At 50.7% G+C, this 57,671-nt stretch carries 42 protein-coding genes, 1 pseudogene and 1 riboswitch (1 of these 44 running past the window's edge); of the genes and pseudogenes, 13 read left to right on the forward strand and 30 right to left on the reverse strand.

Annotation, left to right across the window (positions count from 1 at the left end; translation table 11 throughout):
- Positions 1-246 precede the first annotated feature (246 nt).
- Positions 247-387 carry a hypothetical protein gene (locus KTH89_RS18245; protein WP_238722638.1) on the reverse strand — a complete coding sequence of 47 codons (141 nt, stop codon included), beginning with the start codon at positions 385-387 and terminating at the stop codon, positions 247-249.
- Between the two features lie 117 nt (positions 388-504).
- Here KTH89_RS18245 and KTH89_RS18250 point away from each other — a divergent pair, with 117 nt between their 5' ends.
- Entirely contained in the window at positions 505-963 is a 459-nt protein-coding gene (locus KTH89_RS18250) for a hypothetical protein (RefSeq protein ID WP_158344306.1), read from the forward strand.
- 100 nt (positions 964-1,063) lie between these two features.
- Positions 1,064-1,351, forward strand: a complete 288-nt coding sequence (locus KTH89_RS18255) for a hypothetical protein (RefSeq protein ID WP_238722639.1) — start codon at positions 1,064-1,066, stop codon at positions 1,349-1,351.
- Between the two features lie 133 nt (positions 1,352-1,484).
- Here KTH89_RS18255 and KTH89_RS18260 read toward each other — a convergent pair whose 3' ends face one another.
- From KTH89_RS18260 to KTH89_RS18295, 8 genes are all read right to left on the reverse strand, one after another.
- Positions 1,485-2,126 carry an SGNH/GDSL hydrolase family protein gene (locus KTH89_RS18260; RefSeq protein ID WP_238722640.1) on the reverse strand — a complete coding sequence of 214 codons (642 nt, stop codon included), beginning with the start codon at positions 2,124-2,126 and terminating at the stop codon, positions 1,485-1,487.
- A 32-nt stretch (positions 2,127-2,158) separates the two neighbouring features.
- Positions 2,159-3,115, reverse strand: a complete 957-nt coding sequence (locus KTH89_RS18265; RefSeq protein ID WP_158344305.1) for an ABC transporter permease — start codon at positions 3,113-3,115, stop codon at positions 2,159-2,161.
- Between the two features lie 15 nt (positions 3,116-3,130).
- Positions 3,131-4,618, reverse strand: coding sequence for a sugar ABC transporter ATP-binding protein (locus tag KTH89_RS18270; protein WP_158344304.1), 1,488 nt, complete (start codon positions 4,616-4,618; stop codon positions 3,131-3,133).
- A gap of 92 nt (positions 4,619-4,710) precedes the next feature.
- The gene (locus tag KTH89_RS18275) at positions 4,711-5,751 is read right to left on the reverse strand and encodes a sugar ABC transporter substrate-binding protein (protein WP_238722641.1); all 1,041 of its coding nucleotides are present in this window, start codon (positions 5,749-5,751) and stop codon (positions 4,711-4,713) included.
- A gap of 76 nt (positions 5,752-5,827) precedes the next feature.
- Positions 5,828-6,841 carry a LacI family DNA-binding transcriptional regulator gene (locus KTH89_RS18280; protein WP_238722643.1) on the reverse strand — a complete coding sequence of 338 codons (1,014 nt, stop codon included), beginning with the start codon at positions 6,839-6,841 and terminating at the stop codon, positions 5,828-5,830.
- Complete coding sequence (locus KTH89_RS18285; protein ID WP_238722644.1) at positions 6,825-7,025, reverse strand: hypothetical protein; 201 nt, start codon at positions 7,023-7,025, stop codon at positions 6,825-6,827. Before KTH89_RS18285 ends, KTH89_RS18280 begins: the two co-directional genes overlap by 17 nt.
- Positions 7,026-7,302: 277 nt before the next feature.
- Positions 7,303-9,483, reverse strand: a complete 2,181-nt coding sequence (secD, locus tag KTH89_RS18290) for a protein translocase subunit SecD (RefSeq protein ID WP_238722645.1) — start codon at positions 9,481-9,483, stop codon at positions 7,303-7,305.
- Positions 9,484-9,523: 40 nt separating this feature from the next.
- Positions 9,524-9,952 (reverse strand): hypothetical protein, encoded by a 429-nt coding sequence (locus KTH89_RS18295; RefSeq protein ID WP_238722647.1) that lies wholly within the window; start codon positions 9,950-9,952, stop codon positions 9,524-9,526.
- A gap of 251 nt (positions 9,953-10,203) precedes the next feature.
- Between KTH89_RS18295 and KTH89_RS18300 the strand changes: the two genes are divergently transcribed.
- Positions 10,204-10,791: a hypothetical protein gene (locus KTH89_RS18300; RefSeq protein ID WP_238722648.1), complete on the forward strand. Its 588-nt coding sequence runs from the start codon at positions 10,204-10,206 to the stop codon at positions 10,789-10,791.
- A gap of 21 nt (positions 10,792-10,812) precedes the next feature.
- Here the strand turns inward: KTH89_RS18300 and KTH89_RS18305 are convergent, their stop codons facing one another.
- From KTH89_RS18305 to KTH89_RS18355, 11 genes are all read right to left on the reverse strand, one after another.
- Entirely contained in the window at positions 10,813-12,222 is a 1,410-nt protein-coding gene (locus tag KTH89_RS18305) for an MATE family efflux transporter (protein ID WP_238722649.1), read from the reverse strand.
- Positions 12,223-12,411: 189 nt separating this feature from the next.
- Positions 12,412-13,206 (reverse strand): glycyl-radical enzyme activating protein, encoded by a 795-nt coding sequence (locus KTH89_RS18310; protein ID WP_238722650.1) that lies wholly within the window; start codon positions 13,204-13,206, stop codon positions 12,412-12,414.
- Between the two features lie 151 nt (positions 13,207-13,357).
- A complete protein-coding gene (locus KTH89_RS18315; protein ID WP_238722651.1) occupies positions 13,358-15,883 on the reverse strand; it encodes a glycyl radical protein in 2,526 nt (841 codons plus the stop codon).
- Between the two features lie 53 nt (positions 15,884-15,936).
- Positions 15,937-17,028 carry a cob(I)yrinic acid a,c-diamide adenosyltransferase gene (locus KTH89_RS18320; protein WP_238722653.1) on the reverse strand — a complete coding sequence of 364 codons (1,092 nt, stop codon included), beginning with the start codon at positions 17,026-17,028 and terminating at the stop codon, positions 15,937-15,939.
- A 26-nt stretch (positions 17,029-17,054) separates the two neighbouring features.
- Positions 17,055-17,390 carry a glycerol dehydratase reactivase beta/small subunit family protein gene (locus tag KTH89_RS18325; protein ID WP_238722654.1) on the reverse strand — a complete coding sequence of 112 codons (336 nt, stop codon included), beginning with the start codon at positions 17,388-17,390 and terminating at the stop codon, positions 17,055-17,057.
- On the reverse strand, positions 17,374-19,200 hold the full coding sequence (locus tag KTH89_RS18330) for a diol dehydratase reactivase subunit alpha (RefSeq protein WP_238722656.1): 1,827 nt from the start codon (positions 19,198-19,200) through the stop codon (positions 17,374-17,376). Before KTH89_RS18330 ends, KTH89_RS18325 begins: the two co-directional genes overlap by 17 nt.
- The gene (locus tag KTH89_RS18335) at positions 19,197-19,589 is read right to left on the reverse strand and encodes a diol dehydratase small subunit (RefSeq protein WP_158344293.1); all 393 of its coding nucleotides are present in this window, start codon (positions 19,587-19,589) and stop codon (positions 19,197-19,199) included. Before KTH89_RS18335 ends, KTH89_RS18330 begins: the two co-directional genes overlap by 4 nt.
- Positions 19,590-19,592: 3 nt before the next feature.
- On the reverse strand, positions 19,593-20,228 hold the full coding sequence (locus KTH89_RS18340; RefSeq protein WP_158344292.1) for a propanediol/glycerol family dehydratase medium subunit: 636 nt from the start codon (positions 20,226-20,228) through the stop codon (positions 19,593-19,595).
- Positions 20,229-20,239: 11 nt separating this feature from the next.
- On the reverse strand, positions 20,240-21,904 hold the full coding sequence (locus KTH89_RS18345) for a propanediol/glycerol family dehydratase large subunit (protein WP_238722657.1): 1,665 nt from the start codon (positions 21,902-21,904) through the stop codon (positions 20,240-20,242).
- 263 nt (positions 21,905-22,167) lie between these two features.
- Positions 22,168-22,662 (reverse strand): 4Fe-4S binding protein, encoded by a 495-nt coding sequence (locus tag KTH89_RS18350; protein WP_238722658.1) that lies wholly within the window; start codon positions 22,660-22,662, stop codon positions 22,168-22,170.
- Entirely contained in the window at positions 22,659-23,330 is a 672-nt protein-coding gene (locus tag KTH89_RS18355; RefSeq protein ID WP_238722659.1) for a rubredoxin, read from the reverse strand. The genes KTH89_RS18350 and KTH89_RS18355 overlap by 4 nt, the downstream gene beginning before the upstream one ends.
- A 290-nt stretch (positions 23,331-23,620) precedes the next feature.
- Here KTH89_RS18355 and KTH89_RS18360 point away from each other — a divergent pair, with 290 nt between their 5' ends.
- The 7 genes from KTH89_RS18360 (at position 23,621) to KTH89_RS18390 (ending at position 29,616) form a co-directional block, all read left to right on the forward strand.
- Positions 23,621-24,142: a nitroreductase gene (locus KTH89_RS18360; RefSeq protein WP_158344288.1), complete on the forward strand. Its 522-nt coding sequence runs from the start codon at positions 23,621-23,623 to the stop codon at positions 24,140-24,142.
- An 81-nt stretch (positions 24,143-24,223) separates the two neighbouring features.
- Positions 24,224-24,324: riboswitch (TPP riboswitch) on the forward strand.
- A 115-nt stretch (positions 24,325-24,439) separates the two neighbouring features.
- The gene (locus KTH89_RS18365; protein WP_238722660.1) at positions 24,440-25,072 is read left to right on the forward strand and encodes a Ykof family thiamine-binding protein; all 633 of its coding nucleotides are present in this window, start codon (positions 24,440-24,442) and stop codon (positions 25,070-25,072) included.
- 31 nt (positions 25,073-25,103) lie between these two features.
- Complete coding sequence (locus tag KTH89_RS18370) at positions 25,104-25,688, forward strand: ECF transporter S component (protein ID WP_238722661.1); 585 nt, start codon at positions 25,104-25,106, stop codon at positions 25,686-25,688.
- Positions 25,681-27,141 (forward strand): ABC transporter ATP-binding protein, encoded by a 1,461-nt coding sequence (locus tag KTH89_RS18375; RefSeq protein ID WP_238722662.1) that lies wholly within the window; start codon positions 25,681-25,683, stop codon positions 27,139-27,141. Before KTH89_RS18370 ends, KTH89_RS18375 begins: the two co-directional genes overlap by 8 nt.
- A gap of 27 nt (positions 27,142-27,168) precedes the next feature.
- Entirely contained in the window at positions 27,169-27,882 is a 714-nt protein-coding gene (locus tag KTH89_RS18380; RefSeq protein WP_238722663.1) for an energy-coupling factor transporter transmembrane component T, read from the forward strand.
- Between the two features lie 11 nt (positions 27,883-27,893).
- Positions 27,894-29,141: a radical SAM protein gene (locus KTH89_RS18385; protein ID WP_238722664.1), complete on the forward strand. Its 1,248-nt coding sequence runs from the start codon at positions 27,894-27,896 to the stop codon at positions 29,139-29,141.
- On the forward strand, positions 29,125-29,616 hold the full coding sequence (locus KTH89_RS18390; RefSeq protein ID WP_238722665.1) for a hypothetical protein: 492 nt from the start codon (positions 29,125-29,127) through the stop codon (positions 29,614-29,616). The genes KTH89_RS18385 and KTH89_RS18390 overlap by 17 nt, the downstream gene beginning before the upstream one ends.
- A 64-nt stretch (positions 29,617-29,680) precedes the next feature.
- Here the strand turns inward: KTH89_RS18390 and KTH89_RS18395 are convergent, their stop codons facing one another.
- Positions 29,681-29,932 (reverse strand): kinase to dihydroxyacetone kinase, encoded by a 252-nt coding sequence (locus tag KTH89_RS18395; protein WP_158344281.1) that lies wholly within the window; start codon positions 29,930-29,932, stop codon positions 29,681-29,683.
- Positions 29,933-30,152: 220 nt separating this feature from the next.
- Here KTH89_RS18395 and KTH89_RS18400 point away from each other — a divergent pair.
- Positions 30,153-30,437, forward strand: a pseudogene (locus KTH89_RS18400) (response regulator); the annotation flags it as partial.
- A 56-nt stretch (positions 30,438-30,493) separates the two neighbouring features.
- Here the strand turns inward: KTH89_RS18400 and KTH89_RS18405 are convergent.
- A complete protein-coding gene (locus KTH89_RS18405) occupies positions 30,494-31,345 on the reverse strand; it encodes a MerR family transcriptional regulator (protein ID WP_238722666.1) in 852 nt (283 codons plus the stop codon).
- A gap of 191 nt (positions 31,346-31,536) precedes the next feature.
- Between KTH89_RS18405 and KTH89_RS18410 the strand changes: the two genes are divergently transcribed.
- The gene (locus tag KTH89_RS18410; RefSeq protein ID WP_238722667.1) at positions 31,537-31,734 is read left to right on the forward strand and encodes a hypothetical protein; all 198 of its coding nucleotides are present in this window, start codon (positions 31,537-31,539) and stop codon (positions 31,732-31,734) included.
- A 291-nt stretch (positions 31,735-32,025) separates the two neighbouring features.
- Here the strand turns inward: KTH89_RS18410 and KTH89_RS18415 are convergent, their stop codons facing one another.
- The 4 genes from KTH89_RS18415 to KTH89_RS18430 all read right to left on the reverse strand — a co-directional run bounded on the left by KTH89_RS18415 (position 32,026) and on the right by KTH89_RS18430 (position 51,610).
- Complete coding sequence (locus KTH89_RS18415) at positions 32,026-33,027, reverse strand: hypothetical protein (protein WP_238722668.1); 1,002 nt, start codon at positions 33,025-33,027, stop codon at positions 32,026-32,028.
- Positions 33,028-33,369: 342 nt separating this feature from the next.
- Entirely contained in the window at positions 33,370-35,781 is a 2,412-nt protein-coding gene (gene leuS / locus KTH89_RS18420) for a leucine--tRNA ligase (protein WP_238722669.1), read from the reverse strand.
- A 230-nt stretch (positions 35,782-36,011) separates the two neighbouring features.
- Positions 36,012-37,871 (reverse strand): hypothetical protein, encoded by a 1,860-nt coding sequence (locus KTH89_RS18425; RefSeq protein WP_238722670.1) that lies wholly within the window; start codon positions 37,869-37,871, stop codon positions 36,012-36,014.
- 899 nt (positions 37,872-38,770) lie between these two features.
- Positions 38,771-51,610 (reverse strand): SpaA isopeptide-forming pilin-related protein, encoded by a 12,840-nt coding sequence (locus tag KTH89_RS18430; RefSeq protein ID WP_238722671.1) that lies wholly within the window; start codon positions 51,608-51,610, stop codon positions 38,771-38,773.
- Positions 51,611-51,835: 225 nt separating this feature from the next.
- Here KTH89_RS18430 and KTH89_RS18435 point away from each other — a divergent pair, with 225 nt between their 5' ends.
- A complete protein-coding gene (locus KTH89_RS18435; RefSeq protein WP_158348627.1) occupies positions 51,836-53,029 on the forward strand; it encodes an AfsR/SARP family transcriptional regulator in 1,194 nt (397 codons plus the stop codon).
- On the opposite strand, the gene KTH89_RS18440 is transcribed toward KTH89_RS18435, so the two are convergent.
- From KTH89_RS18440 to KTH89_RS18455, 4 genes are all read right to left on the reverse strand, one after another.
- Positions 53,030-53,854 carry an Ig-like domain-containing protein gene (locus KTH89_RS18440; RefSeq protein ID WP_238722672.1) on the reverse strand — a complete coding sequence of 275 codons (825 nt, stop codon included), beginning with the start codon at positions 53,852-53,854 and terminating at the stop codon, positions 53,030-53,032.
- A gap of 197 nt (positions 53,855-54,051) precedes the next feature.
- Positions 54,052-55,662, reverse strand: a complete 1,611-nt coding sequence (locus tag KTH89_RS18445) for a CvpA family protein (protein ID WP_158348629.1) — start codon at positions 55,660-55,662, stop codon at positions 54,052-54,054.
- A gap of 87 nt (positions 55,663-55,749) precedes the next feature.
- The gene (gene truA / locus KTH89_RS18450; RefSeq protein ID WP_238722673.1) at positions 55,750-56,484 is read right to left on the reverse strand and encodes a tRNA pseudouridine(38-40) synthase TruA; all 735 of its coding nucleotides are present in this window, start codon (positions 56,482-56,484) and stop codon (positions 55,750-55,752) included.
- A gap of 590 nt (positions 56,485-57,074) precedes the next feature.
- Positions 57,075-57,671, reverse strand: partial view of an ABC transporter ATP-binding protein gene (locus KTH89_RS18455; protein ID WP_238722674.1) — the 3' portion only. Its footprint extends 111 nt past the window's final position; 597 of the gene's 708 nt are visible here — the last part of the coding sequence; its start codon lies beyond the right edge, outside the window; the stop codon is at positions 57,075-57,077.

Here is a 57,671-nt window from a genome sequence, read left to right on the forward strand (position 1 = left end):
ACGGCGGACTTCACGTCCGACGGGCAAGAGCCTCTGAACCGGGAACACATCACGTGTTCCTGGTGAATAGGCTCGGTTCCTGAACCCGGCTTTCCGATTCCACTTAGCGGAGCCTCAGCATAAGCCCTCCGCGCTCCTGGGGAGGCACAAAAGAACCCGGCCATCGGGGGCATTCTCGGATGTCTCAGCTATCCCCAGCCCCCAATCATAAGCAGCGCGCATGCCCAAACCCGTGGAAGAACTTCCTTAAAAGCTTTTTTTCCCGCTTTCTCTTCGCTTTGAGATCTCCTGCTGTTTTAACTCCTCTTCCATTCTTTGTTTTTTACGGCAGATACATTCCTCATCCAGCTCATAAACAGCGGTTCCATCTATTATTAATTGGTCCATGTCAAATTCCTCTTTGCTTCATATAATACATTATATTATATGATTCCACAGGGAAATCGGTCATATCTTTTCGGCCTGGCACATATACATTTTTAAACAAGACCTTTGGAGGTCTCCATGGAAGAAAATGAAAGACTCACAATGACGGCCCTGGATGCCCAGGTCTCTCCCCGGCATCTGCAGATGATCAAGGCGGCTATTCCTTATGTGCATTTAACGGAACAGCGCTTTCTTTCTATTTATGTGAAGTTTCTGGAATTTAAAAATACGATGGATTTCTTCAGCGTGGACGACGATCAGCTGCAGGCATGTTCTCTGAACGCAGACTCATCCGACCCCATGAATATGTTGAATGACATCCGACCCTTCTGTACGGATTCCGAACGGGAAACCATGGATATGCTGCTTAATGTATTTCAGGCCATGAACTTATACCGGGCCTACCAGTCGTCCACCTCATCCTCAGGGGAAAGCGCCGGCCCCGCAAACTCTATGGACGCCTTAAAATCCATGCTCTCTCCGGAACAGCAGGCAATGTTCGATACATACTCAGCCATGCTGAGTAATATGACCTAATCCTATAGGCCCCATGATGATAAACGCTTCAAACCAAGATACCCAAAATCAAATTATTGAAAAGGCTTGTAAAAGTATGATAAGCCGTAAGGAGGTTCCTATGTCAGAAGAAAACTTAACTAACAACCCGAAGCTAAACGGAATAGATCCGGCCAAGCTTCAGATGCTGATGGCCCTGGCCAACCAGGGAAAGGGAAAAGGGATGAACGAAATGATGCCCTTTATGATGGCTGCCATGTCACAGGCCCAGAACAGCGGCATGTCCTTCAACAACAGCGAAATGGACCTGATTATCGAAGCCCTGAAAATGGGTAAATCCCCGGAAGAACAAAAGCAAATTGACTATGTGAAAAATATGGCCGCCATGATGGCCCCGAAAAAGCCATGACGGAAACAGGCTCTATACCCCGTCGGGGGCCCGGCGGGTTCCAACCTTATGGAACTCGCCGGGCCCCCGGCGGATTTCTTTTTATTTCAATATTAGAGCCCAGATTTTTCTCACTCCAGGCTAGTTCCCCCGGTTATATCTCTTCCGGAAAAATTTCACAGATCTTTTTCTGAATCAGGGCTGCCATTTCCTGATGTCCTTTCAGGGTATAGTGGATTCCATCCTGGTCGTTAAGTTCCACCTGGCCCTCGGGGTTTAGATAGTGTATCCGATACTGTCTGGCGATGCGCTCATAATAAGGTGCCAGCTCATGGCTCTTACGAACCGCGCCGTGTAACATCCGGTCCAGGTCGGGATTTCCCACGCTGCGGATGGGAACCGGCGTAATCAATAAAATCTCCGGGGCGTTTTGGTTCCTTCCGGCCTCCGATTTCAGAATCGTTTTAACCAGGTTTTCCATGGCAGTTCCCACGTCAAAGCTGGAGACGGAAAAGCGAAGCTTTAAGTCATTGGTGCCCAGCATGAGAATCACGAGATCCAACGGTTTATGACTCTCCAGACAGGGAAGCAGGTAGGTTTTTCCGTTTTTGTGCTCTTCCACCGGGTCGTCCCAGACGGTAGTGCGGCCGCCCAGGCCTTCTTCAATGACGTAGTACCCGCTGCCTAAGCGTTCCTGGAGGATTCCGGTCCAGCGCTCATGCCGCTCGTAACGGCTGACCAGGTCGGATTTCAGTCCGTAGGTGTTGGAATCCCCATAACACAGTATATTTTTCATGGTATATGGTTCCTTTCTGTTGCGTATTGTTCTCAGGCGGATTTTACTTTTTTAATGCGGTCGGTGTTGGTAAATACATCGAAAGCTACCGCCAGGATCAGGACCAGACCTTTTACCACCTGCTGATAGTATTCGCCGATATTCATAATGGTCAGTCCATTGCTCAAGACGCCGATGATCAGCGCGCCGATAAAGGCGCCGGAGATCTTGCCCTTCCCTCCGTTAATGCTGACGCCGCCGATGACGACCGCGGTAACCACGTCCATCTCCATACTGGTGCCGGATGCGGGAGCGCCGGAGCTGACACGGGCCATCAGGGTCACCCCTGCGATGCCGGCCAGAAACGCGCTGGCGGAATAAAGGGACACTTTAATTTTATCTACGGCGACACCGGCCAGCCTGGCGGCTTCCTCGTTGCCTCCGATGGCATATACGTATCTGCCGTAGTATGTGCGGTTCAGGATAAAGGCCGCTATGACGACAATGACCAGCATGGTGATGACCGGAATGGGAATGGCGCCCACATAGCCCTGTCCTAGCGTTACGACTCCCTCGGGAATATCATAGATGGGAAGGCCGCCGGAAATGATAAAGGCCAGTCCTCTGGCTACCGTCATCATACCCAGGGTGATGACGATGGCGGCTACATGGAGCTTTACGATCAGCAGTCCGGTGATCGTGCCGAACAGGGTTAAAATAACCAGCGTCAGAAGGATCGCCACCACGCTGTTCATCTGGTATTCCACCAGGAACTTGGCGCAGACCACACCGGTCAGGCCAAGCAGGGAACCAACGGTTAAATCCATACCCCCGGAGATGATGACAAAGGTCATGCCGGCGGAGAGGATTCCAAGAACCGCAACCTGGCGCAGGATATTGATCATATTTTTGGCTGCAAAGAACGTATCTGTCATGACGGCAAAAAAGATAACCATAATGACCAGTAAGATAATGGTACTGAATTGTTTTAAAATATTTTTGCTCTTCATATTTTTATCCCTCCATCAATTCTTTCCGGAAGCCAGTTCCAGAATCTTCGTCTGCGTCGCTTCCTCCTTGGATAACTCACCCGTGACTTCTCCCTCATGCATAACCAGAATCCGGTCGGACATACCAAGCAGTTCCGGCATCTCTGAGGATATCATGATAATCGCCATCCCCTCTTTTGCCAGCTGGTTCATCAGCATGTAGATCTCCTGTTTGGCGCCCACATCGATCCCTCGGGTAGGCTCGTCAAAGATCAGGATATCGGATTTGCTGGCCATGGATTTGGCCAATACCACTTTCTGCTGGTTACCGCCGGACAGGTTCTTGGCCAGCTGTTCCATGGAGGGCGTCTTGATTTTCAGCCGGTCAATGTAGGACTGGGCCAGATTCCGGTCTGCTTTGCGGTTTACAACGGCCGCTTTACAAATATCCCGGATGGATATAAAGGAAATATTATCCCGGATACTCATCTCCAGCAGGACTCCGTGCTTCTTCCGGTCCTCGGGTATGAGGGCAATCCCGTCCCTGATCCCGTCCCTTGGCTTTTTGATCTCCACTTTTTTCCCGTGGACATAGACTTCACCGGATGATTTTGGATCCGCGCCGTAGATCGCCCGGACGGTTTCCGTCCTGCCGGCGCCCACAAGGCCAGCCAGCCCCAGGATTTCGCCTTTTTTTACGCTTAAGTTTACATTTTTAAGAAGCGACGGGGTGGACAGGTTTCTGACTTCCAGTACGGTTTCCCCGATTTCCTTGTCTACCGTCGGATACTGCTGGTCATCCAGCGTGCGGCCCACCATCATGCTGATCAGTTCGGCACGGCCGGTCTCTTGCGTCTGCCTGGTTCCCACGTATTCCCCGTCCCGCATGATGGTCACCCGGTCGGCGATCTGGAAGATCTCCTCCATACGATGGGATATGTATATGATCGCCACTCCTTTTTTCTTCAGCTGTTCCACGATCCGGAACATAGCTTCGATCTCCCGGTTCGTCAGAGGAGCGGACGGTTCGTCCATAATCAATACTTTTACGTCATTGGATATAGTCTTAGCGATTTCCACCAGCTGCTGGTAGGCCACGGTCAGGCTTCTGACCGGTTTGGTCACATCGATTTTGATTCCAAAGCCTTCCATAATCTCCCTGGCTTTCTGATTCATCAGCTTCCGGTTAATGGTAAGGCCTTTGGTTAATTTATTTCCCAGAAATATATTCTCCGCAATGGAAAGCTCCGGAACCAGGTTGAATTCCTGGTAGATGACCCCGATCCCCAGCTTCTGGGACAGGATCGGATTCATTTCACTGTATGATTTTCCTTCATATATAATTTCTCCGGCATTGGGCTTGATGGCTCCGGAGATGACCTTGATCAGGGTGGATTTTCCGGCTCCATTCTCTCCCATCAAAGCGTGGACTTCTCCTTTATAAAATGTAACGTCCATATCACTTAACGCTTTCACACCCGGATATTCCTTCGTGATATGTTTTAATTCCAGAATTTTCTCCATATCCACTCCTCCTTCAAGAAGTTCTTAACATACTACAGGCACCGATACCGCTTACGGTTTGTAACATCGGTGCCTGTTCTGGTGCCGTCTGCTTATTTGTAATCAGAGATATTGTCCGGGGTTACCGCAACCAGCTCCTGATTGAAATCTTTCTCATACTGACCGCCGTCGATCACTGCGATACAGGTATCCACTAACTTCTGTCCGGTTCCGGTCGGATTCTGGTCTACGGTGAACTGATAGATCGTACCCTCGCTGATCTTATTCAGCGCTTCGTCCGTGGCATCCACACCGGCAATGATATATTTTTCAGGATCGGTCATCTGGTTTGCCTTGAAGGCTTCATACGCGCCAAGCGCCGCTCCGTCGCTGACACCGCATACGATTCTCAGTTCCGGATGCGCCTGCAGGAAGTTTTCGGTTGCAGTCATACCTTCCGTCTGATCCGCCGCTGTGGCATCCGCTACGAATTCCACATTCGGAGCATTTTCCTGAACCCCTTCCATGATTCCCACTTTTCTCTGGATAACGGATTCCAGCAGATCATAGTTTAAGGTTCCGGCTTCGATCTTCTCTTCGGTTCCCCATTTATCCGCGATCCATTTTCCAACCGCAAGGCCCTGGGTATATCCTAACTGATACTCATCTGCGCCGATATATGCGTCATAGCCGTCTACCTTGGAAGTATGGCACACAACCGCGATCCCAGCGTCTTTGGCTTCTTTTACTACGGGAGCCAGAGCGGTCGGGTCCACTGCGGTTACGATGATTCCGTTTACCCCTGCCTGAATGAAGTTTTCAAGGGCTGCCACCTGGGTCTCAGAGGAGTTGTTGGCGTCGTTGACGATCAGCTCGCCGCCTACCGCGTCTACCGCTTTCTGTGCGGAAGCTACCATGTCGATGAAAAACTGTCCGGACATGGTCAGTACGGAGATACCGATCTTATAGCCGCCGTCTTTCGTCTCGCCATCGTCTGCCTTTGCCTCTTCACCGGCCGGGGTCTTATCCGGTGCGGCTTCCTCTTTTCCCGCTTCCGCCGCCGGTTCCTTCGCTTCTTCTTTGCTGCCGCATCCGGCCAGCATGGAAACTGCCATGGTCATGCATAATAATACGCTTAATAATTTCTTTTTCATTTCATATCCTCCTTGGATTGTTTTTGGTTTATATCAATCTCACCTGCGGAGATTCATATCAATTTTATGTATTGCGTCAATTTGTCGTATCCCGTATGACCAGTTCCCCGTCATACATTACCTGATGATCGATTTCTTCCCCGTTGATTTTGGCGATGACGATCTCCCCCGCCTTTTGACCCAGTTTTCGGATCGGCTGTGCGATCGTGGTAAGGGATGGTTCTATAAGCTCGCTTAAGGAAATATTATCGTATCCCACCACATTGATCTCCTCCGGTATCTGTACCCCTTCCCTTCGCAGCTGCAGCAGGCATCCGATGGCAATCGTATCAATCGCCGCCATGATGGCGTCCGGCCGTCTGCTAAGCTTAAGATAATGCTTTGCCGCCCGCCTTCCAAGCCTGATGTAGTCCGGCTCGTGCTCATGTTCGATCCGGTAGATAAATTCCTGCTTCACAGGAAGTCCGCAGTCCTTTAATCCCTGCAGATACCCCTGATAACGCTCCTCGATAACCGCGATATCTTCCGTGTTCCGTATGTATCCAATTTTGCGTTTGCCCCGTTCAAACAGATAATGCACCGCCTTCCGGGTACTGTTATAGCCGTCTGTCAGCACATAGGAGATTTCCGCATTTTTTTGAAAGATCCGGTCCATGAAAACCACCGGTATTTTATCCGATATTTCCTGGAGATAGCGGATGGTTTTTTCGTTTATCTGATAAGTATTGTATATGATACCGTCCACATTTCTGCGAAGCAGCTCCTCTATGTACTCTTCCTCGGAATTGGAGTGCCGTTCCGTATTGCAGACCAGCACCATATATCCGTGGGCCAGGGCGGTATCCTCCACTCCCCGGAACATTTCACTATAGAACATATTGCTGTATTCCGGTACCAGCATCGCAATCGTCTTGGTTTTCCCGGTACGGATTCCCTGGGCAAAATAACTGGGGGTGTAATTCAGTTCCCGGATCGCCCGTTCAATTGCTGTTCTGGTCTTTTCCTTCACGGAGTCCGGATGGTTTAAAACCCGGGATACGGTTGATTTAGATACTCCCGCCCTCTTCGCCACATCAAATATCGTTGCCATCGCGTTCCTCTGCTTGTTCTGGTTGCGCTTTCATTAATGGGAACATTCCCAAAACTGTTCTAAAAAAAAGCTTATAACTCTTTATATTTTCTGAAAATGCACCTTTGGGAATGTTCCCATTTGTTATGGTTTTATCATAGCAGACACTATTTCCATTGTCAATTACCAAAATTTTTTTCATCATTTTCCCGATTTTTCGATCCGAATTCCGTTAAAATCCGTCCGGTTTTTGTTCTTTTTTCACAAAATACTAAGCTTCATCGTTTTGTTCCTCCAGATCCGCTCCCTCATTTCCTTCTGAAATCTTTCCCATTTTGAAACGCATTTTCACAACGTCCTCTTTCTCATCTTCCTTTCCGCCGCTGTGTCACCCAGAGGGTTTTTGTTCCATAGGGGCACTTTTCTATAGAAAAAAGTGGACTCGCCGGCTATGGGTACAACCGGCGGGTCCTTAATTTCTATTACTTTTCCGTACTCTCACGGCGGCTCCTGAATTCTTTCCAGGTTACCCACAGCGGTCCGGCGACGCAGACTGAAGAATAACATCCGCTGATAATACCCACCAGCAGGGGCAGGGAAAATACCCGGATGGACTCTATATGATAAACCAGGGAAAAGACCAATACGACCGCCACACAGATCGCCGTCGTGACTGCGGTCTTAACCGAACGCCCGATGGTCTCTGTAATACTCCGGTCCACCAGCGCGCACAGGGTTTCCTTCTTTCCGGAGCTCCGCTTTTTTATATTTTCCCGTATCCGGTCATAGAGAACGATCGTATCATTGATGGAATAACCGATAATCGTCAGAGTCACAGCCACAAAGGCGTCATTGACCGGTATCCGGAATACTCCGAAAACAAAAAACACCAGGATCACATCATGAATCAGCGCTGCGACGGCGGATACCCCGGCCGACAGCCCCGACAGGGATTGAAAGCGGACCCAGATATACACAATGATAAAAAGGGCCGACAGCGCGATAGCCAGCGCGGAATTCTTAAGGGCTTTTGCCCCTATGTACGGTTCCACGGCAAAGGTTTCCGACAGCTCGTAACGGGTATCGCTTATCCGATTGATTTCCTCTGATACTGCTTTCTGATCATCCGGGCTGATTCCTTCGTTTCCGGCCAGAGTCAGCACCAGCTTCTTATCCCCGGTTGCGGAATCCTGGGAGGTCTGTACACTGGCCGGCCGTCCAAGCACCTTATTCGCTGCTTCTTTGATCTTCTCCGTGTCCGCCTCGCCTGAGTACGTATATTTTAATACCACTCCTCCGGTAAACTGGGTGTCCAGTTTCACACCGTTGACCGCCGTGACTATTCCGCCGATGAGAAGCACGCAGGCCGTAAAGAGAAAGACCCATTTTCTCTTTTCCGCAAACCGGATTCTTTTTCTTTCTTTTTTCTTTCGGAAAAACTTTTCTTTGTTACATTTATCATAACGAATCACGGATTCCAGCATAAATCTGGACATCCAGACACCGGCCAGCAGATTGATGATCACGCCGGTAAACAGGGTATAACCAAAGCTTAACATGGTCCCGGAACCAAAGATCATCAGGATCACCGCCACCGCCGCCGTAGTCAGATTCCCGTCCAGCACAGAGGAAAATGCGTTATGATATCCCTTTTTCACAGCGCTTCGGATGCCGGACCCGGTCTTTAATTCTTCCCCGATCCGTTCACTGATAATAATGTTGGCATCCACCGCCATGCCCACAGAGAGGATCAGTCCGGCGATACCGGGCAGCGTAAGCGTATACTGCGGTATGGATAAGGCCAGGATCTGAAGGCACATCTGAAATACCAACGTCAGACAGCTGATCACTCCGGGCAGCCGGTATATGCTGATCATAAAGATAATCACAAGCAAAACCGCCACGATAGAAGCAGTTATCATCGCTTTCAAAGCCTGGCTCCCAAGCGTCGGGCTGATGGTATTATAATTACTGGTTTCCATAGAGAACGGCAGGGCGCCGGAATTGATCTTATCCGACAAAGCCTTGGCCTCCTCGTAATTCGCCATACCGTTGATCACGGCCTGCCCTCCGCTGATCGCCTGTTTGACTTTGGGATTGGATATCATCTGTTCATCCATATAGATTCCCATCTGCTCTCCGACCAGCTTCTGCGTGGCTAACGCAAAGGCTTTCTCTCCCTCTGAGTCAAACTGAAGCTCGACTTCATACTCGCCGGTCTGAGAATTTCGTGTAACGGAGCTGTCCGCCACGTTTTGTCCCTCCACCAGGACATTTCCCTGCGGGTCCCGGAAGGTAAGTTTCGCGGTCTCCCCTAATTCGGAGATCGCCTGCTCCGGGTTGAACTCTTTTTCGTCGGATTTCCACGGAAAGCGGACTATGATATGCCCTTCATTTTTATCAACGGTTACTTCCCGGTCCGTAATGTTCTGGGCGTCCAGCCTGCTCTCCATGACATTGCGCGCCGCTTCCATCTGCTTTTCCGACGGAATCCCGGTTACTCCAACCGGCTCAAACACCGCCTCCACTCCGCCGCGGATATCGATGCCAAAACGCATATCCCGGATTCCTTTTATGTCGCTGCCCGCTCCGAAAATAGTAAGCAAAAGAAAGCCTGCAATGAGTATCATTGCAAACCATATGTGATTTTTTTTATCTTTCAAGGTACGGTTCCTCCAATTTTTATTTTAATCAGTTTTGGATTTAGATGAAAACCGCACGTTTTTTTCCGTCCGACCTGTGAATGATATAGACCTGATTCATCAGAACACATAAGAATTTCAGACAGACCAAGCGAATCCAAAGAAGACTGTTGCAGATTCGTCCCAACAGGAATTCCATCGATAACAGCAGCAAAATGGCCAGTACACCGTTATAGAAAATCTCTTCATCCCGCTGGGAAAAAGGATTCGTAATTCTCCCGCTTGTCTCCTGTCCCTGCATACCGATCGTGATCTCCATGGGAGACACCACGGTAAATGCCGGAATCCTCTGGTAACTGTAAGCAGAAATCTGCGTATCCTCCAAAACGGCAGCATTAGTCTGCGCTTCGGAGCCTGCCCCGTTTTTCACCAGGGCAAGGAGAAGGAAAATCAAAACTATAGTTAAAATCATGCTTACAGACTTTTTCATAGCGCCGCATCCTTTGCCAGACATATACCGGTACCGCTGTTATCTCTGTTACCCGTTCTATTATATTTTATTTAAGGCCGTTTTGCAAACATTTTCATCTGAATGATACCCGGAAGGATATACGGTATTTCTGCCTGAACATACCCTGTTTCGGTTGACAAGCCCTGCAGCTATCCCCTAAGATAAAATCAGATAATTTGAAAGCCAGTCATGGCACAAAAAAATCCCACACATATGAAGGAGGACCATCTATGAGACGCTCCAGTATCCTATTACTGCTCTGCCTTATCCTGGCAGCAGCAGCCTGCGGCCCCGCTTCCAAAACTACCGCCTACAGCTATGACGGTGACACCGAATATACCGTGGCTGACCGAAGTCTGATTCTTAAGGATATACCGGCATCTGACCCGGAGGAAACCGTGATCCTTGAATTTTTATATACGATACAGGGAGAATTCGATAAAAAGAAAGAGATCCTGGCGGATATCGAGCCACACAGCATCTCTATTGATAATGAGAAGGAGAATTTTGACAACGGCATTTATATCAAATCCTGCACCGTACACCAGATCGACACCCTGACCCCGGAACAATATGAAGAGCCAAAATCTGAGGATGGTTCCGATAATCCTCTGTACTACTATGGGATCGGGGATGAGATCGAACAGTACCAGCTGACCGACTATACCGTCGTCCATGTGAAATTTTCCTGGGATTACTCGGAGAAAATGTTGGAAATGGGCCCCCAGTGGGGACCCGGTGAACACGAGAGAAGTTTCCTGGTAGGGAAAACCAAAAGCGATAAAAATTATAAAATCTATAGTTTTGGCTTTATGTAAGGCTGTTGCCCGCTCCCACTCTTAGGCGGCGGGCTTATCCGTACATATGGAAGGCCCCCGGCCCGGGCCGCCGCCGTGACTCAGCCGCCGCAAAAACCGAATCATCACAGCTCCGGCCAGAGCCGACATAAATACCTCCGTCAGGGCCTGCGCGAAAGGAAGCCCGTACAGAGGGAACAGGAAATTTAAAAGATACATAAACGGAATCTCCAGAACCGGTTTTCTCATAATCGCAAAGGCCAGGGATTCTTTTCCCATTCCCACCGCCTGGAACGTGCTCACGCACAGGAAATCGATGGCCAAAAACGGCTGTGCAAGACAGAAACCCTTCAGGAACAGCGAGCCGAAGGCCACCGTATCCGCATCCTCGATAAAAAACCTTACCAGAGGGTTCGAGCCAAAGAACATCACCGCCGCGGACACGATCAGCAGACTTTCCGCAATCTTCATAGTAAATCCCATGGCCGCTTTCATACGCTTCGTATTGCCGCTGGCGAAATTATAGCTGATCAGCGGCATGACGCCCTGGGCCAGCCCCATGGCCAGATACATAGGTACCATATTTATCTTCGAGCAAATGCCCATGGCCGCTAGGACCGCAGCGCCGAACGGGGCCGCCAGGTTATTCAGCACCGTACTTCCTATCACATTTAACAGGTTCTGAATCGCCGCCGGAATTCCCACGGTACATACGCCCAGCACTACATTTCTCCGCAGTTTAAAAGAGCGCGGCGATATGTTGACGCAGCTTTTCCCCCGTTTTATCCACAGATAAACCAAAAAGTAAATAAGCGCAAAACAATTCGAGATACAGGTAGCCAGTCCCGCTCCCTCCGCGCCCATATTAAATCCCCAGGGCAGCACAAAAACCGGGTCCAGCGCGATATTTAACAGGCAGCCGCTCATGGTGCCGATACTGGCGTTTACGGAAGCGCCCTCCGAACGGATCATATAAGCCATCACCACATTCAGAATAGCCGGAACCGCGCCGATCGTCACCGTCCAGTCCAGATAAGCGCTGGTGGCCGAGATCGTTTCCACATCCGCCCCCAGAATACCTAAGAGCCCAGGCCGGAACACGGTACACAGAAGAGAAAACAAGATCCCGCAGATCAGCGCGCCGTAGAATCCGAACGCCGAACTCAGCCGGACCGTCTCCATATCTTTTCTCCCCAGCGAACGGCTCATCATACTGGAGCTGCCCACCCCGAACAGATTATTCACCGCGTTAAAGGCCAGCAGCACCGGAGCCGCCAGCGTAACCGCCGCCGTCTGCACAGGCGCATTTAGCAGACCGACAAAATACGTATCCGCCATGCTGTAAATCACCGTCACCAACGAACTGATAACCGTCGGGACCGACAGCGCGGCGACTGCCCTAGGTATCGGTTCCCGCTCAAATATCGCCTCTTTTTCTACTGTAACTGCCATTTTTCTTACTCCCCTATCTTATTCATGGACTCCTCTTCCATCTCTGCAAAATATACAAAAGCGAGAACGGGCCGGGGCTTTGCTCTAAGCCTGCCCCAGCCCGATCCCGCCCTCATATTTTCCTCCGTGGCGCGTGCACCGCACCATAAATTCTACGGAAATAAGTTCCGAAAAAAGGTTCACACAACCTTATCCGCCTATCTGCACATCCAGCCCGGTAGTCTTCGCCACTTCGAACAGCTCCTGCATCCGGTCATTTTCCGGCGGCACGATATTTGGCAGCAGATATTCCCTGTCAAGCTGCCCGTACTTATCCTGACCCAGCCTGTGATAAGGAAGCAGATGTATCTTCTTCACCCCGGGCAGCGAACGGGCGAACTGGGCGATCTCCAGGATCTCCTCCGGCGTATCGTTAAAGGTCGGAATCACCGGCACCCGGATAACCAGGTTCTGTCCCGTTTCCGCGATTTTCCTGGCGTTTTTCAGAATTCTTTCATTGCTCTGGGAGGTGTACAGCTTATGCTTCGCCTCATTGATATGTTTGATGTCCATCAGGAACACATCCAGGTACGGAAGGATCTTGTCCCGGATCACAGCAAAATCCGCGAATCCCGTGGATTCCAGCGCGGTGCTGATCCCCGCTTCCTTCGCCGCCTGCAGCAAAGCGCCGGCGAAATCCGGCTGCAGCAGCGCCTCTCCCCCGGACAGGGTAAGACCCCCGCCGGAGCGGCGGTAATGGGCCCGGTCCTGTAAGACCTCCTCCATCACTTCCTCTACCGTCACATCCCGGCCGATGACCTTCTCTTTCCCGTCCACCGTCATAGTTTCGATCTGATGGCTCTGGGATTCCGGGTTACAGCACCACTTGCACCGAAGCGGACATCCCTTCAGGAAAACGATGGTCCGTATCCCCGGTCCGTCATGGATGGAAAATTTCTGTATGTCAAATATCCTGCCTGTCTGGCTTTTCACACTGTGATCCATGTTACCTCCAGCGGCTGCGACTATCCCGCTCTTACTCCCGGCTGATATCCGGCGCGTGTCCTAACCGCTTATATCTGTCCTATTAGAATTCCCGCACGTTATTCGAATTCCACACTTATAACCTCTGTACCTATTAGAACCCCTGTACCTTTTAGAATCCCTGCACGGTTCGGTTGATGATATCATCCTGCAAAGATTTGGACAAGGTCGTAAACAATGCGCTGTAGCCGGCCACCCGGACTACCAGGTTCTTATATTTCTCAGGATGAGCCTGCGCATCCAAAAGTGTCTCTCTGCTCACGACGTTAAACTGCATATGCATACCCTTCTGATCGAAAAATGCCCGGATCAGAGACACAAATTTCTGAAGTCCCTCCATACCGCTTAAAGCGGAAGGATGGAATTTCTGGTTAAATAAGGTACCGTTTGAAGCGATCATGTGATCCAATCTGGACACAGAGTTGGCCGTAGCGGTAGGGCCTTTCGTATCTTTTCCCTGTACCGGCCCCACGCCGTCGGCGATCGGCGTACCGGCGAGCCTTCCGTCCGGGGTCGCTCCTGTCTGCGCGCCCAGCGGAACATTGGCGGATACCGGATACAAACCGGCCTGGTAGATCCCGCCTCTGGGATTCTTATAGTTCTGCAGGGGTTTCGTGTAGGTATAAGCCACTTCCCTGGCAAACGCATCCACCTCAGGTATGTCGTTTCCATATTTTGGCACATCATTGATCCAGGCCAGCAGCTGGTCATACTTTTTCTTGTCCGCTTCGGATACTTTATTTTCTTTTACCGTCTCATAGATCACCCGGATTTCCTTAGGGCCTACGCTCTGACCGGCCCGGGCCATCTCTTTGGCTATCTCAGTAGTAAGAGACTGTAGCTGCTGCTCGCTTAAGCCCTTGCCGAAGTTATCGTCCAATGCTTTTTTGAATTCCGGGAGCGTAAGCTTCTTCTCATCGAATACCAGTTTCTTAACCGCAAGCAGAGAATCCGTCATATTGGCAATGCCGAATCCCTGTGGGCCGGTAAAGTTATAGACGGCTCCGCCTTCCTGCAGCGATTTTCCCCGCTTGATACAGTCATCGATCATACAGGACTGGAACGGAAGCGGGCACCGCTCCGCATGGGCCACATCGATCGCGTTGTCCGCATTGACCATAAGCCCGATAAAATAATTCATCTGCTCCTTATAGGCTTCCATAAATTCTTCAAAGTTCTTCATGGCAGCGATATCCTTGGTTTTTACGCCCACCTGGACACCGTTTTCCATTCCGCCTGAGAATACCATCTCCAGCGGACGGCACATATTGAAAAATGCGGCGTCATGCCACCCGTCTGTCTTGCCGGCCTTCTGGGGTTCCACACAGCCGATGATATTATAGGTTCTGGCATCCTCTATCGTCACATTGCGGCTCATCAGGGCCGGGATAATCACCTCATCATTGTAATAAGCCGGAAGTCCCACGCCGGTCCGGGTCAGTTTCGCCGCTTTGATCAGGAATTCATCCGGCGTGCCGTTCCAGACTCTCACGGAAAGGGAAGGGGCGGGCAGCTGGGTATGCATGGACGCTTCGATGCACATAAATGATAAATCGTTCGTCACATCATTTCCCTCTTCATCCTGGCCTCCTGCGATCAGATTCTGGAACAGGCTGTATCCTGCGAATCCTTCCGCGGAATCTTTGTCCCGCACCTTATTCAGGTCGTTTAATTTCACCCAGATGCAGTCCATCAGCTCCTGGGCAAATTCACGGGTAATCTTCCCGGCTTCCATATCCGCTTTGTAGTACGGATACATATACTGGTCGAACCGTCCGGGAGAAATAGAGTGGCCGGAGGATTCCGTCTGAATCAGCATCTGCACAAACCAGAAGGACTGACATGCCTCATAGAAGGATCTGGCCGGCTTCGCCGGTACCCGCGCACAATTTTGGGCGATCAAAAGCAGTTCTAATTTTCTCTGCTTATCGGTCTCTTTTGCCGCCTCGGCAAGCGCCAGCGCAGCATAACGATACGCGTAATCGATAGCGGCCTGGCAGCTTAAAATGACCGCTTCCAGGAAATGGGATCTTTTCGCATAATCCGCGTCAGACACACGGCAAGCACATAGCTCCGCTTCCGCTTTGGCCTTGATTCCCTCAAAACCGATTTCCAGCACCTCTTCGTATTTTACGGTGAAATGCCCGATACCGTTATAAAAATAGTTTCCCGGCGTAAAAATGTTATGTTCCATAGCCACCAGAGTCTCGGGCGCCATATAGGAAGTGGCCAGCTCGCTGGTCGTCTTTCCCTTCCAGTATTGATACACTTCGTGGAGTTTTTTCTTCGTATCCTCCGACATATAGAACGGATCAGCGTCTCTTGTGGCCACCGTGTCAAATTCTCTTTCCAGCCATTCAAAAGAATACTCCGGGAACACCTGGCATCCTCTGGGCGCAATGCTGTTGCTTCCGACGATCAGCTCATCCGGCCGGATCGTAATGGGAAGCTCTTTGCAGATCTTGTGAAAAGCTTTGGCTCTTCTGGTAATCACCGGCTCCCCTTCCGTCTCTTTATAACTTTCGGTCAGCAAAACAGCCCGGTCAGCCTCTATCACCGGCAATTTTTCATACAGATGATCGATGAGTTTCTGAATTCTCGGGCTCTTTTCTATATCTTCATCATAAAATTTTCCCACTGCTCGTACCTCCTGAAATGTGATCGGTTTGAAAACTACAGCAGTTCCTAAAACTACAGCAGTTCCTTTAACACCCGCTGTCCATACTCCGCCAGCTCATGATCCTGCTCTCCGGTTCCGCCGCTGATTCCAAGGCCTCCGATAATCGTATCCCCCGCTTTCAGCGGGACGCCGCCGCCAAAGATGATCAGCCGGCCGTTATCGGCTTTATCGACACCGTAGAAGGTACCGCCCGGCTGCGCTAAAGCGCTCAATTCCATCGTGGACATTTTCACCGCCACCGATGTGTATGCCTTCTTCATGGCTATATCAAAGCTTGCCAAAAACGCGCCGTCCATCACATGAACCGCCACCGGATTGCCTTCCGGCGTACAGATGGCGATCACGGAAGGAAGCCCCATCTGCAGCGCGTGCAGCTCTATTTTCTCTATCAGCTTTTTCGCCAGATCCAGCCCCACACGGCCGGGAGTTCCTAGCCTGTGCAGCACGGCCTGCACCAGCGCTTCATTCATTTCTTTCATCTGCATACCGTCCTGTTCCTTTGTCTGTGCATCCCCGGCCGGCTTCTGAAACGCAGCCGCATCCCCCGCGGCCGCTACCTGGGGTTCCTGAAGAGCCGCCGGCTGATCCTTTTGCCGGTTGCTTTCTGCGTAGTCCGTATACCTGGCCAGCATATAGAGATAATCGGCCAGCCGGTTCATATACTGTTTTATGATCTGGTCGCCGCCGTATTTTTTATCCACGGCCACCAGCCAGCGCTCCGCTCTTCTGGCCACGGTCCGGGCCACATCCATCTGCGCCGAACGTCTGGTTTTACCGGGGAGGATAAACTTCTTCTCCCGCTCAAACAAGCTCTCCAGGCGGTTGATCTCCTGCTCCAGAGCCGTGACTTCCTCTTTGTTCAACCGGTAATCCTTATTAAACGGATCCGCCACCTTCGCCATAACCGTCATCAGATTATTTTGTATCCGTTCCAGGAATTCCACGACGCCTGTCTGGTCCGCATCCGCTTTAACTAGACCCAGGTTGCTGGTCAGTTCATCTATCGTCCCCAGCAGCTGGATCCGGTCATCGGATTTGGATATATTTTTTTCTTTCATCAGGCTTGTCATACCACTGTCGCCGGTTCTAGTATAAATACTCATACGTCATTCCCCGTTTGATTCATCTATTATATTTTAAATTTCTGCCGTTTCACCGCCCTGGCGCTGTTGGCCCCTAACGCGCGGCACTGCTCCCTGCCGGGCTGTACGATTTTAAATATATTCTGCCCTTTTGGAATCTTCCGAAGCTGCATCGCGGCCGTCTCTCCTGCGATTCCGATTCCGGAACCGAGAACCGACTCCTCCGCCGCGGCATACGCTAGCGCGTCCACGTCCTGCATCGGCATTTCCCGCACCTCGTAGGGCACTCCCTCTTCTTCGATGCCTGCGCAGATCTCCTGAAGCAGATCCGTCCGGGCATCGCATATATAGACAAAAACACTTGGCTTATTCATCATCAACATGGCTATCACCCAGATAAGATAATACCAGACCGGTGGCCACCGCGTTTCTGGGCCCCTCCGTCCGGCGGATGTTACCGCGTCCGCAGACGATCCGGTATTCGGCAAACTTTTCCATCAGCATTTCCGGTATTTCAAAGTCTTCCGCAGATCCTCCGACCAATACGACGTTCGGTATATTTTTAAGATCCTGCTCCGGCGCCACTGCCTGAAGCGCTCTGACGGCATTGGTCACGAAAACTTTCCGTTTGGCTTCCCGCCGCACCGCGACGATCTTTTCCATCGGGATATCCTCGTCGATCCGGATCATGTCCTTTCCGGTCAGCAATACTACGCTTCCGAAATACTTCGGTTCAATCGCGTCCGGAAAAAACTCGATGGCTCCGTTTTCCAACCGCATATGGAACAGGCTCTCTACCTTCGCCAGCGGATACCGCTTGATCTGCTCCGCCGTGTTCCGGCTGTGAAGCCCAAGCTCGATCTGAATCAGCATGGTGACCAGTTCTCCGGCTCCCGCCTGATGAACCATCCGCACAGTTCCCTTGGAAGTCATTACCGCCGCATCGGTGGAACCGCCGCCCAGATCCAGAATCGCCAGCGGAAGCCTGGTTCCCGGCGTCGTCATGGCGCCTAACGAAGCCATAACCGCCTCAACGCCCGCCACCTTTACCTTCGTCTTAAGCTGGCTTCGCAGCTCATCCGCGATCTTTTCCATGGGAAGCTGCCGGGTTTTTACCATAGCGGCGATTCCCACCGCTTTTTCCAGGCAGGTTTCCCCGGCCAGAGCGCCTGATATTACCACCGGCGCCAGCGTATCCACCGCCAGCAGATCTGTGATGCGGATTTCTTCCTGGTTTTCATCGGAAACCGTGCTCATGCCCTTTTTAATCCGGGCCAGCATGTTCCCTACATTTGTCTGTTCCTGTCCGTGGATATCTCTGATATCGCCGGCCTTTGACAACGCCCGCATAATGGCGTCCGCCCCTGCGTCAATATTCACGGTCTGATCTTTTTCCGCCTCTATGTAGATCTCGCCTGCCGGCAGGATCTGTTCCCGGACATTGCCGTGGGGTGTCTTTATCACCACAGCGCTGCGTTTTCCGATGAGGCTCTTGGCTATGGGTGTGACCATCTTTGTCTCCTGGGCATCCAGCTCCAGAAGGGTCGCGATCCCGTATGGGTTCGACAGCATCCGCACGCCGGACCCGGCCATAGCCACCTCAAGCGCCGCCAGCTTGCCTTCCGGGATCTTATCGATATACCGGACTTCATCCACAATGGGGATCTTGCGTTCCAGCCGGTTCTCCACCAGCACCGCCTCGTCCGCCTGCAGAATCATCCCGGTCACATTTCTTGCCTGGGCATAGCGGTTCAGCGTATCCGCCACCTCTTCATAAGAGTGGCTCTTATCCGCCATGACAATATAAGGCGTGTAGGAATTGCCCTGTTTCAGATGCCCAAGGGAGATCGTGCGTCCCACTGCCTGCCCCGCGCCTGCCGGGGTGGATGGGTTATGCCCGATCATGGAAGACTCGGTAATGATCGTCTCCGTGATCGTCTCCATAGCGGTATCCCCGATTACCGGCGCCGCCTCATTGATACGAATCAGTGAAATATCACCGGCAGACATATTCAGTTTTTCACAGGCCTCTTTTAAAGCGGCCAGAATTCCTGCGACATTGGCCTGGGTTCCCTTGGTCCCCGTCGTCATCTTCGACGCGCTTCCAAGGAAATGAAGCCTGCCGTTTTCTAACGCTGCGATACAGACTTCCGTTGTGGAATTGCCAATGTCTACGCCTGCGATATAATTCAAAGAAGAATCCCTCTCTTTTCGTAGATATCCGCCGCCTCCAGCACGAGCTTCGCACAGTTCGGCGCGTGATATGTTTCCAGAAGATCCTTAGCGATCGTCACCAGCTCCAATTTCGTGGAGCGGTTCGGCCGCAGCTTGTCATACATGTGTAAAATCACATCGTCCGGCACGTCCACCAGTTCGGACGCCCGTTCAAAATTCGCCGCCAGCGCGGGGTTATCGCTGTCTTTTGCTACCTGTCCCTGATTATACAGCATTTCCTTGGATATTTTAATATCCTCCGGTGAGACATGCCCTTTGCGGATCTCATCCAGAGTGATTTCATCTAGTTTTTTACCTGTTTTGGAGCGGATCGAATCCGCTTCATATTCTCCTAACGGATATCTCATGTTCTATACCTCCGCCCATTCGATATAAGGAATATTCTTATCTACCTGTTCCGTTTCCTTAATATGCATCAGCGCTGCCTTCACCTGATAGGAAGCCCGGACCATCGGATCGTTCCGTCCCTCCATCGGGGTGACCTTCTCGCCTTTGCCGTACTTGGCCGCGTTGGCTCCGATCTTCCGGTAGCTTTCAAGGGTCATTAGCGGTGCCTGAGGGAAAAGCTCCAGATTGGATAGCGGATACAGGTCTTTCTGGTGGATGACCGCCGTCCCTTTGGACTGCAGGCCGATTCCCACGCCGGAACCGCTCAGCTTGGCGGCTTCGAGACCCATAAAGCAGACATCGGAGGTTTTCAGAATTTTCACCACCCTGGGCACCATCCCCTCTTCCTCGATTCCTGCCTCGATATTCTTCAGTACGTCTTTTAGGTCCAGACCGTTGATGGTATGTTTGATTTCCCTTTGAAAAGCCGGCCCTACACCGATCACCACTTCCTTGGGATCCGTGCCTTTATGGGCCTGCGGATATCCTTCATAGGAGGTCTTCGGGTTCTGGGGATGCGGATTTCCGCTCTCCTGACCGTTGATTTGTTTTACTACGATTTCCGTAATCTGTTTGATCAGCTGCTCGTTGATTTCCATGGATACACCTCCTAAAATTGATTCGGGTCGATTCTGTGCGGGATCGCCTTGATCTCTTCCCAGCGTTCGCCGCTGACCCGGTATCCGGTACCCGGTCCCATATAATCATTTGGCAGGTTTACTCCGGACATCACATGGAAATCCGTATCCAGGATCGCCGATGTCTGCATATAATCCCCGACCACACGCTGTTTTAACATACTCAGGATGCTCTCCGCCACATCGGAAAAACCGCTCTCATCCAGCGCTTTTACAATGTCGATGCCGGTGACGCCCCGGTTCATCATCTCTTCCACCGCGATCAGATCCGCAGCCGCATCCCGGGGCAGCGTATCCTTGCTGCCGTGGGCATAGGTGACCGCCTCCACCTGTTCGTCGGTGATCTCGGTCAGCCCCAGGTAACGGAACACTGCCTGAACCGCTCTGGCCGCTTTATTCCTGACGGCTATCACATCCTCTTCCGTCACCGGGCGCAAGCCTCCGTCCACCTGCATGTCCCTCTGCAATACATTATAATCGTCAAAGTCCTCGGCGTCAAAGTTGGACCCCGCGAACATATTATCATAGTTGGGTTCTCCCGCGTAACCGGAGAAAATAAAATCAGTACCGGGCATGAACTGCAGCATGGTTCTCGCCGTACGCCGCATATCGGAATGGGAAAAGCTCTGATCGTTTGATGACGCGCATTCCAGTCCCAGCATAGCGGCCACCAGATTCTCTCCCAACACTTCCCGGATACCGGAGGGCACGCTGGCCGGGATGCCGATACAGCTGACCGACCCGTTCTGGATTCCCTGGGAACCGCCGCCTTTGGTCACATACAGGCATCTGCATTCCAGATACAGCATGGACTTTTGTTCCGCATTTCCCATCAGCACTTCCGAGCCCGCCCCGGACGTAAACCGGGTCTTTAACCCTCTGGATGCGTAGGCCGCGTTTAAGAAGGCTTTGGAATAAGGGGTGTCATCCCCGTCCACAAATACCTGCTCGGTTCCATATACGGAGATCGTCTCTGCATAAGTGGTAAATCCGCGGATTCCCAGTTCAAGTTCCGTGGCCTCCTCGGAAGAACACTGGGTGAGCACGCCTCTTCTGCCGGCCTGCGCGCCGATCAGGAGGGCTATCGCGTTGAACGGAGCGTAACGGGCGGTACTCATGGTGGTCTCCTCTTCCCGGAAACCTCTTAACGCGCCTTCCGCTGCGTCCGCTGCGATCTGAGCCGGATCATCCTTCAGATTCGTGATGTGCGCCTGGTTCGCAGGCGTCTTTCTGGCACGCATCTTCTGCATGGCCATCATCATTTCCACCACGTTTAATTCGTTGATCACTTCCACCATCTTGGCGGGGGTGATTCCCGACACCACTTTCAAAATTTCTTTTCGGGAAACCCGGATATCTACCAGCATCCTGGCGATTTCCAGGGAGGAAATTTCCATGGATGCCTCGGCCCGGTCGATACGGATCGCATAGTCCGCGATGAACTGATCGATAAAGTCGAAGTCTTCCCGTTTCTTTCCATCTAATTCTACAATCACGCCGTCCCGAATGGTAATGGAAGGCTTCGGATCGTAGGGGCTTTTCATAGCGATAAATCCTTTTTCCGGCCATTCGTCAATAAATCCGTCCTGATTCACCGGTCTTGCATTCAAAACATCGATTCTCTTTGATCTGCTCATAGATTTCACCTTTATTTTAGATTCATTTCGTTGATTCATATGTATACCCGTAATTTCAACCTGTTTTACGGGTACCGGTAGATCCTGCTCAACCCGAAAAAGAGGATACTTCTCCGAGTTTTCTGTTAGTACAATTATATAAAAAACCAACTGAAATGTCAACACAAAACAAAGAAATTTCCACACAAATCCAACACAATCCAACAAGTTTATGCCCGCCGAACGTATTGTCCGACGGGCATTCTGATCCGCTTTCTATATTTTCAATCCGCTTTCTCCATCTTTTCATTTGTCTTTAGTATGGATAACAGCTCTTCCACGGAGGCGCGGGGAAATCCTTCCCCCTGCTGTGTCACTAAAAGCTTTTCCAGGAAAGCGCGGGCATTGGCGCTTTGAGGCAGCATATATCCCGATTCCCGGATAATATCCTCCGCCATAATGCGGTTGGACTTTTCGACAGCGGCCGCCAGTCTTCCCGGAAGCGCCGACGCAATGCTTTCCTGCTCTGCTTTGCTGTGCATAATGGCCTGCAACGCTAAGGTAACCGCCTCTGTGTGGCCCTGCTGGGGCGGAAGCTCCACCGGTACCATGGAAATCGCCCCGGACGGACAGGCGTCCCTGCACATACCGCATCCGATGCATTTCTCAACATCAATGATACTGTTCTCCGTATCTGTCGCGCCTGTGGGGCAGACATAGAGGCACAGGCAATCCTTCGTACATAGTCTTATGTTTCTCACTGCATATTGTTTCGTCATTTGGATTCCCTCCCTTCCATTTTTTCAAATTTCCATCCCGGCACCTTACATACCGGACAAATCTCAGGAGGATTGTCCCCAATGAATACAAACCCGCAGATCGTGCAGACGTACACGCCGGTATTTTCCAACATGGCATCTCCCTCTTTTTCATACCGGGACAATAGGGATTTTAGGATGCGGGTCACTTTTTCACTCCAAACCAGCGCCCGCATGGCGCCGCGGTCTTTGTCGCCGTCTGCGGCTGCATTGGCGGAAGGGAAATTTTCTTCCAGGTCTTTTTCAATGAGAGACATTAGATTCTTCATTTCTGCTTCCTTTGCCGGTGTGGAATCTGCCTTATAATATAGGGAGAGCTCTGTAAACAGGTCTGCTTCCCGGGCTTTATACTGCTTTTCGCAGCCTTTTGCCAGATTGGAACACAAAGCGCTCATTTCTAATGGGGTAAGTTCTCTAAACTCTTGATCCGCCTCGCTCTTGGCGGCCGTTTTTTTAACAGAAGCGCTGTCTCCCTGTTCTTTGAATTCTGACTTTGCCGCTCCACACAACGGGCATACCCAATTCCCCGGCAGTTCATCCCACCTGGTCCCCGGCGCGATTCCTGCATTCGGGATGCCTTTGGCCTCATCATAGATGAAGCCGCAAATCGTACATACATACGTTTTCATTGCATCTAACCTCCTTTTTGTTTTATTTTACCATCTAATTTCTTTTTGTTCTGTGACTTAATCACAGTAATAGTAATTATTATTATTTTATTGATTCCTGTTCTATATAAGATCCTCCCTTTTCTGGCATCCGCCCGTAAATAAAAGTAATCGCCTATTTTTATTGTGATATCTTGAAAATATGGCGGATCGTATTATAATTAAGCTATCGGTTTAACAAGCTGCCTTTGGGCGGATTCGCAGCATTCGCTGCTCCACAACACAGGGTATTCAAATTAGGAGGTATGGATATGAGTCAGGTAATGGATGCGATTTTAACCAGAAGAAGCATTCGGTCTTATAAGCCGGATATGGTTCCGGATGAACTGCTGGACCGGATTGTGGAGGCCGGGACGTACGCGGCTACCGGCATGGGGGCCCAGTCCCCAATTATTGTAGCAGTGACGGATCAGAAGACCCGGGACCGGCTCTCCCGGATGAACGCAGAGATTATGGGTACCGGGACGGACCCTTTCTATGGCGCGCCTGTAGTATTGGTGGTGCTGGCAGACCGGAACCGCTCCACTTATCTCTACGACGGGAGCCTCGTGATGGGTAATATGATGCTGGCCGCCCATGATCTGGGGCTTGGCAGCTGCTGGATACACAGGGCAAAGGAAGAGTTTGACAGTCCGCAGGGAAAGGCATTGCTGAAGGAATGGGGCATTGAGGGCGATTATGAAGGGATCGGGCATTGTATTGTCGGATACGTGGATGGAGCCGAACCGGCGGCGAAGCCCAGGAAAAGTTCTTATGTGTACCGTGTGAAATAAACGGAGCGCATATTTATTTTAGTTCTTGACAACATTAAGGGAACAGCGTATATTTGTAGCCATACAATTTCATATTTATGATTAGAATTCTAGGGGAACTCTTTGGAGCTGAGAAGATTTAATTCTGACCCTTTGAACCTGATTTGGTTAGTACCAGCGTAGGGAAGCAATTCTAAAACATCGTATTATTGATACCTTGATATTGAAGGATGGTGTTTTCTCGCGGAGAATACCATCCTTTTTTATATTATATTTTTACCTATGGAACAGATAATAAATTGGAAAGGATGATGTGTGATGCAACAATCTTGCTGTTGCGGCAGGGAGGATCTGCCGTGGTCCGGGAGGGGAACCGGGCTTGATATCTCAGGCTGCCGTTTTTCCCTGTATCCGATGGATACTGATTTTGTACCTATTATTCTGGGGGCGCTTGAGCATACCGATACTTCCGCAGTATGGAGCGAATCGGATGCCCTGTCCACCGTATACCGGGGGCGTCTGCCCTATGTGGCGGACGCCGTGCGGGGGCTATTTGTCAATGCCTATAAGCCCGGCATACATATGGCGTTGGAGGGGCAGTTTTCCAAAGGTTGTCCCGGGGATTGCGACGGCGACAGCCTGCTGGATTTTGATGGCCCCGCGCCGAACTCGCAGGTCAGAGAGAAAGGATTTCCGGCGCTTTGCAAACTGGCTCTTTATCCCATGGGCGTGAGCGACTATATCGACCACATCGCCGGCGTCTATCGTATGGCGCAAGACGCGGGACTGCATCCGGAGTCGATTCATTACGCCACCAGGATTTCCGGGGATATCCATCAGATTTTTGATTATCTGGAACAAGTCTGCCGGCGGATGGAACAGGCCGTACCGCATTATATCCTGCACTTTACGGTCTCGGTCAACAGCCCCACCAAGGAAGAGGAATTATAAAAATAACAGGATTTTCATTAGGAGGATTATCATGAGTAAATTTAAATGGAAGCTTCACGAAGTAATCTTTGTTGCGATGCTCTGCATTGTCTTTGGCGTCGTCTATCTGGCCGGGGTGTATCTGGCCTCTTTCTTAAGCACTGTTCTGACCCCCTTCGGCCTTGCTCCTCTGGCCAATGAGATTGTCTTCGGGGTCTGGTTCATGGCTTCTACCCTGGCCGCTTACATTCTTCAGAAACCAGGCGTTGCGATTGTCTCTGAGGTGCTGGCCGCACTGATCGAAGTGCTGATGGGAAATATGTACGGCCCCATGGTAATCGTGGCCGGAATTATCCAGGGCGCAGGCGGTGAAATCGTCTTCGCGGGCTGGAAATATAAAAGATTTGACGCGCTCACCATGAATCTGGCCGCCGCAGGCTGTTGTATCACCAGCTTTTTGTGGAGCTTCGTCCGCTCCGGATACGGGCTGCTTTCCGTGAAGCTGCTGATCGTCATGTTCCTGATCCGTCTGGTCAGCTCCGTTCTCTTCGCCGGCGTCCTGTGCAAACTGATGGGGGACGGCCTGGCTAAGACAGGGCTGCTTAAGAGCTATGCGCTGGGAAGGGCACATGCATAACGGCGGTCCGCTCCTGTCCTGCCGGAATCTCACTTTCCGCTATGGGGCCCAGGCCGGACCTGTGTTCGAGAATCTTTCCTTTCATGTAGAGCAGGGCGAGGCGGTGCTTTTCATGGGGCCTTCCGGCTGCGGCAAAAGCACCCTGGCCTATTGCCTGGCCGGTCTGTACCCGGAGTACGCGGGCGAACTGGAAGGAGAGATCCTGATCGATGACCGCCCTGTCTCACAGATGCCGCCCAGCAAGCGTGCCCGGGAGATTTCCATCCTGTTCCAGAATCCGGATAACCAGTTCTGTATGGGGCGGGCGGATCATGAGATTCTGTTCGCACTGGAAAACATGAATTATGACGGCGATCTGCAGGAACGGATGCGGGAACTGCTTCATTTCTCAGGGCTGTATGCTGTCGGCACAGCCCCGATCCATACCTTATCCGGCGGAACCAAGCAAAAGTTAGCCCTGGCCACCTCCCTGGCTACGAACGCCCGGATTCTGGTGCTGGACGAACCCTTCGCCAATCTGGATCCGGCCGCCTGCGTACAGTTGGCGGGAAAATTAAAGGAATTGAACCGGCAGGGCCTGACCCTTTTGATCGTGGATCACAATCCCGGCTACTGGCGTTCTTTTATCACCCGGATCGCCCTGATGGACAGTCAGGGAACGCTGGTAAATGAGAATCTTTTGCCGGATCAGTTGGAATCCCACCGGGAACTGTTCGCCAGGCATGGACTGTTTCTGGACAATCACTGGCTCGACGGGGTTACGCCGCCTGCGGCGGACCCGGAGTCTCCCCCTATCGTCCGGGCCAAAGACCTGGCCCTTAAGTATGAAAAGGAAACGGTCCTCGACGGTCTCACCTTTCAATTAAAGAGGGGCAGCGTTACCGCTCTGATCGGACAAAATGGCAGCGGAAAAACCACTCTTTTATGTACACTGGCCGGAGTGGGTAAATACAAAGGGGAGCTGACGGTAGACGGCCGGGCCGGACTGGTATTTCAGAATCCCAGGTTCCAGTTTCTCACCCTGACGGTTCTCGAAGAGGTGCTGACTACCCTGCGTGTGATTGATCCTTGCGCCGACGCCGCCCTTTTACAAAAACGGGCGGAGGAGCTTCTGGATGAATTCGGCCTGCTCCCCTTAAAGGATGTATCCCCCTATTCCCTAAGCCAGGGCCAGCAGCGACGGCTGGCTTTATTGTCCATGCTGGCCGGAGACCGTCCTTTGCTGCTGTTAGATGAACCCACTTATGCCCAGGACGAACGCTCCACCCGCAAGATTCTGAAGCTTTTGTATCAACGGGTCCGGCAGGGCCTGACCGCTGTGATTGCCACCCACGATCTGGCTTTGGCCAAAGCTTTCGCGAATCAAATTTTATTATTGGAGGACGGCCGCCTCACACCGATGACCTCCAAAGATCTGGATCGTTATGCATCCGAAAGAGGCATTTTATTATGATTAAGACTGTTAAAAGGGGGTTCCTCCATGACGAAACTAAATCCGGGTTATAAACTCTTAACCCTGATCCTTGCCTCCCTGCTGCTGTCGACCACTTATAGCACCACCTTGAATATGCTGGTCGCTCTCACGGCTCTGACGGTAACTTTCCTGACCCCGGGCGTTAACCGCCGGCGGCTGACGCTTGCCTTACTGCCTTTTCTTTTGACTGCCGCCGGAATGTTCATGACGGGATTGTTTTTTTCTTCCCCCGGGGAGGCGGAAATCGCCGTCCGCGTGGTGGATCAGCGGACCCTTTACGCCACTTCCTGGTCTACGGCTCTTAAACTGGCGTCACGCATCATGGCTTTCGGAGGGCTTGGCATGCTCTTTGCTTTCACAACGAATTCCATGGAACTGGTTATGAGTCTCATGCAGCAGTTCCGCCTTCCGCCCAAATTCGCCTATGGCATTCTGGCGGCTTATCATTTCTTTCCTACGATTCGAAGCGAATATGCAACCGTTGGCGCAGCGTTAAAGGTACGGGGGATAAAGGCTTTTGCATTTTCCCCAAAAAGGATCTTCCCTATGCTGGTCCATGCCCTGGAGCGCTCAGAAAGCCTGGCTATGGCTATGGAGTCCCGGGGCTTTGAAGGCGGGGTGCAAAGGGCCGTCGCATTCCGCGTGCCGCTTCGTGCTGTGGACATCCTCTTTTTGATTGGAACTATAGGCATTCTGATTGTGGGATTGATTTTCTTATAAGGAGAATTTATATGTATAATACGAAACGGGAGCTTTTGGAGAACACCTGTGCGGCCAATCCGGATTTGTCTCCCTTTGTAATTTTAAAACTGAGTATGCTCTGCGATGGCGTCCTGCTTAGTGAACGGGCGTTGGATCACCTGCAGACCCCGCTGTATAATTTTGGCAAGGTGGATTCCTTCGGCATCCAATTCCAGGGCCGTCCGGCGGACAAAGCGATGCCCGGCGCGATCCTGCTGCGGGACGCCAGCAATGTCTATATCAATTATGGAGAAGCCTTCGACGCCCCCTATCTCGTGGACTGGGACCCGAGCCGGGAAGAATTCCTGTTAAAAGACGGGGAGGATGTGCTGGACACCGTAGACTTTGTACCAAGGCCCGCTTTTTTCGGAAAGTCAACCAGCCGCGGTACTCCGATGGAGTCGTTGGTGGATATCCGGGCGCAGAAGCTGATCCTCACCGCGTATGAGCGCTGCCGGTTCTGGGAGGGAGGCCACCAGTGCGGGTTCTGCGCGTTTTTCACAGGCGGGGGCAGCCATGGGGAAGCGGACTGCGAAGATATCTACGAGACCGTGAGAGAGGCGGTCCGGGAACCCGGCCGTTTTTCGGAAATATTCTTATCCGGCGGATCGGATTTTGGCGGCGAGCATCCTTTCGATGACGAGGTGGACCGCTATATCCGGATTCTGCAGGCAGTCGGACGCAATTTCAGCGGCCGCTTTTCCAGTCAGCTGATGGCTCCGGCCTACACAAAGGCGCAGCTGCGCCGCCTGTATGAAGAGACCGGACTGACCGCGTATTGCCCGAATATTGAGATATGGGATGAATCGCTCTTCCCCCTCCTGTGTCCCGGCAAGGAAAAATATGTTGGCCGGAACGAATGGATCCGCCGCACGGTTGACGCGGTGGAAATCTTCGGGAAAGGAAAGGTCTGCACTCAGGTAGTGGCGGGCGCTGAGTTGTCTTCCCCCCATGGCTTTAAAACCATAGAGGAAGCCCTGGAATCCAATTTTAAGGCCTGCGAATTTTTCGCCAGGAACGGAGTTATATTCCTGAGCACTATCTGGCGTCCCCACAGGTACTCCAAGCTGGGGTATCAGAAAATGCCCCCGCTCGACTACTATATCCGTCTCTCCAGAGGGCTCCACGACATCCGCAGGGCATACGGACTCTTCTGCACCAATGACGATTATAAGCACTGCGGAAATCATCCCGACAGTGATCTGGAAAGGTTGGACGACTATGTTTCAGTTGTATGAGAAAAAGAAACTTCCGCTTGAAGTTCGAAAATTAATAGAAGCGGACCGCTGCAGCGTATACCTGCAGGTCCCCTGTCCGGTCAATCCATCCGGCCCGGTGACCTTCTCCTGCCCTTCTCTTCTTTGCGAAAACGGCTCGACATTGCTGCTGGGGCTGGAAGATGAGCACACGGCCCTTGGCCGGGGACTGGTCAATTCCCTCTGGTTCGACCGGGAAATGACTCTGTGGCTGCGTGACACGGATATAACATATAAGCTCTCGGTGAAATCGCTTCGCTGCCTGATCACAGGCCCGGTTTTTACCCGGATGCTTCTGCGGGCCCGGCTGTCGGATCCGTCCGCGGAGATCAGCTGCGCCTGGGAACTTCTCTGGCAGAGCTGTGCGCCCACTCAGGAACCACTGCCTGCTACTTTGCCGCTGCCGGTTCCGGCAGCGCCGGATCTGCACTTGGATAATCCGAGACTTCGTGTCTAACTTCGAAAAGAGAAAAACAGGGCGTTATAGTCTTCCGATACTATACCGCCCTGCAATTATTTTCTTAACCTTTTAACCCTCTGGCCTGCCGGTCCATATCTTCGATCACGATATCATAGATCTCACCCAGGGTGGCGCAGTACGCAAGAACATCCCAAGGCTCATTCGTGTGAAAATGGATCTTGATTAACTCCTCATCTCCCACGGCCAGAAGGCAATCTCCCTTAAAATGTTCGGTAAAATATTCACTGATGACATCCTCATCAAGGTCTTCCCCCTCGATCAATAACTGGGTATCATATTTGAATTCAAGCATCATGTTCTCCTTTCCGTTTATTGAAGTTGTACACGTTTCGTATAGTATTTGTGCACTATTTCTGATATGGTTCACTGTACTTTACCGTCACCTATTTGTCAAGAACCCATCGCTTACATTGAACAAATATAATTTGAGTGTTTAACGGCATACTGTAACCGTTATGTTTTATGATATACTATAAAAAGATGTGCTATTATTAAGCTTCATGGAGGACGATATGAAAGCAAAAATATTGATCGTGGAAGATGACCCATTGATTCGGAACGAGCTGAAAATATTATTAGAAAGTAACGGCTATGAAACAGTAGCACCGGACAATTTTTCGGAAATCACTGCCGGGATAAAAGCTGTGCAGCTACACCTGATTCTATTGGACATTAAACTGCCGGGAACCAGCGGTTTTACCCTCTGCACTCAAATCCGTACATTTTCCAATGTTCCGATTGTGTTTGTGACAAGCTGCAACACAGATATGGATGAACTGAACAGCATCATGCACGGTTTGAAATGAAAGTACCAGTTTGGATTTCTCTTGTTTCCACTTTGGTAACATCCGCTTTATTTCATTTCTTCTACTCCGTAATACCGATAAATAGCTGAACCGATATATTTTGTAATTCCCATTCCATACTGCCTGTCTGTCGCTTCTTCCATCTGTGAATTATTTAAGTAATCTTTGGCAACGTCCAATAATAAAGCTCTTGCATTGTCCATTCTAAAAAGACTCTTATAGTTTTCTGCTAATTTTGCCACAGCTTCCATTGCTATGTTTTCATTAGAACTTTCCATTGCACAAGCAAATTGTTTATAGATTATATCTATTTCATTTTGCTGTTCTGAAAATTCCTCTCTATCACCTGTTGCCTGCAAGCTCGCTTCAACTGCCTTTTCTTTACTTCCATAAATTTTGATTAAATGCTCACCTACTTTTTCGTCCTTGAGATTTTCAACAACATTTTCTTTGAATTTATCAATATCACCGTACTTCTCAACTATCACCTTTTTATCTTCTTCACTCATAACCTCTAAAGAATGATTTACTATCTTTTGAATATCATCATTATTAAATGCTTCAAAATTCATCTTGTCCTCTCCTTTCAACACATCAGAAATCAATTCAATCATACCGTTTAAACGATTGCGTTTCATTTCCAACAGAAATTTTTGTGTTTCAAGAATTTCTCGCTTATCAAATTTGGGATTATCCATAATTTTTCTTATATCCGAAAGCGATATATCTAATTCTCTAAAAAACATTATCTGCCGCAGTTTTTCTAACGCTTTTTTGTCATATAACCGATATCCTGCTTCTGTTAATTTTGCAGGTTTAAGTAAACTAATTTCATCGTAATACCGTAAGGTTCTTATACTTATCCCTGTCAACTCTGATACTTCTTTAACTGTTTTCATAATTCCTCCTTTCCTTTTTATCGTAAACCGTTACGCAACTGGAGAGTCAAGTCTTTTTTCACAAGACACCCTAAAATGTAATAGTTAATTCTTGTTTCACCCTTTAAATTCGTGTTTGACGATTTACTCTTACACGATTTGTGGTATGGTTTGATTGGTTAGTGGATTCCTCCATTGCAGGAGGATTCGTTATGTCTAAGAAAAGAATATATGATCAAAAACACCTCACCACCAGTCAAAGAATCCATATTGAAAAAGGCTTGAAATTTCCGGAACGATTGGAATGTGATAAAAATGGAGAAATTCGAACTAAAATCTTTTACTGTAATCCGAACTCTTCCTGGCAAAAAGGACGCATTGAGAAAAACATGAATACATCCGGTATGTGATTCCCAAAGGCCAGAGTCTGGATAATTATAAGCAGAGATACGCCTGCGTACTTATGAACCATATCAACAGTGAGGCCAGAGACAGCCTAAACGGTTGCACTCCATTCAGGCTGTCTAAGATGCTTTTGAATAACAGGTTGCATAGACTTTAATGCCTGCAGGAAATATCGGCTGATTAAGTCAATTTAAAACCATCGTTACTCAAAAAATAGAAATGTAATCTTCTCAATTATTTCAATATTACAAATAAGATTCTTTCATAAAAATATATTCTTTTAATTGTCCGCCCAATTATTCTCCCATTGAACAAGTAGTATCGTACCACTCTTTCACACTGTCATAATAACTTAAAATATCATGGATGCCATCTCGCTTTATTTCATGAAACCATTGTTCATGCTGTTTGGAAAATTCAAAAAATCTAATGGCATTTTCGTAATAAGATGAAAAGGATGGATTCGTATTCATCTTTTCTATACATTCTTTCAAAGAAAAATTTTTATAATCAGGAGAATTTCTCCAATACCGAGCCCCGTCAACCATCATTGGACTCATATATTTCTCTTTTCCCTCTTTAATATGAGCCATATATGGTATGAAATAGTCATTGTATACTGGATGAGAATTATTAAAGCTTCTTCCAAAAGCTATACCAATGGCATTTTGCGCCGTCTCACCTCTTGCAGCCTCTACTATCGGTGTACCTAAATAAATGGAATTTTCTTGATCCATTATAGCTAAACCAGTAGAAATACAACCTCTTAATGGAATTCCAGAAATAATTGCTTGACAAAAGAATTCCATACATGTCTGTAAAAAAGACAAATAGATACTATGTTTTTCATACACTACTGGATAATACGGAGTTCCTGGTTCTCCTAATAGTAATGGGTATGGCTCATTTTTAGGAGTTGCAAGCCAAAATCCTGGTTTTTGCAAGCGATAATTAACATAAATTAAAAAAGTATCACTAAAATGACAAACATTTATATACGCATTTGCTTCGGCAATGTATACACTTTGTTTCCAATCTTTTGTTACCGGAACAGGAACAGCACTTGTCGCAAAACTATTTGCTCCGTCTTTTGTTGAAACTTCTTTATGTATTAAATCAAGTAATTTGTTATAAAGCTCTAATATCACTTGTGAACGATTTTTCTCGACAAATTTTGAAAAACCCAAAATATCAAAAAGAGCAATAGAATAAATCTGTTCTTTACTACTGATTTTCTTTAAATATTCTTCCAGTTCTGTTTTATATTTTAAAGGTTGTAATTCTTTGTTTTCATCCATAATCCATTTCTCGACAATATTTCATATTTATATCTTTGTATTACATATTTCCTAACTTATAAGAATTTTATCATCACTCGACTATTTTTTCATCTATTTACAAAAAATGACGCAGATAATATTTCACTATCTACGCCATTTCCTATGTCACTTCTTGAAATATTTACTCCATTTTCTTTCGCTTTTTACTCCAATATTACTCCATTTTAAAAATCTGTTACGATATTTTGCGGTATTTTATGATACCTTTTTTCTTGAAGAAAAACTGTTGTAAACCTTGCTATTCAGCAAACTTTTCAATATTTCCAAGTCCTATATTCTGTTGCGAGAATTTCTTCTCAATTATTTCTGCACAATATTAATAATCCGGCCCGGCACATAGATTTCTTTCACTATCGTTCCGGTCAGCTTCTGCGCGATGGCTGCTTTTCCAGCCTCCAGAGCCGCTTCCTTGGTCACGTCAACGGGAAGGCTGATCACGGCTTTCGTCTTGCCGTTGATCTGCACCGCCACTTCCTTCTCGTCATCCTTCATGGCTTCTTCTTCATAAGCCGGCCAGGTATTGTGGAATACGGAATCCGTATGGCCCAGCGCTTCCCACAGTTCCTCCGTAATATGAGGAGCAAAGGGCGCTAACAGCAGCACCATGGTCTCCAGGCTCTCTTTATCGATACCGCCTTCTTTCTTGGCCAGCTCGATAAATTTATTATTATATTCCATGAAACCGGAAATAACCGTATTCAGGCTGAAGTTATCCAGACGGTTCGTAATATCATATACCATCTTATGACGGAGCTTTACCATCTCCTTAGTGGCCGAAACGCCGCAGTCCTTATAATCCATCACCAGATTCCAGAACCGGTTGATATAACGGTAGACACCGTCGATCCCTCTCTCATCCCACTCGGAATCCAGTTCCGGAGGCCCGACAAACAGTTCATACAGTCTCAGGGAATCGCAGCCGTAATCCTGGACCAGATCATCCGGCGACACCACATTTCCCTTGGACTTACTCATCTTAATACCGTTCTTACCGGTAATCATACCCTGGTTAAACAGCTTCTTAAAGGGCTCGTCAAAATCAATCACGCCCATATCACACAAGAATTTGGTATAGAATCTGGAGTACAGAAGATGCAGTACCGCATGCTCCACACCGCCGATATACATATCCACCGGCAGGTACTTATCCGCTTTCTCTCTGGATACCAACTCTTCCTTATTATGACTGTCCACATAGCGCAGGAAATACCAGGACGACCCTGCCCACTGGGGCATGGTATTCGTCTCTCTCTTAGCCGGACGTCCGCAGACCGGGCACGTTGTATTTACCCATTCCTCGATGTCAGCCAACGGAGATTCCCCGGTTCCGGTAGGCTGATAGGACTCTACCTCCGGAAGCAGTAACGGCAGCTGATCCTCCGGCACCGGAACCGCGCCGCAGTGCTCACAGTGGATAATCGGAATCGGTTCACCCCAGTAACGCTGTCTGGAGAATACCCAGTCACGCAGCTTGTAATTCACGGTCTTCTTGCCGATCCCCTGCTCTTCCAGCATACCGGGCACGTCCCGCTTCGCATCCTCGGAATTCATGCCGTTGAATTTATCAGAATTAATCATAATGCCAGGTTCCGTATAAGCCTCTGTCAGATCCGGATTCTCCACGCCATCCTTGGCAATGACCTGTATGATCGGGATCTCAAACTTTTTTGCAAATTCAAAGTCACGGTCGTCATGGGCCGGCACACACATGATCGCGCCGGTACCGTAATCCGCCAGCACATAATCCGACAGCCAGATCGGAATCTTCGCCTGATTCAGCGGATTCACCGCATAGCTTCCGGTGAACACACCGGTCTTTTCCTTATCCTGGAGCCGGTCCACGTTGGACTTCATGGATGAATCAAAGATATACTTCTCCACCTGCTCCTTATACTCATCGGCAGCCAGGGAAGCAGCCAGCGCATGTTCCGGAGCCAGAACCATAAACGTAGCGCCGTACAGCGTATCCGGCCTGGTCGTATATACTTTAATCTTCTCTTCCCGGCCGTCCACTTCAAAATCGATCTCAGCGCCGTAGCTCTTACCGATCCAGTCGGTCTGCATCTTCTTCACTTTCTCCGGCCAATCTAACTTATCCAGATCATTCAGCAGCCGTTCCGCGTATTTGGTAATGCGCAGCATCCACTGCTTAAGATTCTTCTTCGTCACGGTAGCCCCGCAGCGTTCACAGCAGCCATTCACGACTTCCTCGTTGGCCAGACCGGTCTTGCAGGAAGGACACCAGTTAATCGGCATCTCCTTTTCATAAGCCAGTCCCTCTTTAAACATCTTCACGAAAATCCACTGGGTCCATTTATAAAAATCAGGATCCGTGGTATTCACTTCCATATCCCAGTCATAGATCGCAGCAATCTCATTGATCTGTCTCTTAATATTCGAAATATTCTCCGCCGTAGACTTAGCCGGATGAACTCCCATCTTGATCGCGTAATTCTCCGCAGGCAGCCCGAATGCGTCCCACCCCATGGGGTGAATCAGATAATATCCTTGCAGCATCTTATAACGGCTCCACACATCCGAGATGACATACCCTCTCCAATGCCCTACATGCAGTCCGCTTCCCGAAGGATACGGAAACATATCCAGACAATAATATTTGGGCTTCTTTCCATCGTTCACATTCACCGGGTGCTCTTCCCAATTCTTCCGCCATTTCTGCTCAATGGCCCTATGGTTGTAAGGTACTGCCATTTCTCTTCCTCCTAATGTATCGCATTCAATTTACACTAGTTTTCATTCTATCATACGGTCATCATTTGTCAAGGTTTTGATTCATCCGAACAGCATCCGAACAGCCTTCACACAGCCATCCACAATCTTTATGCAGCCTCCGCCCCTTCCCATCTTACAGGTAAACCCCGACAGAAAACCGCTGACCAAAATACACGGTCAGCGGTTTATAATCTTACTATCTTAAGCTCTCAGGCTTTTTTCCTTTTCTTCAGGATCAGAATCCCTGCGGCTCCAAGTAACGCCAACGCCGCGAGACTGATACCGGTGATCATCAGCACGTTGGAGGAAGCCTGCTCGGGAGCTCCCGCTGCCAGCGGAACCGGTTCATCTTCAATATTCACCAGACCCTGGTTCCCATTTTCGTCTGTCTGTGCAGCCTGTTCTTCCGCATTTCCCGTCTGGGTACCGTCCGCCAGGGGAACCGCTTCATCCGGTATGGTCACCAGATTGCCGTTCTGGTCCACTGTAGTCTGTGTTCCGGCCGGATTGGTAATCGTAGTTACAGGGCTTGGCAATACAACGGTCTCCCCGTTTTCATTGACAATCTCATTCACTACCTGTTCGGTAACGATGGTGTTTTCATTTTCCGTATCGTTGACGTTTCTATAATAAATAATATAGTTGCGTCTGGTGTTCGAATAACTATGATTTACATCGCCGGACTGTCCACCCAGCATGACATAGCTGTTACCAGCGCTCTGATAAGAAGCGGGAGCAGTGATTCTGACGCTGCCTCCGGCCGTAACCTGCTTGGTATCCCGAAACAATACGTTATTTGTCTTTACATCCACATACTGGATTCCTATATTATAAGAAGCTGTCTGTGCGCTGTTTTCCTCGTTATAATAGATCGTATAATTTCTAGCCGCTTTATTATAATCATGGGTCAGCCTGGACGCCTGGCCGGACGCCAGCAGATATTTGTGACCGTTCACTTCCAGAGCGGAGGGTAAATCATAGGTGGCCACAGAATCTACCGGAACCGTCACCGTCTCAGTCCGCAGAGTCTCACCGGACACCGCGTCTGTAAAACGGATATTTATCTGATATTCCACTTTTGTACTCACCACATCATATAACACATCGTAACTTCTCTGTGCATCAGCGGCGCTGTGCGTAATGGAAGCCGGCTGATTCGCAGCCAGTCTGTAGGAGGTCGTGCCTGCCACATAAGTTCCGGGAACCACATAGGTATTAGAACCGCCTGCGGGGATAGTCATAGACTCCGAAGCAAAAACCTCGCCATTAGATGCATTCATGAGCCGGATCGCCACAGAATACGGCTTATCCGGAGCCGCAGTCTCCGCCGCGTAGGTAAAGCTATAAGAAGTCCTGGCGCTGTCATACCGGTGGGATATGGTCATACTCTGACCGGAAACCGCGCGGTAGGTACGATTATTCGCCTGATATTCCGCCGGAGCCGTATAATCAACGCTGCTCCCATAAGAAACGGCAAATTTATCACTTCCCAGCATATAACCATTCGTATCTGTAAAATACACATCAATATATTTATCCGGCTGCCGCACCTGCTCATACATAAACTCCATGCTGCTGCCTTCCCCATAATACAAATACTGGGTCGTCCCGTTCGTACAGGTATAAGTGACACCATTCACCGTCACATTAGCATCCACCGTATAATCTATACTTCCCTGATTCATATTGAAAAGAAGGGTGGTCAGCTGCGTTCTGTTCCCCCCGTAATTAGCATACACGGTTACCGGATACTCATTCCGGCTCACGGCAAAATCAGAACCATTCTTCTCAGAGGACACCTGCACAACGATATAATCATTCGTAGGTACGGAAAACTTAGTGCTGCTCCCGCTTTCCAGCCAGAACTGCCCGCTGAAACCGCCGTCCGCCGTCCAGGAAAAGTTATCCGCTTCCCCATAATTAGATACCGTAAAAACCTGTTCCCCAGGTCCCGGCGCTGTCTCACCTGTTATCGTAAATCCCGCCGCTTTGGCTGTCGTACCACCTAACACTACGGTTCCTATTATAATAAACAAACTGGCAGCTAACATCATAAATTGTTTTTTCATAACACTCACATCCTTTAAACTACTCAACGCTCTCTATATAAACCTAATCTAAGAAAGCCATCTTCCCTTTTCACTTATGATCATAATGCCCCAGAATCACACCATTGTCACAAAACCAGGAAATAAATAGAAACTTCGTCGATTATTTAAGATCCGCCCGCATAATTCACATCAAAACTTTTCCAGCCGAATCCCAGTCACAACCTAAAATCTGCCTCCTATAACCCAACCAGAAGCAATATACATTAGACCAGCATACAGGTTGAAGACAAAGTAGGAGAAGGCAGGCGCGGAGAGCGGTACCTGACCCGGAGAGACACAAGTATCGGGAGTCATATCGCTTGAGGCCAGGCCTTAGAACGGGTTACGCAGACGGGGTGAGAACCTCGCAGGGCCCGGGCGGTTCTTCCTCGGGTTTGGGTATGCCCGTTGCTCAGGGCCGGGATGCTCCGGACAGCCGGATTCCTTTGTGTCTCCCCGGGAGCGCATAGGGCGGCTGTGCTCCCGCTTAGTGTAATCGGAAAGCCGGGTTCAGGATGACCGGCGGACTTCACGTCCGACGGGCAAGAGCCTCTGAACCGGGAACACTTCACGTGTTCCTGGTGAATAGGCTCGGTTCCTGAACCCGGCTTTTCGATTTCACTTAGCGGGTGCCAACGCAAGCCCTCCGCGCTCCCGGGGAGACACAAAGGAATCCGGCTGTCCGGAGCATCCCGGCCCTGAGCAACGGGCATACCCAAACCCGAGGAAGAACCGCCCGGGCCCTGCGAGGTTCACCCCGTCTGCGTAACCCGTTCTAAGGTCTGGCCGATGCGATATGACTCCCGATACTTGTGTCTCCCCGGGTCAGGTACCGCTCCCCGCGCCTGCCTTCTCCGGCCCTTACTCTCCTTCAGCCCTTACTCTCCTTCAGTCCTTCTTCTACGCCAGCTCAAGAACAGCCCGGCGGCCAAAATACCGGTGCCGGCAAACAATAAGACAAAGAGCCAAAGCGGCGTTTGATCGTTGGTCCGGACCGAAGACAGATAGCGGTATACCGTAGGATGCTGCACAATCGTACGTTTGATCACGATCCTGGTCTTGCGCGCCTCGTTCTTCAGATAGACGCCCGCATCCCAGGACAGATCCTCCGGTTTTGTCTCCACATCCAGATAGAAGCTTCTGCTGTAGAACCAGCCCTCCGTAGCCTCCCTGGAGGCGTCGGAATCCAGCTCATAGGCATTTTCCCCGCTGCCCCGGTTGGCTAGTGTTACCGTATATTTCCCGGGTATCTGGAAGCGCACCCGGTAATAGTTTTCATCCAGATCGTAGAACCGGTAGTAGCCATTGGCATTGGTTCTGGTCTCCGCACAGACATACCAGGCATTTTCATTGTCCACCTCGCCGCTGGGACAGATTTCCAGAGCCACCGGTATATTGGCTACCCCGAACTCGCCTTCGTCCTGGATGCCATTTTGATTCTTGTCATACCAGACGAAATCTCCGATGGTCCCTTTGGTCGAGATAATGCCCGCATCCCAGGTCAGATCTTCCGCCCCGTATTCAAGCGTCGGGATCGGCATGGTCACATAACCCAGTCCTTCGATCTTAAACATGGCGTCGGAATCTATGGTCGTGTCCTCCCCCTCTCTCGGGATCGTCACTTTTATGCCGTCCGCGAAGTCAAACGCTACCCGGTACTGGATTCCATACCGCGCGCTGCTCTTTAGATCCGTAAACAGGTATCTGCCGTTCTGATCCGTGGTCGTGGATGCGTAGTTGCTCCACTCTCCTCCGTCCATCCTGCTTTGGAGGATCACCTTCACTCCGGCTACGCCCCGCTCATTGGAATCCTGAAGTCCGTTTTTGTTCAGGTCATACCAGACATAATCTCCGATCGTGCTGAGCTTATAGGCTCCGGCGTCCCATGTGGTGTCCGCCACATCTCTTGGCAGATGGATCACTTCCGTAAATCCCTGGCTCATGTCTCCATCCACGAAAATCTTCGTATCTGAATCCGTAGTCTTAGTTCCCACATTCGGCTTGACTGCCGTATATCCTTCCGGATAGGTGAAATGAATCTGGTAATCCCCTTCCAGCAGCCGGTCAAAATAATATTTACCATCTTCCGCTACCGTTGTCGTACGGATAGGACTGCCTTTTCGTATTCCGTTCACTACCTGATACAGGTCTACCTTTGTGCCGGGCAGCGGTTTGTAGATGTCCTGCATATCCGTATAATTCTCATCGTCAAAGCAGAACCCGCCCAGCGCGCTGTATACAGTCAGGCCGGCATCCCAGCGGTCGTCCACGTGAGGGTCCGCCAGTAAGTCGGGTGATGTGCCGGGCCACAGATGGATAACCTCTGTCTTCCTGATCCTGTCATCCGCGTGAAGTTCCGTTGAAATCACAGCGTCAGAGTCATAAGCATCCCTAGACGTATTCACATTCGCTTCCGTAAACATGTATCGGTACGTATAGCCGTCTTCCTTCACCAGGGTGGTCGTGTCAAACACCACCACATAATAGCCTTCCGGAAGATTGTTAAACCAGTAGATGCCGTCCTCGCCGTTTACCGTAGACGTAACGGCGGTCGCGTAAGGCGTCAGCCCGTCAATGCTGCCGTCCGGCCCATCCACCTTATAAAGCTTGACACCCACGTTATTCACGCCGGGTTCCGGCTTCTCTAAACCATCCACATCGATATAGGTGCCCTGCATTCCATCCCGGTTCCAGTCCAGCCAGACCTGATTTCCCAGCCGGAACGGGCGGATAAAGCCTGCGTCCAGGGTCATATTCTCTTCGCCGTATAATTTGCCGTCTCTTACCTGTACGGAAAGCTGGACAAAATCCGTGGACCCATTTTCATCGATATCGGAATCTTTCGCTCTGTCCCCGCCTGCAAATCTGGTTGTATTGGAGAAATCGTCCAGCATGGAAAATACCACCCGGTAACGGTAAAATTCCCCGCCCACATAATCGTTGGGGTCTTCTGATCCCGCTGCAGCCCCTTTCTTTAGATAACTGCAGGGCAGATCCGTAAACAGATATTTCCCAACGCCGTCCGTGGTTGTGGTGGCATAGAGACTTTCTATGCTGGTTCCGGTCTTGGCGCTGGTCACCGTCTGATAGAGTTCTACCTTCAGATTCGGCACCGGTGTGTCCGTATCGTCCTGAAGCCCGTCGTTGTTATTGTCATACCAGGCGTAGTCTCCGATGGAACCTGTGGGCAGCTGCAGCTTAGCCGCCACATCGTTTGACTCCACCCGGTCCTCATTCCCGATGCTGTCCGCGATTCCTGTCTCTGCCTGCCGGATCACCGCCACCGCGGCTGTATTTACCATCTGTTTCGTGGCGTAATCCTCGATCTCATCTGCCGTGTATCCCGGCGTCTTCATCGTCAGGGTCATTTGAAAAGAATCGCCGTACGATAGCAGCGCGCTGTCTTTGAATGTGATCTCCATCCCGATCGCGGTAATTCTTCCGAGATCCGACGGCAAACCCGTGGTCCACTTTCCGCCCCAGTTATTATACTTACCGTTTCCGGCATCCAGCGTATCATAGAAGAACGGCATCTCCGCATACAGGTTGCCCGTTCGGTTCTCCCAGCTGTTGGCTCCGGCGGTGTCCTCCACATAATAGTAAAATTTAAAATTCTCAACCTTCGTTTTATCAGGAATATCCATGCTCTTAAACAGCATTTCCTCAAAGCCAGCCCCGGACGGGATATCCGTATTCCGGCTGACAAAGGCATTGAACAGGTAACTGTCCCCGTTAAAAGGCAGTATGTCAACCAGCCGGATGGTCTTGGCCGGGTTCGGCGAAAAGTTGTAGATCGTCATCCGGTAATACACTTCATCCGTGGGATTCACAGTAACCGGTTTGGTATAGCTCCAGTTCTTATTATCCGCGCTGATCTCCTTCACCAGCTGTGTGCCGCTGCTGTCCGTAGTCTGGACGATGACCGGCTCATACAGGTATTCCCTGTTTCCCTGTTCTGTCTGTCCGATGGTGTCGTCGATATCCGGATTCTCCTGCATGTTGTCCGGGGATAAGAAGCTGGTACCCAGTTTGTTCTCCGCGGAAGCCGGAATCGTATAATTGCTGCTCAAATGGGCCGGCGAGGTGAACTTGATCGCCCCCTGGGGCTTGTTGTAGTCAATGATAGCCTCCAGCTCCAGCATAATGCTTTCTCCGGGATTTAATACCACGCCGGGGCCGAACTCAAAGATATATCTGGAAGTATTCACTTCCCCTGTAACCGGCGAACCGTCGGTTCCGGTACCGGCGATCGCCTTTACCGTGGTTTCCTTCAGGGTATACTGATCCACGGGAATCTCCGTATAGCTGGGGGTGCCGTGGGCATCCAGGGATTTTTTAATCACCTTGAAGCCGTTACCGGCCGACCCGAAGTTCTGATGGAGGCTGGTGTAAGCGGCCAGGTCAAAGGTAAGCACCGGCTGCCGGAAGACCGCGTTATTCGTACTGATATTTTCCGCGGTCACCCGATAAGCCACCGTGGACCCCGCCGCGAACTGATTCCCGCTGGCGCTTCCGTTGGTGATCATGTTGGTCAGCTTTACGGTGGGCAGTACTTCTTCCGCCTTGGGAATCAGGGCCGTCACCTGGTTGCTTCGGATATCCGCCGTGCTGCCGTTTTCGCTCACCCCTTCGCTGTTGTACACTTCTTCCGTCCAGTGCAGATCCGCGCTGTTGACGATTCTTCGCACTTCCGGCAGATCGGCGGAAGCCACGGCCTCCCGGCTGTGGAATGTGGCGTTGATGGTGATCCCTTTAGCGGCATCCGCCAGCTGAAATCCTTTCTTCACATTCTGATAATGGACGCGGATTCCTGTCACGGTCCCTCCCAGGGAGTCAAGCGCAAGCGTCTGATCCGCCGTTAGCGGATACACATGGCCGTTGTTATAAGACCTCCACACCGTTTCCCCGTAGAACTGGTATTCCAGCACCGCGCCTGCCACGGCGCCGGGGTCCTCATTATGGGCCGGATGTATCGTAATGGAATTATACTGATAATCCTCCCGGTTCACCTGGGGCAGATCGGTGTATACCTGGCTGCCGTCATTTAAGTTCTGCAGGTATTGCAAAGTGACCCGGTTGTCGGTAACCGTGAATTCCCGGGCGCCCAGAATATTTGCTCCGTCCGCGTATCCAGACAGGGTAAAGTTTACCGTGTAATCTTCAAACATCAGGCTGTGTTCCGCCTGAACCTGTGTGGAAGGCGTGGTTTCATCCTCATCGTCGATGCTCTTCGCGATAGAACTCACGAAATTTCCCATATCCTTCGTGATCTTCTTATTCTGAAACGCCGCGAAGTTGGAAGTCCCGCTCACCACAGGTTCAAAGAACGGATACACCGTGACTTCCTGCTCCGTCGGGAAATAGGTGTCATCCAACGTATACTGATCCGGCGCCTTCACTTCTTTGACAAGATATGTGGTTCCTGATTTAGCCGCGCTTAACAGCCCGGTCTTCACCAGGCCGTCCCCTCTGGTCACCTCCACGCTGTCCACTTCTCTGGTATAGTTTCCGTCCCCGTCTTTTCCGTACACTTTAAATATGGCTCCGGTCAGCGGATTGCCCGTATCGCCGTCTGTCTTGCTGATCAGGATCGCTCCTTTGACCGCGTCGTTTCCGATCACGCCGTCGGCCTGCAGGCCTGGATTATCCGCTTTTAAGGGCTGGTACAGCAGCTCATCCGTTACGAGCCGTCCGCTCTCCACCGTCACCTTATAGAAGTCCTCATCCCGTACTTCGTAGCCGTCCGGAGCGCTGATCTCATGGATATAATAGGTGCCGGGGGACACATCCGCCCAGCTGCAGACGCCGCTGCCATCCGTAGTTCTCTCACTATCCGGCACTTCCACATAGTTCATCACGCCGTTCACCAATGATCCCGTATACAGCCGGAACACAACTTTGCTCAGCATGGTTCTGGAGGATTCGACCGCCTGCCCGTTCTCATCGTACTGAACCCCCTGTTTCGCCACCTGAATGGTGCCCTTGGGGCTGTTGTGGAATAGAACCTCTTTCGTAACCCCTTCGACGATGGTGAAATCGAATTCCGTCTGTTCCGGCAGCTGGAACTGAACCCAGGTTCCGTCCGCTTTCTGATAAGAGGGAGCCTTGGTCTCTTTTAACCGGTAATTGCCCGGTTCCAGCATACCTGATTCATATACCGGGCTGGTCATGGTCAGTTTTTCTTCCCCGTCTATGATCTGGAGCTGATAGGAATGATCCGGCTGTTGTTTGTACAACTCAAACTGCGCTCCGGTCAGGCCGTGCAATGACGCAGGATCGGTTCCATCGTCGCCGTCGTATTTCTTCAGCAGGAATTTCCCCTTATTGGGTACATTCACCACCGGCGTATCTTTATATACCGTATTGGTTTTACCATCTTCCACCTGCACCCAGACGGACTCTGATTTTCCGCTTTCCGGCGCGAAACCGTCGGGCAGCGTCTCCACCACCTCATACCAGCCGGAAGGAAGAGGCTTACTGACGGCTGTCGCAAATTTCGTGGCTACATCCAGTACCGTCTTGATCGTATCTGCCGGTGCATCGCCGTCATTATGTTTTACATTTTCCCCGGACACCGGGTATACCTTGAATTCCACTCCCGGCAGGGACACAGTGACTCCATCCCACGTAGCCGTCTTCGTGAGGGCGAAGTTCCCGTAAGGCATGTTGGTGATCGGATCAGGCGTTGCCGTCACGGTCACCTGGTCACTGTCCGTGTAAGTAACGGTTACCGGATATACCGTATCATTTATCTGGTAATTATCCACTGTGGATATCTCACGAAGATAATAGGTCTTCGTCCCCGAGCTCTCCACTGAAAGCCCGGTAAACACATAACTGCCGGCCGTATTGGTCCTGCCCAAGGCCAGCCGGTTCACATCGTTTCGCGCATCCTGTTCGGTTCCGTACAGCCCGAAGGTAACCCCGCCAAGAGGGCTGTTGGTCTTGCCGTCCGCCTTGTTGACCTGAATCTTGAATTCCTTCAGGTTCGTCACATATTTTTCTGCACTGGTCGTGTAATCCGCCAGTTTTCCCTTTTCTACCACATAGGGCCCGGTATAGGCATCCCCCTTAAGATATCCCGCGGGGGCTTTCGTCTCTTTTACATAGTATTCGCCGGCCGGCAGATACCCGGACACCGCAGTGCCGTCCGCGCCGGTCTTGAGAACCGCCCACTTCCCTTCGGAATCCTTCATCCGCTCCCAGGCGTCGCCCGTTCCCTTCCGATAGATATCGAACTCCGCTCCGGCAAGGACTGTGCCGGCATTGTTCGCGTCTACTTTTTTAATCCTGAATTTACCATAGGCCACTTTGTTCTCAACCGCCGTACCGTCCGCATTCCGCAGATAAGTGGTCTTCCCTATGACTATATTTACCGGGACCGCTTTTTCGATCTGTTCCGCCAGCGTGCCCAGCGGCTCATATTCCGGATACTGGCTGCTATTTTTGCCAAGTTTAGCCTCCACCAGCCAATAATCGCCGGCATCTAACTTCCAGTCCGTGATTTTTCCGTTGGAATCCGTTGTTTTCTCCCCGATATAGTTGGCATCGGTGCAATCCGCAGTCCTGTTATCACTGAGCTTTTTATAAATCCGGAATGTCACGTCCGGCAGAAGCTTCTGCGCATACCAGGCGTCACTCTTTTCCCCGAACACACCGGATTTTTCCAGGCTTAATATGCCCTGTCTGTTGTTCGTAACCAGGATCGGATTCTCCAGTCCGCCGCCCACGGCAGCGCCGGCCGCTCCTGTGATCTTGCCGGCTGCGATGGAGAAATCCACATCCGCCGCCAGCGTATAACCCGGACAGCTTATTTCCACCAGCCTGTAATCGCCGACGGGAAGATAGTCGGACAGGTAGGTATAATCACCGGTGCGTTTGGTCTGGAATGTGTAGGTCTTGCCATTCAGCTGGTAATCCTCATAGTCCGTACCGTTAAACCCCTGCACCTTGAAGGTTGCTGCTGCATCCGTGACCGGGTCTCCCAGATCATTCAGCTTCTTTAACGCGAACTTACCTACTTTAGCCGGATTTTGGAATTTATGGTCTTCCAGCAGATTTCCGTTATCCTTACCGGTATCTGTAGCCGCATTGACCTGACCGGCCTTGATCTCCAGTATCCGGTAGTCCGGGGTGGAAACCGTAATATCAACGATATCCGGCGCTTTTCCGCCTTCATATTTTGTCTCGTCTTTTTCTTCTTCAATGATATAAATGCCCTTTGGCAGCAGAATGCTGGTATAGATTCCGTTGGCGTTTGTGTAACCGGAAGCTGCCGTTTTCTGCGCTTTCCGGTATTTCACACCGTTTAACTCATAAGCGCCGTTTGTATCCGCAACCGCCTGGTAGACATTATATTTCACGCCGTTTACCCGGTATTCCTGCTCTTTTACGGTTCCCTGGTCTAAAATGGTCACCTTGGATACCTGAAGCTGCCCCAGCTTGTAATCCGAAAACACCAGTTCAGAAGTAGCATGGCCGTCCTGGTCAACCGCCAGAGCCCGGATCATGGTCTCATCATAATCGTAACCGGCCGGAGGCACCAGTTCCACTGTGTAATAAGTGCCCTCCTTCAGGTCCCGGAAGGAAAAACGACCGCCGGCATCGGTAACTGCCCACTGCATGATCTGTTTCAGATCCGGATCAGTGACATAGGTTCCCCCGGTCAGCTTCGCAGCCAGAGCATTGCGGAATTCCGTGTTGGTCCCCGCCTCATTGGCCCACAGATATTGAACTGCCGCCTCCGCATCCGCTTGCGTAGCGAACAGACCGAAGTAAGCGCCTGCCACACCCATACCGGTGTCCGCATCCAATTTACTTCCGTCGATCGTCGTTTCCGGGTAATTGACTACCGTTACCGTGGATTCATTTCCTGCCGTCACGGTAATCGGACCGGTCCACAATTTATCTGCAAAGTAACCATCCGGCGCTTTCTGTTCCTTCAGGTAGTAAGTGCCCGGCTCGATCTCGATCGTCACTGCCGATCCGGTTCCGTCGGTGCCGCTCTGCATCAGATACCCGGCCTCATCGGAGGAAGCCGATACTTTGACCTTCAGCAGCCATATTTTGTTACCGCCCACGTCGGTATTCTCTGCGCCGGGAGTGCCCTCCGGTACCTGCCGGTAGAGAAGGAATTCCGCCCCGTTTAACAGGGCATTGGTGCCGTGGCTGCGCTTAAACAGCCGCAGTCTGCCTTTTTCCGAACGGTTGTCGATATTTACCTGGTTGGAACCTTCAATCTCCTCCGACTGTCCGCTTGTCACATGCGCCTGATATATTTGCGTGGAAGCGGTATACTGATCCGGCGCAGCCGTTTCTTTTATCCAGTAATCCCCTTCCGGCAGCCATCCCGTCTCCTGCCTGGAGGGCATGTTTTCTATTCTCCACACCGGGAGATTGGGCTCAGAGGTATCCGTCACCGCATCGTCCGATAATTTTTTGTAGATCTCTATGGTTGCGCCGGCCAGCGGATATTTGCTCTCCCCGCTGGTGATGGCGCCATCCTCCCCGGCGATCGGGAAGGTGCCGTATTTATACAGATAGAGCTTACCCATGAGCCGGTTCGTGAGCGGTGCATTCACGTAGGTGGTATCGGTCTTGCCCGCTGTTACCGTAAATGGATGAGCCGTTGCATCCACTTCATATCCTTCCGGATGATCCGCCGTCTCCTGCTCGATCAGCACATAGTCTCCCGGTTCCAGCCATTCGGACACCGCCTGCCCTTCCGCGTCGGTCTTAAGCGTACCCAGCACATCTGCTACGGTATAATCGTTATCCGCGCGCTTTGCATAGATCCGGAATGTAACATTCTCTAATTTTTTCGCCGGATCTTTCTCATCGATTTTCAAGATCCGCACTTTTCCTTTGTCGGCATTGTTGTCAATCTGCTCGATATCCGCAATCCCGTAGCCCTCTACATTTTCCCCCGGGGACACTTCGACTTTTACAGGGCTGTTCGGTATCGCATGGCCGTCCGCCCGGATTTCCTTCAGCCAATAGCCGCCGGCTTCCAGGTTTTCCCAGGCCGCCAGGCCGTTTTCATCGGTCGTACGCAGCCCGATCAGATTCTGCGGATTGGAACAGTCCGCAGCAGCGTCTTCCGAAACCGCCCGGTACAGTTCAAACTGCGCGCCCGGCAAGGCCACACGGTCCGGTCCCACGCAATCCATATTCGAGGTTTTATAAATCTTAAGGGTGCCGTTCGGTATATTATCGATCTCTATTTCATAGGTCAGATCCGCCTGCCAGCTGCCGCTGCCGCTGGACGGAATCGTAACCGCCACCGGTTCCGGGTTCACTTTATAGCCCGCCGGCGTCGTGGTTTCCTTCAGGTAATATGTATTTCCGGGTTCCAGGTTATTCCATACCGCGAAGCCGTCGCCGTCCGTGAGCACCTCTGTTTTGACCGGCTGCGTGCACAGCTCATCCCGGTACAGCGTGAATCCGGCTCCGGCTAACACGGCATTGGTGATCGAATCTTTTTTCAGAAGCTTCAGGCTGGCCAGCGGTTCATCCTTGACTTTTACCAGGGTCTGCGTATTTTGGCTCACCATAATGCCGGCCCCATCGGCTGCGGCATTTCCTCCGCCGTCGACGCCCTTGATCACCTCGATCGTAACTGCATATCCGGCAGGAGCCTCAAGCTCCTTCACATAATAACTCCCCGGCTCCAGCAGTCCGGATAACACGGTTCCGTCTGTACCTGTCGTCAGCACTTCACCGACGGCCTGCGTACACGCCGCATCTTTATATATCTGGAATTTGGCCCCGGCTAACGTTTTTCCAGCATCCGTTGCGTCCTGCTTCTCTATTTTGATCTGTCCGTACACCGCGGTATTCACGATCTCCAGCTCAAAATGGACCGAATCCTCCGAGCCCACCGTAAATGGCTGCCTGCCCGGTATCTGCTGATAGCCCGCCGGCGCGTTCTTTTCCTCATACCAATACTGTTTTCCGTTCTCCAGATAGATCTCGTTGGAGGTGGAATGCATGGAGGAGTCCAGTTTGGTGGTCAGGGTGCCAAGCAGCACGCCGCCCGCCGGTGCATCGTATATTTCAAATACGGCGCCGGCCAGATCTTCTTTATATAATCCGGCCACATCACCCTTTTTACTGATGGTCACCGCTATTTTCTTCCGGTTGGTAAGCGTTATGCTGTTTTCCTGGTTCGCCGTCACACGCAAAGCCGTGACTTCAACCGGCAGCACATAGTTTTCCGGCGCCCCGATTTCACGGATAAAATATTTTCCCGCTTCCAGCGGCATAGACAACGCCGAGCCGTCCGAGCCTCCGGTTTCCATCACGTAATCGCTTCCATCCGCATTCTGAACAGGCACGGCTCCGGCCGGAAGGGACGTAACCGCAGCATCATAAGGCCCATACAAACAGAACCTGGCGCCGCCAAGCTTTTTCTCGGGATCCTTTTCATCCGTTTTGAAAATTTTAAGTTTTCCTTTGGAGGATGTGTTTTGGAATACCGGATGGGCGCCGGTACTTCCCGGATCATTCAAAGCCGGATAGGCCACCCGGTTCCCAGTCACCGTCACCTGGACTACCCGGTTATCGATCTGATATTCTTTTTTCAGTTCATCGGACAGGCCGGTCTCCTGAAGCAGGTAATCACCGGCGGGCACATTGTCAAACCGGACTTTTCCGTCACTTCCACTGACCGCCTGATAGGTTTTTCCTCCTGTCTTCTGCGTCAGGGTAAAGACGGCCCCTTGAAGCGCCTGGGTTGCTCCGGCCGCATTGAGGCCCTGTTTCCAGAATTCCACGGCTCCCGCTGTCTCCGCCGCATCCGTTACTTTTAGAAGATTCCCTTCCACTACCGCGTTTTCCGTCGGATCTATTTTCAAAGTGCCGTCAAGCGCGACTTCCACCTTCACCCCGGCGCCTTTACTAAGGAGCGAGAATCCGGCCGGGGCAGCCGTCTCTTTCAGATAATACACGCCGGGTTTCAGTCTTGAGAAGGTTACCCTGCCATTTTCATCTACCGGAGTCTCCGCCCCGGCCGCCGCTGTCCCGCTGATATTATTTGCTAGCACGGTACAGTCTTTATCTTTATATAACGCAAACCGGGCCGCTCCATAAGTCTTTTGGGCCGAAGCATCCAAAAGCCAGGACTGGCCTGCCATACTGACATATTTTTCTACCGTAATCGATGTGCTGCCGCCCTCCGGTTCTTTTTCTCCCAGTTGCAAAGACGCCTGGCTTTCCTTCTGCGCCGGGTTCTGTCCCAGAAGCTGGTAATTCAGGCGGGCCGTATTGACCAGATCGTAAATAACCGCCTGGGGCTCATCGGACGGAGTCAGATAAGGGGCCTTAGGGTAACGCACGACGATCGTATAGATGGTTTTAATCGGCGTATTCTCCCGGACATTGGGATACTCCACAGCCTGCTCTTTCGTCAGCTTATCGATATAACTGATATCCAACGATTTGATTGTATTATCCGCATTCTTCCGGATCGTATAGTCCGTGCCCGGAGTCAGATTCTGCGGCGTGGTGTTCACTGTAGATCTGGCTGTCACGGACCGGACCGACACAGCGCCTCCGCCGGCCGGCAAACCTGATACCGGCAGAATATCCGTCAGTGAAAAGGACTGCATATCCAGACGTCCGAAACGGTTCCATTCGCTTTCCCGAAGCCCCTGCGCATTCTCCGAAGCCGTGCTGCTCTGGTTATAGACGGTCAGTTCATAGGACACATCATAGTATTCCTTACCGCCATCTTCAACCGTTACCACGTCTCCCCGGGTCTTATTCACATCCCAGCCGTCATCCGCACGGACCGTTAAATCCGCCCCATCCGCATTGGGGCTTGCGTCCCTGTCCAGACGGATCGACTCAGAGCTGTTCTCCTGGGTAAAATAACTGCTGAAATTAGCCGGTATCTCCAACTGGGTGCCGTCGGCAAAATCAAAATTGTCCGCCTTTAACGTCATGGCGATCGTCCGGCCCGTACCGGTTACCAAGCCCTGTTTTAGCTGGAAAAACCAGGTAGTGGTGCCGTCCGCGTTCCGTATCGTACGCTGGCTGCTCACATCATCTCCGCTCCAGGCCAAGGGACTGATCCCTTCGGGCAGGGTCACCTTAATGGTGGAGCTGGTATATTTGCCGCCTCCCGGGACATTATAGGAAACCGTATAGTTTACCGTGTCCCCTGCAGCGACTTCTGTCTGGCTGATCGCGGCAGAGAATTCAAAGGTGACTTCCGGCACAGCATCGAAGGTCTGTGCCCCCTGTACCGCATCGGCCTGGGCTTCAGCATCCCCGGACGGTTCCGACGGCGTTTCCGGCGTAGGCGTCGGTTCCGGCGTTGGCAGCGCGTTCTGGCCATTTTCTCCGGAACCGGTACCATCCCCTTCGGAAGGCATGGAAGGTTCCGGTGTAGACACAGGTGTCGGCTCCGGCGTTGGCAGAACCTGGGGATCCCCGGAAGGCTCCGCCCCGGGACTCGTCTCCGGCGCAGCTTCGGGCGTCACCATTGGCTCCGCCGTGGGAACCGGGGACTCCTCACCGGTATCCGGAGCTGGATTTTCATCCGCACCACCGGCGCCCTCCTGCGAAGCCATATTTATCTGGGCTTCCCCGGTCTCCGGTTCCACAGCCATCGTATAATTACTGGCCGTCACCCAGAGTACCGCCACCAGAATAAGGGACATAATCCGCTTCCAATAGCTGATTCCGTACCCCTTCTTATCATGCTTATATTTCATATTCTCATCCTCCCGGCACCAGTCTGCCCTATTCATAAAGCGGACACATCCGCTGCAAAACTCATCTGAATAAATTATGATACCACAAAGCAGTCACATCGTTGTCACACGATTCTTAATCTATTACAGGAATGGAAATAATTTCAAAAAAGGATTTATTTCTCTGTTATAATAAAATATAATAGACATTGAGCAGGCAGTTTACAAAAGCAGGGAGGAAATCTCATGGACCTAGCACTACAGATCAAAATGTTCGGTACTTTTACTATTTCCAATGACTATTACAAATTTACGCCTACAAATAACCGCAGCCTACAGGTGACCCGTTTGATCACCTATCTGCTGGCAAATAAGGAAATACCCGTATCCAAAGATAAGCTCTCGGATATTCTATGGAGCGAAAGTGAGGATTGTCAGAATCCTGCCGGAGCGCTCCGCAATCTGGTCTACCGGGCCAGGCAGGTGCTGGCTGATTTCTATCCCGCGGATACCTCCCGGCCGGAATGCATTCTCTTTACCAACAATGCATATCTGTGGAATCCCGACGTTCCCTGTGAGATCGATATCTATCAGTTCGAACAGTACGCGAATCTGGCAAAAAAAGAATCCGATCCCAAGATACAGTTTGAATATTTTGAGAAAATGCATGCGCTCTATACCGGCGATTTTCTGAGTGCACAGTCTTCCGAAGAATGGGTGATTTTCCGAAGCGTCTATTATAAAAACCTATATACCAACTGCACCGTGGATATGTGCCGCTATCTGAATTCGGCCGGCCGTTATGAAGATGTCATCACCCTTTGCAACGCCTCCAGTATGGGGGACCAGCTCAATGAAGATCTTCACAAGGAAAAAATAAACGCCTACTTAAACAGCGACGCCGTATCCCAGGCTCTGGACTATTATTATTCCGTCTCGGATCTTTTTTCTCAGAAATACGGAGTGGATTTAAGCAGTTCCATGCACGATATCTACGGAGAAATCGTAAAGCGGCTGCCCAACCACCAGTTAAATATCGCCAAACTGGAGGAGAATCTGCGGACGAAAAAAGATGACGCCGGTACCTTCTACTGCAACTTTGACATATTCAAAAACATATACCAGATTAACCTTAGGTCTGTCAGACGATCACAGAGCAAGCGGTATCTGACCTTATTTACCCTGACCGACCGCAATTATCCCGATATGGTCACCACCGATATCAAGGCGGACATGGAGGTTCTTCACCAGATTCTGGCCAAAAACCTGCGCAGCAATGACGTATTTACCCAATCCAGCCCCGCGCAGTTTTCCCTGATTCTGACCGTTGCCAACGAAAACGGCAGCCGGATCGCCATCAACCGCATTTGTGACCGCTATTACCAGCTGCATAAGCATTCAAATGTGGAAATGGAGATCGAAAGCAAACTGATCCAGTAATTACAGCGACTCCTCTTTTTGACGCTTTTTCTTTCTAATGGAATGAACGATCAGATACACAATCTCCGCCAGCACAGCGGCTCCGCCGACCGCGCATAAAATGATCCAGACCAGTTGGTTCTGTTGGGAACCGGCAGCTTTGACACCGTCTGATGGTTTCTCTTCAGGATTCAGAAGCTGCGGATTCCCGTCTTTTTCGTCGTTGGAGGATTCAGGCGCCGCAGAAGGCGACGGACTTGCCTCAGGAGCGGGACTGGGGGCCGGACTGGGCGTCGCTTCTGTCTGACCGGCTGCACCCTGACCAGCTCCCGGATTCGTACCTGCCGCATTCTGCGTTCCGTTTGTTACCCTGGACCCTTTGTATACCACATTTGGTTCCGCAGTCTCAATTACCGTCTCGTAGACGTAAGTCACGTCTTCATCCGTACCGCCATCCGCCGTCTGCCGCACCGTAAATCCGAATAAACCGGAATCCAGAGGGTGTCCGTAGGCATCCGCCAGGCCCCGGATCGTAAATCCATAGCTCTCGCCTTCCTGCAGCCCCGAAAGCGACATGCTCAAGGACTGTCCGTCGCCCGACAGTTGTGCATTCACACGTTCTCCCCCGTGTACCGGAGAAAATGATACGGATGCCTCTCCATAAACCGGCTCCGAAAATATTACCGTGACCGTATCCTGCGCCTCGATCAGATCGCCGGAACCCGGATTCGTGCTGGAAATACAGGGCGGCTGTCCTTCATCCGCCAGCGCCCTGCCGCACGGCAGAACCGCCAGCAGCCAGGCACATATCCCAAAAAGTATCGCTTTCTTTCTATGTATTTTCATCATACGCCTCCCGTCTGCAAAGAAGCAGACTAAAAAATAAACACCTATCTTATTATATTATATAATCCTTTGTTTTCATTTGTCTATCAGTTTGTGAAAAGAGCGGGCAGATGCAAAAAGGGACAGTCCCCGCCTCCGGAGCCTGCCCCTTCGCATCTGCCCGCTCCCATTCTTTCGGAGCAAGTCAAATTCACCCTTTATTCTTTACTAATCCCAAGCGCAATATTCGCATTGGCGCCCGGCGTGTACTCGATCGTAATGCGGTCTCCCACATTGTAGCGGATAATATCCAAAAACTCCACCACGGACACGTCAAAGATCTCGTCGGAACCTTCCAGCATCAGATAGTAATGGGAATTCCCTTCGATGACGCCCTGGGCAATCTTTGCTATGACGCCTGTCTTGCTCTGGGTAGCGGCAGCCGTCGCTTCCGCAGAGATTCCGCTTGTATTTAACAGCGTGATATACTGTTTTTCACACTGCTGGACCGTATCGCCGATCGCCACCAGCTGATATTTCTGTACATTTACCATGGCATATTTTTTCACCAGGCCGGCATCATCCTTTAATGCGATGAAATAGGTCGGTTCATTGGCTATATTCAAAAGAAGCGGGAATGTGGCCCGGTATCCCAGGTTCTGCACCTGCCCTTCGGCGGACGACATAGCGGAAACCTCCACCGCTCCCTCTATCTTATAAAATTTCGTTTCCATTGTCCTCTGGTTCATCAGCACAAAACCAACGTTGGACTGGTCCGCAGTCACACTGGTCACACCGGTGTAGACCCATACATCGTCATCCTGGGCGATAAAATTATAGCCGTTGGTGGTCTGCAGGCAGTCCTTCTGTCCCAGAATGCTGTTGAAGTAACCATGTTTCAGCGTTCCGTAGTAATCGAAAAGCTGTACCAGCAGATCCGCCGAGTAAGCCCTGTCGATCCAGGACGGCACGTCTTCGATGGGGTAATCCATCGTCTCACCCGTTATCGCATTACAGAGCACGACTCTGCCGATTACCTGACCGCCGAAAAGGCCGATGCTGTATTTCTTCACCGGACACACCCAGTAAGGGGTACCCTCTTCGTCCAGCTCAAAACTGATCTCGTCAAAAATATAGGTCGGATAGTTAAAGCGCAGATGCCGGTAGATATTCCGGTTAAAGTATTCGGAAGGACTGTATTTGATCCCGTTCTCCAGCTTCACACATTCCGTATCCTGATTCGCCATATCGATCATCATGTAGGCCGGAATTCCCTCTTTCCGGTTCGTCAGCCATTTGATCGGGCTTGCGTACTGGAGCGGGGATACCCGGACCGGACGTCCCTTATAGTTAATCTGGGTATATAGAGGGCTCACCTCAAACTGGGAAACCATCTCCACCAGGCTGCCCATCTTCCGGTTCCCTAACAGCGTGGCCGAATCCCGGTCCAGCAGCGGAATCTGGTCAAAGGATACCTGATCGATGTCCTCGGTAAATTCCCCGTCTTTCACAGTCAGCAGCTTCTGGTACTTCTTGGCGTTCACAATCGGGGAAGACAGCAGGCTGCCTATCAGGTAAACGACTACCACCAGCAGGATCGCACCAATTCCGATTTTGAATAACTTATTTTGCTTAACATCCTTAATATTTTCGCCCTTTTTCAGTCTGGATAAAATGTAAAATCCGACCAATACTGCCAGCAGCACGATCAGGAATGTCCAAAATCCTCCCGCATGAATATTGATCGCAGGCAATGTCACATAATAGTAAATAAAACCGATGATCAAAAGTGCCAGCAATGCCAGAATCACTTTTGTTGGCTTCTTCATAACAGCTCCTCCTTTATTTCCCGTCAAAGTTTTAACAGTATTCATCATAGCAGTTTTATGCGCACAAAACAATGAGTTTATAAAGATTTAATATTCTACCTTAAGCAGGAACAGGCCGTGGGGAGGCGCGGTCTGTCCCGCAGCCGCCCGGTCGCATTGATCAAGCGCTTCCTGCACGCATGCCGCGGGCTTTTCCCCGCTTCCAACCTCCAGCAAAGTTCCCACGATAATACGTACCATATGATGCAGGAATCCGTTCCCGGTAATGTAGATGGACAAGACTTCCTGCTGCTCCTCGATCCGAATCTCATGAATACAGCGCACCGTGGATTTTCTCATCCGTTTATTGGCGCAAAAGCTCTTGAAATCATGGGTTCCCAAAAGGCAGTCCGCCGCTTCCTTCATACGCTCCACATCCAGCGGTCCGCCATAGGCCAGCCGGTATTTCCTGTAAAATACAGAGGGCTTGTCTCCCCGGTCGATCCGATATACATAAGTTTTCCTAAGCGCATTCAATCTGCTGTGAAATCTTTCCGACGCCGTCTTAAGCTCCAGCACGCGGATGTCCTGCGGAAGGTAGCGGTTCATCTCTTCCAGGAGTTCTTCCGGTTCCCGGTACTCCTTCAGCCGGAAATTCGCCACCTGCCCCAGCGCATGCACGCCGGCGTCGGTGCGCCCGGAGCCCGCTACTTCTGTGTCCTCCCCGGTCAGTTTCTTCAGCAGCTCTTCTAGTTTCCCCTGTATTGTGCGTTCGGTATTTCCCTGCTTCTGCCACCCATTGTAGGAAGTCCCGTCATATTCTAATATCATTTTGTAGTTCATTTTGTTTGCTGCTCCTTTTTTTGGTTTGGTTGGGGCCGGAGCGGTCTGGGGGAAGGGATTCCCGGGCGGGCCCATGTGACGGGGGGCAAACCGCTTCGGCCAGACCTAAGAACGGGCGCTCCGGTGGAGGGAGAACCTCTTATTGGCAGGGCCTGGGACAAACTCGCCAAAGGACGGCTCGGACAGTGTCCCAGGCCCTGCGAGGTTCTCCCTCCATCTGCGCTGCCCGTTCTAAGGCCTGGCCTCAAGCGGTTTGCCCCCCGTTACATGGGCCCGCCCGGGAATCCCTTCCCCCAGACCGCTCCTACTTTTCGTTCAAGCTGGGTGAAAAGTCTCGTAGTATTTTGTTTTTATTGACTTTTTTTAAGGACTTTAAGATTTGATTGCTTATTTATGATTTTTCCACTTTTTATATTTATTTATGATCACTTTTTAAGTTTAGCTATGATTACTTTTTAGGTTTAACTATAATTGCTTTTCAGGTTTATCTATAATTGCTTTTCAGGTTTATCTATAATTGCTTTTCAGGTTTATCTATAATTACTTTTAAGGTTAACCTGTATTTGCTTTCCGGTTTGTTTATGATTTTGTCAGTTTTCAAGTTCCAGCAGTTGTTTTGTGTATGGGTTTTGGGGTTTATTAAATACTTGGGCTATGCTGCCTTCTTCTACGATACGGCCCTCTTTCATGACGATCAGGCGGTCGCACATTTGGTAGATGACGTTGAGATCGTGGGAGATAAAGAGGTAGGATAGTTGGAACTCGTCTGCCAGTTTGAGGAGAAGTTCCATGATCTGGGCCTGGACTGTGACATCCAGGGCGGAGACGGGCTCGTCGGCTATGATGAAACGGGATCCGTTGATCAGGGCGGTGGCGATGCTGACACGCTGCCGTTGACCGCCGCTTAGCTCACGGGGCAGCCTGGAGGCGATTTTTTCGTCCAGGCCTACTTTTTTTAATATGTCCATGACGGCTTCTCTGCGTTGGGTTTTGGGTATGCCGCCTTTTAGTTTTAATGGTTCTTCCAGTATCCAGCCGATTTTTTTTACCGGGTTTAGGGAGGCGTAGGGGTCCTGGAATATCATTTGGGGACGGCTGGTGTGGTGGATGATCTCTCCTTGCGTATGTTCTCCTAAGCCTAAGATTGCTTTGGATAGTGTGGTTTTGCCGCAGCCGCTTTCTCCGAC

This window comes from Diplocloster agilis (assembly GCF_019042275.1).
Classification (GTDB): Bacteria; Bacillota; Clostridia; order Lachnospirales; family Lachnospiraceae; genus Diplocloster; species Diplocloster agilis.

Bases quoted from the DNA above. Each gene is read 5' to 3' on its own strand.
- KTH89_RS18445 (WP_158348629.1), bottom strand. From the start codon at position 55,662: ATGAAGAAGCCAACAAAAGTGATTCTGGCATTGCTGGCACTTTTGATC.
- KTH89_RS18350 (WP_238722658.1), bottom strand. From the start codon at position 22,662: ATGACGAAACAATATGCAGTGAGAAACATAAGACTATGTACGAAGGAT.
- KTH89_RS18270 (WP_158344304.1), bottom strand. From the start codon at position 4,618: ATGGAGAAAATTCTGGAATTAAAACATATCACGAAGGAATATCCGGGT.
- KTH89_RS18275 (WP_238722641.1), bottom strand. From the start codon at position 5,751: ATGAAAAAGAAATTATTAAGCGTATTATTATGCATGACCATGGCAGTT.
- KTH89_RS18365 (WP_238722660.1), top strand. From the start codon at position 24,440: ATGCAACAATCTTGCTGTTGCGGCAGGGAGGATCTGCCGTGGTCCGGG.
- KTH89_RS18380 (WP_238722663.1), top strand. From the start codon at position 27,169: ATGACGAAACTAAATCCGGGTTATAAACTCTTAACCCTGATCCTTGCC.
- KTH89_RS18265 (WP_158344305.1), bottom strand. From the start codon at position 3,115: ATGAAGAGCAAAAATATTTTAAAACAATTCAGTACCATTATCTTACTG.
- KTH89_RS18340 (WP_158344292.1), bottom strand. From the start codon at position 20,228: ATGGAAATCAACGAGCAGCTGATCAAACAGATTACGGAAATCGTAGTA.
- KTH89_RS18395 (WP_158344281.1), bottom strand. From the start codon at position 29,932: ATGCTTGAATTCAAATATGATACCCAGTTATTGATCGAGGGGGAAGAC.
- KTH89_RS18360 (WP_158344288.1), top strand. From the start codon at position 23,621: ATGAGTCAGGTAATGGATGCGATTTTAACCAGAAGAAGCATTCGGTCT.
- KTH89_RS18410 (WP_238722667.1), top strand. From the start codon at position 31,537: ATGTCTAAGAAAAGAATATATGATCAAAAACACCTCACCACCAGTCAA.
- KTH89_RS18375 (WP_238722662.1), top strand. From the start codon at position 25,681: ATGCATAACGGCGGTCCGCTCCTGTCCTGCCGGAATCTCACTTTCCGC.
- KTH89_RS18285 (WP_238722644.1), bottom strand. From the start codon at position 7,025: ATGATGAAAAAAATTTTGGTAATTGACAATGGAAATAGTGTCTGCTAT.
- KTH89_RS18425 (WP_238722670.1), bottom strand. From the start codon at position 37,871: ATGAAAAAACAATTTATGATGTTAGCTGCCAGTTTGTTTATTATAATA.
- KTH89_RS18335 (WP_158344293.1), bottom strand. From the start codon at position 19,589: ATGAGATATCCGTTAGGAGAATATGAAGCGGATTCGATCCGCTCCAAA.
- KTH89_RS18440 (WP_238722672.1), bottom strand. From the start codon at position 53,854: ATGAAAATACATAGAAAGAAAGCGATACTTTTTGGGATATGTGCCTGG.
- KTH89_RS18390 (WP_238722665.1), top strand. From the start codon at position 29,125: ATGTTTCAGTTGTATGAGAAAAAGAAACTTCCGCTTGAAGTTCGAAAA.
- KTH89_RS18325 (WP_238722654.1), bottom strand. From the start codon at position 17,390: ATGTTGATGATGAATAAGCCAAGTGTTTTTGTCTATATATGCGATGCC.
- KTH89_RS18260 (WP_238722640.1), bottom strand. From the start codon at position 2,126: ATGAAAAATATACTGTGTTATGGGGATTCCAACACCTACGGACTGAAA.
- KTH89_RS18355 (WP_238722659.1), bottom strand. From the start codon at position 23,330: ATGAAAACGTATGTATGTACGATTTGCGGCTTCATCTATGATGAGGCC.
- KTH89_RS18370 (WP_238722661.1), top strand. From the start codon at position 25,104: ATGAGTAAATTTAAATGGAAGCTTCACGAAGTAATCTTTGTTGCGATG.
- KTH89_RS18245 (WP_238722638.1), bottom strand. From the start codon at position 387: ATGGACCAATTAATAATAGATGGAACCGCTGTTTATGAGCTGGATGAG.
- KTH89_RS18300 (WP_238722648.1), top strand. From the start codon at position 10,204: ATGAGACGCTCCAGTATCCTATTACTGCTCTGCCTTATCCTGGCAGCA.
- KTH89_RS18280 (WP_238722643.1), bottom strand. From the start codon at position 6,841: ATGGCAACGATATTTGATGTGGCGAAGAGGGCGGGAGTATCTAAATCA.
- KTH89_RS18435 (WP_158348627.1), top strand. From the start codon at position 51,836: ATGGACCTAGCACTACAGATCAAAATGTTCGGTACTTTTACTATTTCC.
- truA (WP_238722673.1), bottom strand. From the start codon at position 56,484: ATGAACTACAAAATGATATTAGAATATGACGGGACTTCCTACAATGGG.
- KTH89_RS18345 (WP_238722657.1), bottom strand. From the start codon at position 21,904: ATGAGCAGATCAAAGAGAATCGATGTTTTGAATGCAAGACCGGTGAAT.
- leuS (WP_238722669.1), bottom strand. From the start codon at position 35,781: ATGGCAGTACCTTACAACCATAGGGCCATTGAGCAGAAATGGCGGAAG.
- KTH89_RS18405 (WP_238722666.1), bottom strand. From the start codon at position 31,345: ATGAAAACAGTTAAAGAAGTATCAGAGTTGACAGGGATAAGTATAAGA.
- KTH89_RS18305 (WP_238722649.1), bottom strand. From the start codon at position 12,222: ATGGCAGTTACAGTAGAAAAAGAGGCGATATTTGAGCGGGAACCGATA.
- KTH89_RS18430 (WP_238722671.1), bottom strand. From the start codon at position 51,610: ATGAAATATAAGCATGATAAGAAGGGGTACGGAATCAGCTATTGGAAG.
- KTH89_RS18320 (WP_238722653.1), bottom strand. From the start codon at position 17,028: ATGAGTATTTATACTAGAACCGGCGACAGTGGTATGACAAGCCTGATG.
- KTH89_RS18415 (WP_238722668.1), bottom strand. From the start codon at position 33,027: ATGGATGAAAACAAAGAATTACAACCTTTAAAATATAAAACAGAACTG.
- KTH89_RS18310 (WP_238722650.1), bottom strand. From the start codon at position 13,206: ATGGATCACAGTGTGAAAAGCCAGACAGGCAGGATATTTGACATACAG.
- KTH89_RS18255 (WP_238722639.1), top strand. From the start codon at position 1,064: ATGTCAGAAGAAAACTTAACTAACAACCCGAAGCTAAACGGAATAGAT.
- KTH89_RS18295 (WP_238722647.1), bottom strand. From the start codon at position 9,952: ATGAAAAAGTCTGTAAGCATGATTTTAACTATAGTTTTGATTTTCCTT.
- KTH89_RS18385 (WP_238722664.1), top strand. From the start codon at position 27,894: ATGTATAATACGAAACGGGAGCTTTTGGAGAACACCTGTGCGGCCAAT.
- KTH89_RS18250 (WP_158344306.1), top strand. From the start codon at position 505: ATGGAAGAAAATGAAAGACTCACAATGACGGCCCTGGATGCCCAGGTC.